48 protein-coding genes, 1 tRNA gene, 1 other RNA gene and 1 pseudogene (2 of these 51 cut by a window edge) are annotated in these 57,671 nt (G+C 50.5%); 25 read left to right on the plus strand and 26 right to left on the minus strand.

The features are described from left to right. From ACSTTO_RS10150 to ACSTTO_RS10180, 7 genes are all read right to left on the minus strand, one after another. Nucleotides 1-45: the beginning of an ABC transporter ATP-binding protein gene (locus ACSTTO_RS10150; RefSeq protein ID WP_439273076.1), read on the minus strand. The gene continues 1,599 nt to the left of window position 1, outside the view; only the first 45 of its 1,644 coding nucleotides appear in the window; it begins with the start codon at nt 43-45; the stop codon falls past the left edge of the window. Beyond that, nucleotides 42-1,178, minus strand: a complete 1,137-nt coding sequence (locus ACSTTO_RS10155) for an ABC transporter permease (RefSeq protein WP_439273077.1) — start codon at nt 1,176-1,178, stop codon at nt 42-44. Before ACSTTO_RS10155 ends, ACSTTO_RS10150 begins: the two co-directional genes overlap by 4 nt. Further along, complete coding sequence (locus ACSTTO_RS10160; RefSeq protein WP_439273078.1) at nt 1,178-2,272, minus strand: microcin C ABC transporter permease YejB; 1,095 nt, start codon at nt 2,270-2,272, stop codon at nt 1,178-1,180. The genes ACSTTO_RS10155 and ACSTTO_RS10160 overlap by 1 nt, the downstream gene beginning before the upstream one ends. Before the next feature lie 60 nt (nt 2,273-2,332). Beyond that, nucleotides 2,333-4,246: an extracellular solute-binding protein gene (locus ACSTTO_RS10165; protein ID WP_439273079.1), complete on the minus strand. Its 1,914-nt coding sequence runs from the start codon at nt 4,244-4,246 to the stop codon at nt 2,333-2,335. A 103-nt stretch (nt 4,247-4,349) separates the two neighbouring features. Further along, nucleotides 4,350-6,212 (minus strand): extracellular solute-binding protein, encoded by a 1,863-nt coding sequence (locus ACSTTO_RS10170; protein WP_439273080.1) that lies wholly within the window; start codon nt 6,210-6,212, stop codon nt 4,350-4,352. A gap of 126 nt (nt 6,213-6,338) precedes the next feature. Further along, nucleotides 6,339-6,563 (minus strand): alkylphosphonate utilization protein, encoded by a 225-nt coding sequence (locus ACSTTO_RS10175; protein WP_439273081.1) that lies wholly within the window; start codon nt 6,561-6,563, stop codon nt 6,339-6,341. Nucleotides 6,564-6,668: 105 nt separating this feature from the next. Continuing rightward, complete coding sequence (locus ACSTTO_RS10180) at nt 6,669-7,238, minus strand: c-type cytochrome (RefSeq protein ID WP_439273082.1); 570 nt, start codon at nt 7,236-7,238, stop codon at nt 6,669-6,671. 179 nt (nt 7,239-7,417) lie between these two features. On the opposite strand from ACSTTO_RS10180, the gene ACSTTO_RS10185 reads away from it, so the two are divergent. Further along, a complete protein-coding gene (locus tag ACSTTO_RS10185) occupies nt 7,418-8,182 on the plus strand; it encodes a 3-deoxy-manno-octulosonate cytidylyltransferase (protein ID WP_439273083.1) in 765 nt (254 codons plus the stop codon). 18 nt (nt 8,183-8,200) lie between these two features. Beyond that, the gene (locus ACSTTO_RS10190; protein WP_439273084.1) at nt 8,201-9,067 is read left to right on the plus strand and encodes a prephenate dehydratase; all 867 of its coding nucleotides are present in this window, start codon (nt 8,201-8,203) and stop codon (nt 9,065-9,067) included. A 102-nt stretch (nt 9,068-9,169) separates the two neighbouring features. Here ACSTTO_RS10190 and nudC read toward each other — a convergent pair. Both nudC and ACSTTO_RS10200 read right to left on the minus strand, forming a co-directional pair. After that, nucleotides 9,170-10,136, minus strand: a pseudogene (nudC, locus tag ACSTTO_RS10195) (NAD(+) diphosphatase). A 41-nt stretch (nt 10,137-10,177) separates the two neighbouring features. After that, nucleotides 10,178-10,588 carry an HIT domain-containing protein gene (locus ACSTTO_RS10200; protein WP_439273085.1) on the minus strand — a complete coding sequence of 137 codons (411 nt, stop codon included), beginning with the start codon at nt 10,586-10,588 and terminating at the stop codon, nt 10,178-10,180. 135 nt (nt 10,589-10,723) lie between these two features. Between ACSTTO_RS10200 and ffs the strand changes: the two genes are divergently transcribed. From ffs to ACSTTO_RS10225, 5 genes are all read left to right on the plus strand, one after another. Further along, nucleotides 10,724-10,820: signal recognition particle sRNA small type (gene ffs / locus ACSTTO_RS10205), an RNA gene on the plus strand. Between the two features lie 206 nt (nt 10,821-11,026). Then, on the plus strand, nt 11,027-12,832 hold the full coding sequence (locus ACSTTO_RS10210; RefSeq protein WP_439273086.1) for a DNA polymerase III subunit gamma/tau: 1,806 nt from the start codon (nt 11,027-11,029) through the stop codon (nt 12,830-12,832). A gap of 83 nt (nt 12,833-12,915) precedes the next feature. After that, entirely contained in the window at nt 12,916-13,239 is a 324-nt protein-coding gene (locus tag ACSTTO_RS10215; RefSeq protein ID WP_439273087.1) for a YbaB/EbfC family nucleoid-associated protein, read from the plus strand. 168 nt (nt 13,240-13,407) lie between these two features. Continuing rightward, on the plus strand, nt 13,408-14,013 hold the full coding sequence (gene recR / locus ACSTTO_RS10220) for a recombination mediator RecR (RefSeq protein WP_439273088.1): 606 nt from the start codon (nt 13,408-13,410) through the stop codon (nt 14,011-14,013). Nucleotides 14,014-14,067: 54 nt separating this feature from the next. Further along, on the plus strand, nt 14,068-15,342 hold the full coding sequence (locus ACSTTO_RS10225) for a lytic murein transglycosylase (RefSeq protein WP_439273089.1): 1,275 nt from the start codon (nt 14,068-14,070) through the stop codon (nt 15,340-15,342). A gap of 3 nt (nt 15,343-15,345) precedes the next feature. On the opposite strand, the gene ACSTTO_RS10230 is transcribed toward ACSTTO_RS10225, so the two are convergent. Continuing rightward, entirely contained in the window at nt 15,346-16,236 is an 891-nt protein-coding gene (locus tag ACSTTO_RS10230) for a LysR family transcriptional regulator (protein ID WP_439273271.1), read from the minus strand. Nucleotides 16,237-16,341: 105 nt separating this feature from the next. On the opposite strand from ACSTTO_RS10230, the gene ACSTTO_RS10235 reads away from it, so the two are divergent. Further along, nucleotides 16,342-17,358, plus strand: a complete 1,017-nt coding sequence (locus tag ACSTTO_RS10235; protein ID WP_439273272.1) for a YeiH family protein — start codon at nt 16,342-16,344, stop codon at nt 17,356-17,358. A 132-nt stretch (nt 17,359-17,490) separates the two neighbouring features. On the opposite strand, the gene rpsA is transcribed toward ACSTTO_RS10235, so the two are convergent. From rpsA to aroA, 3 genes are all read right to left on the minus strand, one after another. Then, nucleotides 17,491-19,191, minus strand: a complete 1,701-nt coding sequence (gene rpsA / locus ACSTTO_RS10240) for a 30S ribosomal protein S1 (protein ID WP_439273090.1) — start codon at nt 19,189-19,191, stop codon at nt 17,491-17,493. Nucleotides 19,192-19,361: 170 nt separating this feature from the next. After that, complete coding sequence (cmk, locus tag ACSTTO_RS10245) at nt 19,362-20,003, minus strand: (d)CMP kinase (RefSeq protein WP_439273091.1); 642 nt, start codon at nt 20,001-20,003, stop codon at nt 19,362-19,364. A 5-nt stretch (nt 20,004-20,008) separates the two neighbouring features. Continuing rightward, nucleotides 20,009-21,370, minus strand: a complete 1,362-nt coding sequence (gene aroA / locus ACSTTO_RS10250) for a 3-phosphoshikimate 1-carboxyvinyltransferase (protein WP_439273092.1) — start codon at nt 21,368-21,370, stop codon at nt 20,009-20,011. Between the two features lie 308 nt (nt 21,371-21,678). On the opposite strand from aroA, the gene ACSTTO_RS10255 reads away from it, so the two are divergent. Beyond that, nucleotides 21,679-22,065, plus strand: a complete 387-nt coding sequence (locus ACSTTO_RS10255) for a TIGR02300 family protein (protein ID WP_439273273.1) — start codon at nt 21,679-21,681, stop codon at nt 22,063-22,065. A gap of 256 nt (nt 22,066-22,321) precedes the next feature. Then, nucleotides 22,322-22,397, plus strand: a tRNA-Ala gene (locus tag ACSTTO_RS10260). Nucleotides 22,398-22,728: 331 nt separating this feature from the next. Here ACSTTO_RS10260 and ACSTTO_RS10265 read toward each other — a convergent pair. Next, a complete protein-coding gene (locus ACSTTO_RS10265) occupies nt 22,729-23,880 on the minus strand; it encodes a COG3904 family protein (protein WP_439273093.1) in 1,152 nt (383 codons plus the stop codon). A 210-nt stretch (nt 23,881-24,090) separates the two neighbouring features. Here ACSTTO_RS10265 and ACSTTO_RS10270 point away from each other — a divergent pair, with 210 nt between their 5' ends. Beyond that, nucleotides 24,091-24,237 carry a hypothetical protein gene (locus ACSTTO_RS10270; RefSeq protein ID WP_439273094.1) on the plus strand — a complete coding sequence of 49 codons (147 nt, stop codon included), beginning with the start codon at nt 24,091-24,093 and terminating at the stop codon, nt 24,235-24,237. Between the two features lie 64 nt (nt 24,238-24,301). On the opposite strand, the gene arsC is transcribed toward ACSTTO_RS10270, so the two are convergent. From arsC to ACSTTO_RS10290, 4 genes are all read right to left on the minus strand, one after another. Beyond that, complete coding sequence (gene arsC, locus ACSTTO_RS10275) at nt 24,302-24,715, minus strand: arsenate reductase (glutaredoxin) (protein ID WP_439273095.1); 414 nt, start codon at nt 24,713-24,715, stop codon at nt 24,302-24,304. Continuing rightward, complete coding sequence (gene arsB, locus ACSTTO_RS10280; protein WP_439273096.1) at nt 24,715-25,782, minus strand: ACR3 family arsenite efflux transporter; 1,068 nt, start codon at nt 25,780-25,782, stop codon at nt 24,715-24,717. The genes arsC and arsB overlap by 1 nt, the downstream gene beginning before the upstream one ends. Nucleotides 25,783-25,841: 59 nt before the next feature. Then, complete coding sequence (locus ACSTTO_RS10285) at nt 25,842-26,219, minus strand: ArsR/SmtB family transcription factor (RefSeq protein WP_439273097.1); 378 nt, start codon at nt 26,217-26,219, stop codon at nt 25,842-25,844. A 117-nt stretch (nt 26,220-26,336) separates the two neighbouring features. Continuing rightward, on the minus strand, nt 26,337-27,986 hold the full coding sequence (locus ACSTTO_RS10290; RefSeq protein ID WP_439273098.1) for an FMN-binding glutamate synthase family protein: 1,650 nt from the start codon (nt 27,984-27,986) through the stop codon (nt 26,337-26,339). 1,409 nt (nt 27,987-29,395) lie between these two features. Between ACSTTO_RS10290 and ACSTTO_RS10295 the strand changes: the two genes are divergently transcribed. The 11 genes from ACSTTO_RS10295 to ACSTTO_RS10345 all read left to right on the plus strand — a co-directional run bounded on the left by ACSTTO_RS10295 (nt 29,396) and on the right by ACSTTO_RS10345 (nt 46,733). Further along, on the plus strand, nt 29,396-31,921 hold the full coding sequence (locus ACSTTO_RS10295) for a DNA translocase FtsK (protein WP_439273274.1): 2,526 nt from the start codon (nt 29,396-29,398) through the stop codon (nt 31,919-31,921). A 316-nt stretch (nt 31,922-32,237) separates the two neighbouring features. After that, complete coding sequence (locus tag ACSTTO_RS10300; RefSeq protein ID WP_439273099.1) at nt 32,238-32,456, plus strand: hypothetical protein; 219 nt, start codon at nt 32,238-32,240, stop codon at nt 32,454-32,456. Between the two features lie 757 nt (nt 32,457-33,213). Next, entirely contained in the window at nt 33,214-34,158 is a 945-nt protein-coding gene (gene cyoA, locus ACSTTO_RS10305; protein WP_439273100.1) for a ubiquinol oxidase subunit II, read from the plus strand. A 174-nt stretch (nt 34,159-34,332) separates the two neighbouring features. Continuing rightward, a complete protein-coding gene (gene cyoB, locus ACSTTO_RS10310; RefSeq protein ID WP_439273101.1) occupies nt 34,333-36,318 on the plus strand; it encodes a cytochrome o ubiquinol oxidase subunit I in 1,986 nt (661 codons plus the stop codon). Further along, on the plus strand, nt 36,315-36,929 hold the full coding sequence (cyoC, locus tag ACSTTO_RS10315) for a cytochrome o ubiquinol oxidase subunit III (RefSeq protein ID WP_439273102.1): 615 nt from the start codon (nt 36,315-36,317) through the stop codon (nt 36,927-36,929). Before cyoB ends, cyoC begins: the two co-directional genes overlap by 4 nt. Beyond that, the gene (gene cyoD, locus ACSTTO_RS10320; RefSeq protein WP_439273103.1) at nt 36,926-37,279 is read left to right on the plus strand and encodes a cytochrome o ubiquinol oxidase subunit IV; all 354 of its coding nucleotides are present in this window, start codon (nt 36,926-36,928) and stop codon (nt 37,277-37,279) included. Before cyoC ends, cyoD begins: the two co-directional genes overlap by 4 nt. A gap of 223 nt (nt 37,280-37,502) precedes the next feature. Further along, nucleotides 37,503-37,979 (plus strand): SH3 domain-containing protein, encoded by a 477-nt coding sequence (locus ACSTTO_RS10325; RefSeq protein ID WP_439273104.1) that lies wholly within the window; start codon nt 37,503-37,505, stop codon nt 37,977-37,979. 252 nt (nt 37,980-38,231) lie between these two features. Beyond that, nucleotides 38,232-38,750: a DoxX family protein gene (locus ACSTTO_RS10330; protein WP_439273105.1), complete on the plus strand. Its 519-nt coding sequence runs from the start codon at nt 38,232-38,234 to the stop codon at nt 38,748-38,750. A 384-nt stretch (nt 38,751-39,134) separates the two neighbouring features. Continuing rightward, complete coding sequence (locus tag ACSTTO_RS10335) at nt 39,135-41,033, plus strand: autotransporter assembly complex protein TamA (RefSeq protein WP_439273106.1); 1,899 nt, start codon at nt 39,135-39,137, stop codon at nt 41,031-41,033. Next, the gene (locus tag ACSTTO_RS10340) at nt 41,030-45,802 is read left to right on the plus strand and encodes a translocation/assembly module TamB domain-containing protein (RefSeq protein ID WP_439273107.1); all 4,773 of its coding nucleotides are present in this window, start codon (nt 41,030-41,032) and stop codon (nt 45,800-45,802) included. The genes ACSTTO_RS10335 and ACSTTO_RS10340 overlap by 4 nt, the downstream gene beginning before the upstream one ends. A gap of 208 nt (nt 45,803-46,010) precedes the next feature. Further along, nucleotides 46,011-46,733, plus strand: a complete 723-nt coding sequence (locus tag ACSTTO_RS10345; protein WP_439273108.1) for a L,D-transpeptidase — start codon at nt 46,011-46,013, stop codon at nt 46,731-46,733. Between the two features lie 178 nt (nt 46,734-46,911). Here the strand turns inward: ACSTTO_RS10345 and ACSTTO_RS10350 are convergent, their stop codons facing one another. From ACSTTO_RS10350 to ACSTTO_RS10365, 4 genes are all read right to left on the minus strand, one after another. Next, nucleotides 46,912-47,097, minus strand: a complete 186-nt coding sequence (locus ACSTTO_RS10350; RefSeq protein ID WP_439273109.1) for a hypothetical protein — start codon at nt 47,095-47,097, stop codon at nt 46,912-46,914. A 130-nt stretch (nt 47,098-47,227) separates the two neighbouring features. Beyond that, on the minus strand, nt 47,228-47,734 hold the full coding sequence (locus ACSTTO_RS10355; protein WP_439273110.1) for a hypothetical protein: 507 nt from the start codon (nt 47,732-47,734) through the stop codon (nt 47,228-47,230). A gap of 479 nt (nt 47,735-48,213) precedes the next feature. Continuing rightward, nucleotides 48,214-49,203 carry a DUF1775 domain-containing protein gene (locus tag ACSTTO_RS10360; protein ID WP_439273111.1) on the minus strand — a complete coding sequence of 330 codons (990 nt, stop codon included), beginning with the start codon at nt 49,201-49,203 and terminating at the stop codon, nt 48,214-48,216. Between the two features lie 126 nt (nt 49,204-49,329). After that, nucleotides 49,330-49,731 (minus strand): hypothetical protein, encoded by a 402-nt coding sequence (locus ACSTTO_RS10365; protein WP_439273112.1) that lies wholly within the window; start codon nt 49,729-49,731, stop codon nt 49,330-49,332. A 368-nt stretch (nt 49,732-50,099) separates the two neighbouring features. Between ACSTTO_RS10365 and ACSTTO_RS10370 the strand changes: the two genes are divergently transcribed. Continuing rightward, nucleotides 50,100-51,221, plus strand: a complete 1,122-nt coding sequence (locus ACSTTO_RS10370) for an Mrp/NBP35 family ATP-binding protein (protein WP_439273113.1) — start codon at nt 50,100-50,102, stop codon at nt 51,219-51,221. A gap of 162 nt (nt 51,222-51,383) precedes the next feature. Here ACSTTO_RS10370 and ACSTTO_RS10375 read toward each other — a convergent pair whose 3' ends face one another. From ACSTTO_RS10375 to ACSTTO_RS10390, 4 genes are all read right to left on the minus strand, one after another. Continuing rightward, nucleotides 51,384-52,043, minus strand: a complete 660-nt coding sequence (locus ACSTTO_RS10375) for a nucleoside triphosphate hydrolase (protein ID WP_439273114.1) — start codon at nt 52,041-52,043, stop codon at nt 51,384-51,386. After that, nucleotides 52,043-52,831, minus strand: a complete 789-nt coding sequence (locus tag ACSTTO_RS10380; protein ID WP_439273115.1) for an ATP-binding cassette domain-containing protein — start codon at nt 52,829-52,831, stop codon at nt 52,043-52,045. The genes ACSTTO_RS10375 and ACSTTO_RS10380 overlap by 1 nt, the downstream gene beginning before the upstream one ends. Then, complete coding sequence (locus ACSTTO_RS10385) at nt 52,828-53,925, minus strand: ABC transporter permease (protein WP_439273116.1); 1,098 nt, start codon at nt 53,923-53,925, stop codon at nt 52,828-52,830. Before ACSTTO_RS10385 ends, ACSTTO_RS10380 begins: the two co-directional genes overlap by 4 nt. Before the next feature lie 79 nt (nt 53,926-54,004). Then, nucleotides 54,005-55,027, minus strand: a complete 1,023-nt coding sequence (locus tag ACSTTO_RS10390; protein ID WP_439273117.1) for a substrate-binding domain-containing protein — start codon at nt 55,025-55,027, stop codon at nt 54,005-54,007. Between the two features lie 300 nt (nt 55,028-55,327). On the opposite strand from ACSTTO_RS10390, the gene ACSTTO_RS10395 reads away from it, so the two are divergent. Both ACSTTO_RS10395 and ACSTTO_RS10400 read left to right on the plus strand, forming a co-directional pair. Then, the gene (locus tag ACSTTO_RS10395) at nt 55,328-56,566 is read left to right on the plus strand and encodes an ROK family transcriptional regulator (protein ID WP_439273118.1); all 1,239 of its coding nucleotides are present in this window, start codon (nt 55,328-55,330) and stop codon (nt 56,564-56,566) included. Between the two features lie 156 nt (nt 56,567-56,722). Continuing rightward, nucleotides 56,723-57,671: the 5' portion of an alpha-D-glucose phosphate-specific phosphoglucomutase gene (locus ACSTTO_RS10400; RefSeq protein ID WP_439273119.1), read on the plus strand. It continues 683 nt past the right edge of the window; 949 of the gene's 1,632 nt are visible here — the first part of the coding sequence; it begins with the start codon at nt 56,723-56,725; the stop codon falls past the right edge of the window.

Genomic DNA, 57,671 nt, shown 5'->3' on the forward strand with positions numbered 1-57,671 from the left:
ATCACGGATGCTCAGCAGCATATCGGCTTTTTGTGGCATGGTCATTTAAAAGCCTTTCGCGGGTCAAAAGCATCGCGCACAGCCTCGCCGATAAAAATCAGCAGGGAAAGCATCAGCGAAATAACAATAAAACCGGTGATGCCAAGCCATGGCGCCTGCAGATTGTTTTTGCCCTGTGCCAGCATTTCACCAAGTGATGCCGAGCCAGGCGGCAGGCCAAAACCAAGAAAATCCAGCGAAGTCAATGTGGTGATGGAGCCGTTGAGAATAAAGGGCAGAAAGGTGAGCGTTGCCACCATGGCATTGGGCAGAAGATGCCGCCACATGATCGTGCGGTTGTTGACGCCCAGAGCGCGTGCAGCATTAACATATTCAAAATTACGCGCCCGCAGAAACTCCGCCCGCACCACGCCGACAAAGGAAACCCACGAAAACAACAGCATGATAAATAATAGCACCCAAAAACCCGGCGGCAGAATAGCGGCAATAATCAGCAACAAATAAAGCACCGGTATAGAAGACCAGATTTCGATAAAACGCTGGAACAGAAGATCAACCCAGCCGCCGAAATAACCCTGCACCGCACCGGCTGTTACCCCGATAACAGCAGAAAAAGCGGTAAGGATAAGCCCAAACAGCACAGAAATACGAAAGCCGTAGAGCGCACGGGCAAAAACATCACGTGCCTGATCATCTGTGCCGAGCCAGTTTATATTGCCGAGTACACAATTTTGGTCTTTTACGCCCAGCGGATAGCGTGCACAGCGCTCCTCTCTGGACATCATCCAGAATGGCTTTGACGGCGCTGCCTGCGGAATTTCATTATTCACCGTACGGTAGGAATAGCGCACCGGCGGCCAGATTGCCCAGCCATGCTGGTTAATCTCGTCCTGAATCACCGGATCGCGGTAATCCGTGACGGCATAGAAACCGCCAAATTTCTCTTCCGGATAATCAATCAGCACCGGCATCAGAATTTCGCCCTTGTAGGAAACCAGGATTGGTTTGTCATTGGCGATAAACTCGGCAAATAACGAGGTAATAAACAGAAACAGGAAAATCCACATCGACCACCAGCCGCGCCGGTTGGCCCTGAAATTGCGCCAGCGCCGCTGATTGAGCGGCGAGAGGAACGGGCGCCTGACGCGCACAGGAGAGGCGGCAGTGATATCGCTCATCACACATCCCTCCGCTCAAAATCAATGCGTGGATCAATCCAGGTATAAGTGAGGTCGGAGAGGAGGCTGACCAGCAGTCCGAGCAGCGAGAAAATGAACAGGTTGGCAAACACGACCGGATAATCACGGTTGAGAACAGACTGGTAGCCAAGAAGACCAAGCCCATCCAGTGAGAAGATGGTCTCAATCAATAATGAGCCGGTAAAAAAGGCCGAGATGAAGGCACCGGGAAAACCGGCAATCACAATCAGCATTGCATTGCGGAACACATGGCCATAAAGCACCTGCCGTTCGGTCAGCCCTTTGGCACGTGCGGTTGTTACATATTGTTTGCGGATTTCTTCCAGAAATGAGTTTTTGGTGAGCAATGTTGTTGTGGCAAAAGCTGACAGCACCAGCGCCAGCACCGGCAATGTCATATGCCAGATATAATCGGTTATTTTGCCCCACAGGCTCAGTTGCGCAAAATCGGGCGATGTCAGCCCGCGCAACGGAAACCAGTCAAAAAAAGAACCGCCGGCAAAAAGCACAATCAGCATGATCGCAAAGAGAAAACTCGGAATTGCATAGCCGATGATGATGACAGCACTGGTCCAGACATCAAAACGCGAACCATCGCGCACGGCTTTGGCAATACCAAGCGGAATGGAAATCATATAGGAAATCAGGGTGAGCCACAGGCCAAGTGAAATGGAAACCGGCAGTTTTTCCTTGATAAGATCCAGCACGTCAATATCGCGGAAATAGGAGCGGCCAAAGTCAAAACGGGCATAATTCCACAACATCAGGCCGAAACGCTCCAGCGGCGGTTTGTCAAAACCGAACTGTTTTTCAAGACTGGCGATAAATTCAGGATCAAGCCCCTGCGCACCGCGATATTTTGAGGAGCCGCCGCTATCCATTGATATATTGCCGGCATCAGCACCCCCGCCTGAAAGCCTGTCCATGGCATCGCCGCCCTGCCCCTGCAATTGCGCAATCACCCGCTCAACCGGCCCGCCCGGTGCAAACTGGATAACCGCAAAGGAAATGGCCATGATCCCGAAAATCGTCGGGATCATCAAGGCAAGGCGTCGGAGAATATAAGCGCCCATCAGATGGATATTCCTGTGTGTTTATTATTGGTTTTTAATAATTGACAATAAAAAATTAATTTACGATTTACCAAGGCGCTCGGCTTTCTCTTTATCAAACCACCAGAGATATTCAGGATATCCGCCATAAGGGGGCATCGCATTCATGCCAAACTTGTCCCAGTAAGCTGTTGATTTTTTATCACTTCCCCAGCAATAGATCCAATCGCGCCGGTAGCGCAGCAGCCGGTCTAGCACACGCATGACGGCTGTCAGATCCGCGCGATTATCCGCCGCATCAATATCATTGAGCAGCGCATCAATCAAAGGGCTGCTGGTGCCGGTATAATTTTGCGAGCTTGGCACATTAACGCTTTCTGATCCATACATCAGTGCCAGGCCTGGCTTGTCTGGTGTGGGAGACATGCTGGAGGCATAACTGATCATATCATAATCAAAATCCATCAGCCGTTTTTGATAATTTGCAGCTTCTGCCATGCGGACAGATGCATTGATACCGATGGCTTTAAGGTTTTTGATCATCGGGTTATAAATACGGTTAAACCCTTCTGAATTATTGAGAATTTCCAGGCTGAGTATCTGCCCGTTTTTATCACTCAGCCATTGTCCCTTGCGGGTAAATCCGGCCTGTTTCAGCAAATCTGCCGCACGGCGTAATTGCTCGCGATCGCGCCCGCTGCCATCGGTAACCGGCATGATAACCGGCTCTGCCAGCAAGGCTTTGCGTGTTTCTTCATCCATGATTGCGGCATGGCGGGCAATCACAGCCTGTTCCGCAGCATCGGCTATGCCTGTTGCCTCAAAGGGGGAATTGCTGAAACTGGATTGCAGCCGCTGATAAAGATTGCTGAACAGATTGCGGTTGCTCCATTCAAAATCAAAGCAGAGCGTAATGGCTTCCCGCACACGCGGATCCTGAAAATGCCTGCGCCGCTGATTAAGCGCCCAGCCCTGCATGGACGGGAATTTCCAGTCCGGCAAGCGTTTGGCAATGACTTTTCCCGATTGCACGGCCGCAAAATTATAATCATTCGCCCAGGCCTTGGAGACATTTTCAATGCGCCAGTCCAGATCGCCTTTTTTAAAGGCTTCAAAGGCAGGCTGGTCATCGCGGAAAAACTCAATACGGACAATATCGAAATTATTGCGCCCGATATTGACGTTCAGATCTTTAGCCCAATAATTTTTAACACGGTGATATTCAATAAACTGACCGGCAGAAAGTGCGCCGACTCTATAGGCGCCGGAGCCGAGCGGGATATTAAGATTATTATCGTCAAAACTGTTTTTTGTATAATAGGCTCTGGAGAGTACAGGCAGCAAAGCCAGATTGACGATTGTGCGCCGGTTCAGCGCAGCATCATCGCTTTTCAGGGTGAGCTGTAATTTCTGGTCATCAAGCGCGGTTGCCTTTTCCAGTCGTGCCAGCAGCAACCGCAGTGCGGGGTGGCCTTTTTGCCTGAGTAATTCATAGGTGAATGCAGCATCATGGGCACTGACCGGCGTGTCATCATGAAAACGTGCCTGTGGCCGCAATGTAAAAATATAGCTCTTGCCATGATCAGCAGCCATTACAGATTCTGCCAGCAGGCCATATACAGCATCCGGTTCATCAAAGGCTCTGACCATGAGCGTATCAAAACAATATTCCATTCGTGGCGGGGCATCGCCATTGGCTGAAAATGTATTGAGCGTGTTGAAAGTATCGTGCGCCTGATTGAGTGTCCATTGATTGACGCTGAAGCGGAATGCTCCGCCCTTTGGCGCCTGCGGATTGATATAGGAAAAATGGCTGAAACCAGCTGGATATTTCAGGTCGTCAAAAACAGCCAGCCCGTGTTGCGCAGGCAGCATTGTGGGCTGAGCCGCACCGGCGCGAAACGGTAAAAGGGCTGCCGTTGCCGCCGCACTGCCAAGACAGAGCAGGTGGCGGCGATTCATAATTATCTGGCCGGTATTGATATGATCTGACATGGCTTTTCCCTCCTTTCGGGGGCATTGTGCGATAATCAAAACCTGCAATTGAAACTGTAAACTTTGTCAGGCCGGCACAAGGCCAAATCATAGCGAACTATTTTCATGGCTTTGGTTTTATCCACCATGAAAATGGATCAATGCCGGAATAATCCGGTTGCTTTTCCGGTAAATCAAACTTGTTCCAATAGGCCACATTGATTGTATCGGAATACCATTGCGGGACAGTGTAGAAATTCCACAGCAAAACGCGGTCGAGCGCACGGGTTGCGGCAACCAGTTCGCTGCGGTCCTTTGCATAGACCACACGGTCAATAAGTTTATCAATCGCCGGATTTTTAATGCCGGCATAGTTTTTACTGCCTTTCATATCAGCGGCAATGCTGCTCCACATTTCCCGCTGTTCATTGCCCGGTGATTGGCTCTGCGCCACAATTGTGGTGATTGCGTCATAATCAAAATCATTCACCCGCGCCTGATATTGGGCGCTGTCCACCACACGCAAAGTGGCATGAATGCCAACGCGGCGCAGATTATTGATATAAGGGTTGATCACGCGTTCATCATTGGGATTGCTCGTCAAAAATTCCAGCGTAAATACCTCACCTTTATCATTGGTGAGCTTGCCGTTTTTGATAACCCAGCCTGCCTGAGCGAACAGGTCTATTGCTTGACGCAGATTGTTGCGCATGGCCTGCGCACTGTCAAAAACCGGCAATTTAAAGGGTTTGGTAAAAACCTCTTCAGGGATTTCCCCGCGCACGGTTTCAAGAATTTTCAGCTCTTCGGGTGAGGGCAGGCCTGATGAGGCCAGATCAATACCGGCAAAATAGCTTTCAATCCGTTTATACTGGTTAAAGAACAGCAGGCGGTTCATGCTTTCAAAATCAAAGACCCAGTTGAGTGCTTTACGCACGCGTATATCCTGAAATTTTGCTCTGCGCGTATTCAGGAATGTGCCCTGCATCCGGCCGGCAGCATGAAACGGAAAACTGGTTTTGATGACATCACCGCGCTCAACGGCCGGGAAATTATATTGTTCGTGCCAGCGTTGGGCAATATTTTCCAGGCGAAAATCATAAACGCCGCCTTTTTTGAAAGCCTCCCATGTGGCATCATTATTCAGAAAATATTCGTATTTAACCTGATCAAAATTATTACGCCCCACATGGGTTGGCTGATCTTTGGCCCAGTAATCATCCACGCGCTGCCATGTGATGGATTTGCCCGGTATTATGGAGGCAATCTTATAGGCGCTTGAACCGAGCGGAATTTCCAGTGTCGAGCGGCTGATATCGCGTTGCTTGCCGTTTTTATCCTTGCCCTCCCACCAATGTTTGGGCAGGACAACAAGATCTCCCATAATGCTTGGCAATTCGCGGTTGCCGGCCTTGTCAAAGGTAAAAGTAACCTCATTTTCGCCGGTTTTTTCCGCCTTTACCACATCGGCATAATAACGATTATAGAGCGGGGACTGTTTTTTCAGCGTGTTAAAGGACCAGATCACATCTTCAACCGTGATCGGGGTTTTATCATGCCAATAGGCCGTGGGATTGAGGCGGAATTTTACCCAGGAAAAATCTTCCGGATATTGCATCGCCTCGGCAATCATTCCGTAGGATGTTGAGCCCTGATCAAGCGATTGCTCCATCAAGGTATCATAAAGCATGCCGCCGCCAAAGGAGGCAAGGCCGGCAGCAGCAACACCCTGAACCGTATAGGGGTTGAGTGTGTCAAATGTGCCGACGGCTACCTGATCAAGTGTGCCGCCTTTGGGTGCATCCGGATTGACATAATCATAATGTTTGAAGCCTGCGGGATATTTCGGCTCACCGGTCAGGCTGACGGCATGGTGCCATGGCAGGCCGCTATTTGCCCCGCTCTCCGGTGCCTTATCCTGTGCCTGTGCCCAATTTGCGCACAGGCCAAGACTTGCAACAAACATAATCCGCAATGCTGCCTTCATGCTCTCACCTGATAATTCTGCCTTAAGATCAAGGACATCAGTTTAATGATCCTGAACCGAATTAAAAGGGAAAGCAGGCAAAAGCAGGTTAAAATCTGGCGCAGAAGAATTAAATCTTTGTAATGATCAGGCTTTTTTGACGAATTCTGTTTTCAGAACCAGCCCTTTGACCTGTTTTGTATTACATTCAATTTCACCGTCACGGCCGTTCAGGCGTATATTTTTAACCAATGTGCCGCGTTTGATGGTTTCGGATGTTCCCTTCACTTTCAGATCCTTGATCAGGGTGACGGAATCACCGTCCTGCAACTGGGTACCGTTGCTGTCACGTACAATTGTTTCATCGGACATGTGAAAATCTCTCCTGAAAAATAAAAGCCGGGTCTGATACCCGGCTTTAGGATGTAAGGCTGACTTTTGCAACCGTTGTGATCACCGGTTACAGCCTGATGATAATTACGGTTTGGCTTCTTCTGGCGTTGGTAATGGTGCCGGATTATCAGACAGTGAACGCAGATAGGCAATCAGATCGGCGCGTTCAGCGTCTTTCTTATCACCGGCAAAGCCCATGGCCGTGCCCTTGATATAGCCTTTGGGCGAGGTCAGGAATTTATTGAGATGATCATAATTCCAGACTTCTTTGCCCCCTTGTGAGAATTCTTTCATCGCTGCGGAATAGCTGAAGCCTTCAACCGTTGCGATCGGACGGTTCACCACATCCCATAGATGCGGGCCAACCTTGTTTGCGCCGCCCTTTTCACCGGTATGGCAGGCTGTGCAGCGTTTAAACACAGTTGCGCCGCGTGCAGGATCTGCCGAGGCCAGCAATGTGGCAATCGGCACGGCTGCCGCAACTTCCTTGCCGGCGGTGGCTGGTGCAGCGCCGTCACCGGCGGCAATTTCATAGCCGCTTTTCTCAGGAGCCGGCGTCGAAAACAGAGCATCGGATGAAATCTCGATGGTCATGACGACAAAAACCGTAGCCAGAAAGGCCATAATATATTTGTTGGATTGAGACGATTCCATGTGGCTTCTAGCGCTCCTCTTCCCCAACGCTGTAATAATAGTGATTGGTTGTAACTGCGGCGAGGACAAATATCCGCCATTACCGACTTTTGCCGGAAACTAGGTCTTTTATATAGGCATGGCAACACCTATAAGAACGACAACACCCGTGACTTTTTGACACTTTGGGATAAATAACCATGTCCAGGCCGCTAAAATCACTCATTCTTATACCTGCACGAATGGCTTCCACACGCCTGCCGGGCAAACCGCTTGCAGATATTGCCGGAAAGCCGATGATTGTCCATGTGGCTGAACGTGCGGCGGCTTCGGGCCTTGGCCGTGTGGTGGTTGCTACCGATCATGCACAGATCAGCGCTGTTGTTGAGGCGCATAATATTGAGGCGGTCATGACGCGCGCAGAGCATGAATCCGGATCTGACCGGATTTATGAAGCATTACAAGTTATTGATCCTGATAAAGAATTTGATGTTGTTATCAATGTGCAGGGTGATTTGCCAACCATTGATCCGGCAATTATCAAAACTGCCCTGCAGCCATTGATTGACGGGCCTGCCGACATTGCCACCCTTGCTGTCGAGATTACGGATGCGCAGGAAAAGACCAATCCCAATGTGGTTAAAATTGTCGGTTCGCCACTTGCAGGCACCAATAGATTACGTGCGCTTTATTTCACCCGTGCCACTGCACCTTATGGCGACGGGCCGCTTTATCATCATATCGGTCTTTATGCCTATCGCCGTACGGCACTGGAAAAATTTGTATCCCTTGGCCCGTCTGTGCTGGAGCTGCGTGAAAAGCTGGAGCAATTGCGGGCTCTGGAAGCGGGTATGCGAATCGATGTTGAAGTGGTTCAATCTGTTCCGCTTGGTGTGGATACACCGCAGGATCTGGAAAAAGCGCGTCATTATCTGACCGCTGATATTGGTAAAAACGTTCAATAAATAATAAAGGCATGAAAAATGGTAGCGAGGACCAAAAAAATAGCGTTTCAGGGTGAACCGGGAGCCAATTCCGATACGGCCTGCCGCAATATGTTTCCGGCAATGGAGCCGCTGCCATGTGCAACCTTTGAGGATGCATTCAATGCTGTTGAAAATGGTGAAGCCGATCTGGCAATGATTCCCATTGAGAATACGCTGGCCGGGCGTGTTGCTGATATTCATCATCTTTTGCCGGAATCACGGCTGCATATTATTGGCGAATATTTTCTGCCGATCCATTTTCAGTTGATGGTGCTGCCCGGCACAAGAATGGAAGATATCAAAACTGTGCACAGCCATATTCATGCGCTTGGCCAATGCCGCAAGGTGATCCGCAGCAATGGCTGGAAGCCGGTTATTGCAGGAGATACGGCCGGTGCGGCCCGTCAGGTGGCTGAACTTGGCGATAAAAGCAAGGCGGCTTTGGCGCCGATGCTGGCTGCGGAGCTTTACGGGCTGGAGATTCTGCAGAGCAATGTCGAGGATGCGGAAAATAATATTACGCGCTTTGTTGTGCTGTGTAAGCAGGAGCAATGGGCACCGCGTAAATCACCGGATGAGCTGATGGTGACAACTTTTGTTTTCCGCGTGCGCAACGTTCCGGCGGCTCTTTATAAAGCGATGGGCGGTTTTGCCACCAATGGCGTCAATATGACCAAGCTGGAGAGCTATCAGATTGGCGGCACTTTCATGGCCACACAATTTTATGCGGATATTGAGGGGCATCCGGATGATCGTCATGTACAGCTGGCTTTGGAGGAACTGGCCTTTTTCAGCAAGGAAGTGCGCATTGTCGGCGTTTATCCCGGCAGTGAGAACCGCAAGCAGTTGCTTGCAGCTGAGTAAACTTCAAGCAACGGCTTGCAGCTGAGTAGATTTCAAGCAACGGCTTACCACGAAATGAAAACTGGAGGGCTGATCAAAGAGGCGCCGGTTTATCCGGCGTTTTTAAGTGCTTTCCACCCAATAGCGGATTAATGCGCTGGCAATAGCGCCTTGCGGCGGGGTGCGCAGCCCCTGGGGATGGGTGTTTTCCAGCATGGTTCTGGCCTCTTCACGGCCAAACCAGCGCCCGTCCTCCAATTTCGTCAGGGTCAAGCCTCAGATCATCCGACAGGCTTTGCGCAAAACAGCCAAGCATCAGCGAATAGGGAAATGGCCATGGCTGGCTGGCATGATAAATGACACGGCCAACAGTCAGGCTTGCTTCTTCCCGCACTTCACGGCGCACGGCATTTTCAACTGTTTCTCCCGGTTCCACAAAACCGGCAAGGCAGGAATAGGTGTGCGGTGCAAAATGTGCACCGCGTGCCAGAAGACATTGCTCCCCCAATGCCGTATTGCGGATAACCAGCATGATCACCACCGGATCGGTACGTGGAAAATGCTCGGCATGACAGGCAGTGCAAAGCCGTTTGAAGCCGCCGATTCGCATTTCCGTTTTATGGCCGCACCGCCCGCAAAACCGGTGTGTCCGGTGCCATGCAAGAAGAGCCGCAGCCTGTGCAACCATGCCTGCAAGTGCGGGCTCAAGCAGATTATGCGTATAAAGTGCACGATATTCTGCCGCCTGTATATTTGCGGGCAGGGTCTGTATGTCATTTTCCGCTTCCAGTGCCAGATAGGCTGTGCCGTCAGCCTCGCCGAGCAGAACCAGGCTGTCCTGTGTGTTGATGTCGCTCACAGGGCAGAGTTTTTTGATCTCCGCAAGGCTTAATAAGGCCGTGTGCGTGTCATTTTCATCCTGCCGCAAAATAATTCTGTTGTGTGTAAAGAGCAGAAATTTTGCCGCCGGATGATGAAGGGCAGCCGGCAAAGTTGTTTCATCACGTTTTTCGGCATGCGGATCAAGGGTTTTACCGGTAAAGCCGATAGTGAGGTCGGTGAGGGAGGCAGTATCAGAAGACCGGAACATAGGGACACAACATCAAAATCTGCAAGCGGGATCAGGGGGAATCAGGCGGCAAGGCGGGCGCGTAAAATCCGGATGAGTTTATCTGCTTCATCCTTTTCATAGGGTTCACGCGTGCCGTGCCCCCAGACAGGCCCCGGCCAGCCTGCATCGCCGCAGTTGCGGGCAATGATATGAATATGCAACTGGCGCACAATATTTCCCAAAGCGCCACTATTGATTTTCTCGCAGCCGGTGGCGCTTTTCATGGCTTTGGCCACCATAGCGGTTTCAAAGCTGAGCATGGCCTGATCCAGCGGTGCCAGATCATGAATTTCTGAGATATCTGCCCGCTGCGGCACGAGAATCAGCCATGGCCAGCGTTTGTCATTCATCAACAGAAGCTGGCATAATCCGAGCGGGCCTACAGAAAAACTGTCATCTTGCAGGCGTTGATCAAGGGTAAAATCCGGCATATGCGGCCTCTTTATAAAGAGTGGTTTATTACATTGGATATATTCAAGCATAAAATACATAAAAATAATCTGTATTTTTTATTGTTTAGGCTTTTGGTCTTGCATTTTGTGCGCAAATTTCCGATATGAAACACGGGAGGTTGGTGGTGGACGGACCACTCGCCAACCGGGTCAGGTCCGGAAGGAAGCAGCCCTAACGAGCTCGGCACGGGTCATCGTGCCAGCCTCCCACTTTTTCCCCTTCATCATGCAGATATTTTTGTTCGCAAACCGCTGCGGTCTTGCGTAAAGGCTGTTTGTGTTTTCAAAACCAGCCTAATCTGTGTTACAGGGAGAATACAGGCCATACCGGTTGTGATATCCGGTGCGGGGCACAGATTGCCTGAATGGAGCTTGAATTGTGCCTGCATGGCGGATGTGAAGGAGCAAGCAGAACTCATGGATCATAAACCGGCAGACGGCGCTTATCGCGTTCTCGCCCGTAAATACCGCCCGCAAAATTTTGATGATCTTTATGGTCAGGAGCCGATGGTGCGCACCCTGACCAATGCTTTTTCAGCCGGCCGCATTGCACAGGCCTGGATGCTGACCGGTGTGCGCGGGGTGGGCAAGACCACCACGGCGCGCATTCTGGCGCGTGCCCTTAATTATAAAACCGCAACCATTGATCAGCCGAGTGTGCATCTTACCGAAATGGGGGAGCATTGTCAGGCAATTATGGAAGGCCGCCATGTTGATGTGATCGAGATGGATGCCGCCTCCCATACGGGGATTGATGATATTCGCGAAATTATTGAACAGGTGCGTTATCGTCCGGTTTCCGCCCGTTATAAAGTCTATATTATTGACGAGGTGCATATGCTCTCCAATCAGGCTTTCAACGGCCTGTTGAAGACTCTGGAAGAGCCGCCGCCACATGTAAAATTTATTTTTGCGACAACAGAAATTCGTAAAGTGCCGGTTACGGTATTGTCACGCTGCCAGCGTTTTGACCTGCGCCGCATTGAATCGGGCACGCTGACGGGCCTGCTGCGCAAGATTACCGGGCTTGAAAATGTGCAGGCTGATGAGGCGGCGCTGGCAATGATTGCCCGCGCCGGTGAGGGTTCTGCACGCGACAGCCTCTCCATACTTGATCAGGCGATTGCCCATGGTAATGGCAAGGTGGATAGCCAGACCGTGCGGGAAATGCTTGGTCTGGCCGACCGTGCGCGCATTATCGACCTGTTTGAAATGCTGATGCGCGGTGATGTGGCCGCGGCGCTCAATGAGTTTCGTGCACAATATGATGTGGGGGCAGATCCTTCTGTTGTTTTGAGTGATCTGGCAGATTTTAATCATCTGGTCACCCGTATGCGGTTTACGCCTGATGTGGCGCAGGATATGTCGCTCTCGGAAGATGAGCGTGTGCGCGGGGCAGAAATTGCCAAAACACTTTCTGTGCGGGCATTGTCGCGCTGCTGGCAAATGCTGCTCAAGGGTATTCACGAGGTGGAAACATCATCGCGTCCGGTGCAGGCGGCAGAAATGCTGCTGATTCGTCTGGCGCATTCTGCCGATCTGCCAACGCTGGATGAGGCGTTGAAAGCCATTGCCAGCGGCCATAATGGCCGCGGCAGCCCTGCGCCATCGGTACGGCAGGGCGGTCATGGTTCTGGCGGCACAACGCATCATACCTCAGCCGGCGCTGTTGCCGGTCAGATGATACCGCGCCAGAATAATGGCGGTGCGGTTCTTCGTCTGGCGGAACCGGCTGCACAGGCAGAGAGGCAGGCGCAGCCCGCAAATGACCACAGGGCGGAAGCTGCCTCTCAGACATCATCTGTGCGTATTCGTGATCTTAATGACATTGTTAATCTTGCCGGTGACAAGCGTGATCTGCAGTTCAAGATTCTGGTCAAGAATTACGTGCGCTTGGTTTCCATCGGGCAAAATCGCATGGAAATTGCACTCACTGAACATGCGCCGAAAACACTGGCCACTGATATGGCTCAGCGCCTGCTTGACTGGACGGGCGAGCGATGGATGATTTCTGTTGCGCGTGAAGGTGGCGGCCAGACCGTAAAGGAAGCGGAAACCGCAAGGCGTGCGGAACTGGTAACAGATGCCCGCGCCGATCCGGATGTGGCGGCGATTCTGAACCGGTTTCCCGGGGCAAAAATCATTGATGTGCGGATTACCGCTGCAGATATGGACGATGGGGCCGCAGATATGGATGGCGGTGTTTTTGAGGATGAAGAATAAGCCGCAACATATATAACCGTAGTTGAAACGGCCGTTAGCGTAAACCATTTATAATATAAAAATAATCTGAGGAGTTCTGCCACATGCGTGACATGATGGGGATGCTGAGCAAAGCAAAGGAAATGCAGGCTAAAATGAAGGCCATGCAGGAAGAGATTGCACAGATGGAGGTGAGCGCTGCTTCCGGTGGCGGTCTTGTGAGCCTGACATTGCTTGGCAAGGGCACATTGAGCAGTCTCAAGATTGATCCCTCCCTGCTGAAGGAGGGTGAGGGCGAGATTCTGGAAGATCTGATTATTGCGGCACATAATGATGCCAAGGCAAAGCTGGAAGCAATGGTGGCAGAAAAGACGCAGGCTCTGACCGCCGGACTTCCTATTCCTCCGGGCATGAAACTGCCATTCTGACAGCCGCTCTGGCTTATGTGATTATTCTGCCTGTATTGTCCGGATTTGAGGCATATTCCGCAATTTAACGGGCAGTTTTTAAAATAAATATATGCTCATGCAAAAGATCAGGATGATGATCTGACAGGATCAGGTCATCATCGCTTTTCTGTGTTCTAAGTCTTTATTATGTCAAAACGAATCGCCGGACCTGAGATTGAACGCCTGATTCAGCTGCTTGCCCGCGTGCCGGGGCTGGGGCCGCGTTCTGCACGCCGCGCCGCGCTGCATCTGATCAAGAAAAAAGATGCATTGCTGGTGCCGCTGGGGCAAGCCATGCAGGAGGCTGCGCAGAAGGTGCGTATCTGCTCTTGTTGCGGTAATGTGGATACCAGTGACCCCTGCACGGTTTGCGAGGATCCGCGCCGTGATCCGTCGGTGCTGATTGTGGTTGAGGATGTGTCTGATCTCTGGGCGCTGGAGCGGGCCGGCACCATGAATGTGCGCTATCATGTGCTGGGCGGGCGCTTGTCACCGCTTGATGGTGTGGGGCCGGATGATCTTAATATTAAAGGCTTGATTGAGCGTGTGGCCGGTGGCGAGATTAAAGAGATTATTCTTGCCGTGAATGCAACGGTCGAAGGGCAGACCACGGCGCATTATATTACTGATCAGCTGGACGGGATGGATGTGAAAATCACCCGTCTTGCCCATGGCGTACCGGTTGGCGGTGAGCTTGATTATCTGGATGAGGGGACATTGGCAGCGGCGCTGCGTGCCAGAACCATATTATAAAACCGGCGGCCGGTTTATTCCGGTGCCTGTAATTCTTATATAACGGGAGCAGCCATGCAGAAGAGTTTTTTCCGGCAGGTTCTGGTGGCGCTCAGCCTGTGCGTGGCGGTTCCCTCTGCTATATTGACAGCTCAGGCTCAGCCCTATTCTGCCGCAGTCAAATCCCGCGCAAATGCTGATTTTCAGCAATGGCTGGAGCAGGATTTATGGCCGCAGGCACGGGAGCGCGGCATCAGCCGCAGTATTTTTGATCAGTCTTTGTCGAATGTGCAGCTCAACTGGAAATTACCCGATCTTGTGCCCCCCGGTACCAAACCACAGGTGCCAAAACAGCAAACACAATCGGAATTTGGTGTGCCGGCCAATTACTTCCGCGCTTCAGCGGTTGATCCTGTTGTCAGCTCTGGCAGGGCGAAACTGAATACCCATAAAAAGCTGCTTACAAAGATTGAGCGGGATTTTGGTGTGCCTAACGGTATTGTTATTGCCATATGGGGGCGTGAATCTGCTTTTGGTGCGGTGAAAATTCCCTATAACGGATTTGAAGTGCTGGCGACCAAGGCCTTTATGGCAACGCGCAAAAACATGTTTCGTGCGGAATTGCTGGCCGCGCTTGAAATCGTGCAAAAAGGCTATATGGACAGTGCGCATCTCAAAAGCTCATGGGCGGGTGCCCTTGGCCAGCCGCAATTCATGCCAAGCTCTTATTTGGAACATGCCGTTGACTATGACGGGGACGGGCGGCGCGATATCTGGAATTCCGTACCGGATACGCTGGCTTCGATCGCGGCTTATTTGCAGCATTTTGGCTGGCAGAAGGGGCGTGACTGGGGTTTTGAGGTTATTGTGCCGCAAAATGTTTCCTGTGCGCTGGAAGGGCCGGATCAGGGCAGGACATTCAAAGATTGGGCAAGCTTGGGGATTGCCCGGGTCAATGGCAGGGCATTTCCCGCGCAGGAAATGGATCAGCAAGGCTTTTTGCTGATGCCTGCCGGCCGCCATGGCCCTGCATTTATTGTCAGCCAGAATTTCTATGTGCTGAAAAATTATAATATGAGTGATCTCTATGCGCTGTTTATCGGCCATGTTTCCGACCGGATGAGCGATGGTAGCGGTGGTTTTTCACAAAGTTGGGGCACTGTCGGCGGCCTTTACCGTTCCGATGTGGCGGCCATGCAGAGACGCTTGCAAAGACAAGGCTATGATGTGGGCAAGCCTGATGGCCTGGCCGGATTTAAAACCCGCCGTTCCATCGGCATCTGGCAGGAGAAAAACGGCCGGCCTGCCACTTGTTTTCCTGATAAAAGGCTGATCAGCGCAATTCGCTGAAGATTATTGCGCTTTGGCCTTACTGATTATTTCATGCAGGGCTTTCACGGCATGGCTGCAATAGCGTTCGCGATGGGTGAGCAGCCAGAAACGGCGCGGCGGCAGGGTGAATGGCGCCTGTTTCAATGTGCCGGCTGCAAGATGGGGGCGCGCAGCAAGTGCGGAAAGCATGGTGGCGTAATCGCCTGCAGTTAAGGCTGAACAAATAGCCTCATTGGAAGGGAGCTCCAGCGCCAGCGGCAGCATGGCCGGATCATAGCCATGATCCCGCAGATGATTTTCAAAAACCGCGCGGGTGCCTGAGCCTTGTTCACGTAGAATCCAGAAGCTCTCCGGCAATGTTTCAATGTCAAGCATGTCCAGATCTGCCCAAGGGTGCTGCGGGCGCACAACGGTAATCAACTGATCCGTTGCCACCGCCTCTTTGTGCAGGAGCGAATCTGTTGTTTCACTCTCGATAAAACCCGCATCCGCATATCCTTCCCGCAAGCCCTCAACAACCTGTTCGCTATTACCGATGGAGAGCCTGATAGCAATTTGCGGATAAGTGGTATGGAATTGCGCCAAAAGCGGCGGCAGCCAGTAACTGGCAACGGTCTGGCTGGCATAAATATGCAGGCTGCCGCGTTGCAGGCCGGTTATTTCCGTTAATGTTTGTTCCGCAGCACGTGCGCGTGCAAGCACGGCTTCTGCCTCATGCAGAAAAATGCGCCCTGTCTCATTCAGCTCAATCCGCCTGCCGATCCGGTTGAACAGGAGCGTATCATAATGATCTTCAAGGTTTTTGATGGCGGCACTGACCGCAGAGGGCGTCAGATGCAGGTTTTCGGCCGCTCGTGTGAGGTGCTGTTGCTTGGCGACAGCCGCAAAAATACGCAATTGCTCAAGGGTCATCATGGCAGATCATTCGTTTTAATTGAATAAAACATACCATATTTTCAAATGGAATGAATAATTAAAATAGACGATAGGATTAGAAAAATTATCGGAATTGCAATGATGCAGCATAGTAATATTTCTAATCTTACCCGTATTCTGCCAGGTTTTATGCTCTGCCTATTGGTTAGCGCCGCAGCTCTGGGGCTGGAGCTTGCCGAGGCGCGGATTTTGGGCCGGGCATGGCTGGAGGCGATTGTGCTGGCCATTTTGCTTGGCGCGGCGGTGCGTTCTCTGATTAAACTGCCTGCGCTCTATCATGCCGGCATTCAGTTTTCTGCCAAAATAGTGCTGGAGATTGCCATTGTGCTTTTGGGGGCTTCTATCAGTGCTGAAGCTGTGATGCAGGCAGGCCCTGCATTGATTGCCGGCATCGCCGCTGTTGTTCTGGTGTCGATTGGTTTGAGCTATATGATTGGCCGGATGATGCGCTTGCCGCACCGCATGGCGGTTTTGGTTGCTTGTGGCAATTCAATTTGCGGAAATTCCGCCATTGCCGCCACCGCGCCGGTGATTGGCGCCGATAGTGATGATGTGGCTTCTTCCATTGCTTTTACGGCGGTATTGGGTGTTGTCGTGGTGTTGTGCCTGCCCTTGCTGGTGCCGCTGCTGGATTTATCTGCAGCACAATATGGTATTCTGGCAGGACTTACCGTTTATGCAGTACCGCAGGTTCTGGCGGCCACAGCGCCGGTTGCAGCATTGAGTGTGCAGATCGGCACGCTGGTTAAGCTGGTGCGTGTGTTGATGCTGGGGCCTGTTATTGTGACAATTGGTATTATCGGGGCGCAGTCTGGCGGCCATCGTCCCAAATTATCGCAAATGGTGCCCTGGTTTATTATCGGCTTTCTGGCCATGATGGCGTTGCGCAGTCTGTCTCTCATTCCGCAGGCGGTGCTTGATCCCTTGCATGATACCAGCACTGTTTTGACAGTGATTGCCATGGCAGGGCTCGGGCTTGGTGTGGATGTGCGCTCGGTTCTCAAGGCCGGTGGACGTGTAACCCTGACGGCTGTTTTTTCGCTGCTGGCGCTGGGGGCAATCAGCCTGTCATTGATCGCTGTTCTGGGTGTTGCCTGAGTGAGGCCTTTAAAAAAAACCGGATTGACCTGATGATCTTATAAAAAATCCCCCGCCGGATTGTTCCGGCGGGGGATTTTTTATAACAGAATAAACAGGGCTCAATCACATGGATAAAGCCCTGTTCATAAATTAGTTATTTTCAGACTTCTTCATTGCAGCAGCAAGAATGTCACCGAGCGATGCGCCGCTATCTGCAGAGCCATACTGGGCAACAGCTTCTTTTTCTTCAGCAATTTCGAGTGCCTTGATGGAAACCTGCAATTTGCGGGTTTTCTTGTCAAAGGAGACAACGCGTGCGTCAACTTTCTGGCCAACGGAGAAACGCTCTGGGCGCTGTTCGTCACGGTCACGCGACAGATCGGAGCGCTTGATGAAGCTTTCAATGTCGTGATCAACAAGTTTAACTTCCACGCCGCCATCGGTGATGCCGGTTACTTCACAGGAAACAACTGCGTTTTTGCGCAATTCACCGGAAGAGGCTGCTTCACCAACGCTGTCGCCGGTCAGCTGCTTGATGCCAAGCGAGATGCGTTCTTTTTCGATGTCCACATCGAGAACCACTGCCTTGACAACATCGCCCTTATTATACTCTTCGATAACCTGTTCGCCCGGACGGTTCCAGTCGAGATCGGAGAGGTGAACCATGCCATCTACATCGCCGTCAAGACCAATGAACAGGCCGAATTCGGTCTTGTTTTTGACCTCACCTTCAACAACGCTATTGGCCGGATATTTCTGGGCGAAGGTTGTCCAAGGGTTGTCGAGAGTCTGCTTGAGGCCGAGCGAAATACGACGCTTGACCGGATCCACTTCGAGGACGACCACTTCAACTTCCTGAGAGGTTGAAAGAATCTTGCCCGGATGGACGTTCTTCTTTGTCCAGGACATTTCAGAAACGTGGATCAGACCTTCAATGCCCGGTTCGATTTCAACAAATGCACCATAATCGGTGATGTTGGTCACATTACCGGAGATCTTCTTGCCGATCGGATATTTTGCGCCGATGCCATCCCAAGGGTCATTTTCCAGCTGCTTCATGCCCAGAGAAATACGATGTGTATCCTGGTTGATGCGGATGATCTGAACCTTGACCTGCTGACCGATGGTCAGGATTTCAGACGGATGGTTCACACGGCGCCATGCCATATCGGTCACGTGCAGCAGACCGTCAATGCCGCCGAGGTCAACAAACGCACCATAATCGGTAATGTTTTTGACAACGCCGTCAACAACCTGGCCTTCTTCAAGGTTCTGAACGATTTCAGAACGCTGTTCTGCACGGGATTCTTCCAGAACAGTACGACGGGACACAACGATGTTACCGCGACGCTTGTCCATTTTCAGGATTTCAAACGGCTGCGGATTGTGCATCAGCGGGGTCACGTCGCGGATTGGGCGAATGTCAACCTGAGAGCGTGGCAGGAACGCAACGGCACCGTCAAGATCAACGGTGAAACCACCCTTAACCTGATTAAAGATAACGCCGTCAACGCGCTCACCCTTGCCGAATTTCTCTTCAAGGCGAACCCAGCTTTCTTCGCGGCGTGCTTTTTCGCGCGACAGAACAGCCTCGCCAAGCGCGTTTTCAATACGCTCAACGTAAACTTCTACCTCGTCGCCCGGCTTCATCGAGCCGTCTTTGCCCTTGGCGCCGAATTCCTTCAGCGGCACGCGGCCTTCAACTTTGAGACCTGCATCAATGATTGCCATATCTTTTTCAATGGCAACAATACGGCCCTTAACAACATAACCTTCAGCAAGGTCATTATTGGCGAAGGACTCGGCCAGCAGGGCTTCAAAATCTTCGCGTGTCGGGTTTAAATCTGACATGTAGACTCCTGATGTATCCGTGATATTCACGCGATACGGCGCCGGGGGTTAGTGTTTCGGTTATGTCTGAAAACAAGCCGTTCTTTAATTCAAGAACAATCCGGCGCATGGCCTGAACGCAGACAATTTAATATATAACGCAATCCGTATTTCTGAAATTCAGAGGATAGTCAGTTGCGCAATGCTGCATCTATCAGCTTTTTAGCTTCAAGAAATGCCGCTTCTATATCCATTTTACTGGTATCGATCAAGTGCGCATCATGTGCGGGCTTCAACGGAGAGGCAGAGCGTTTCATATCGCGCTCATCGCGGCGCCTGAGATCATCCAGAACCGCATTATAATCCGCATTGACATTATTTGCACGCATTTCATTAAAACGGCGCTCCGCACGCACTTCCGCCGAAGCCGTAATATAGAGCTTGACCGGTGCATCAGGGCAGACAACGGTGCCGATATCACGCCCGTCCAAGACAGTGCCTGGCAGGTTTTGGGCAAATTTGCGCTGGGCTTCAACCAAAGCGTGGCGCACTTGCGGCATTACAGCCACTTTGGAAGCAGCCTCGCCAATATTATGGGCAGAAAGCAGAGTGCGATCCAGCCCTTTTAAGTCGAGCTCCTGTGCAATGCCTGCTGCGATTGCCTCATCATCAAGCGGTAACCCTTTGTCAATCAGGGCTTTGGCAACAGCACGATAGGTGAGGCCGGTATCCAGATGGTTAAAACCATAATGTCTGGCGAGATTGCGGGCAAGTGTTCCTTTGCCGGAGGCGGCAGGCCCGTCAATGGCAATTATGAAGGCTTGATTTTGCATTGCGATTATTGGGCTCCGGTCAATGTGATATCCGCGCCAAGACCCTGCATCATATCCATAAATTCCGGAAATGAGGTTGCAATCATTGTGGCATCATCAATTGTTACCGGTTTTTCCGTGGCCAGACCCAGCACAAGAAAACTCATGGCAATGCGGTGATCAAGATGGGTGGCAACCATGCCGCCGCCAAAGCCTTTGCCGGATGGATTGCCGCGCACGGTTAATATGTTTTCACCCTCTGTGCAGGCAATGCCGTTGGCCTCGAGGCCGCGGGCAACAGCTGCAAGGCGGTCTGATTCCTTAACCCGCAGCTCATCAACTCCGTCCATAACGGTTTCACCCTCAGCAAAGCTTGCGGCAATGGCCAGAACCGGATATTCATCAATCATGGCAGGGGCGCGTTCAACCGGCACAGTAATGCCGGTGAGTTTTGATGAACGCACATGCAGGTCTGCCACATCTTCACCGCCGGCAAGGCGCGCATTGAGCACCTCAATGTCAGCCCCCATTTCCTGCAAGGTGGTGATAAGGCCTGTGCGGGTTGGGTTCATCAACACATTGCGGATGATAATGTCGGAGCCTTCGGTAATCAGTGCCGCCACCAGCGGGAAGGCGGTGGAAGACGGATCCCCCGGCACATCTATGATCTGGCCGGTCAGCTTGCCCTGACCGGTAATGTGAATATGGCGCACACCATCCTTGTCCGTCTCAACACTCAGATCCGCGCCAAAGCCCTGCAGCATTTTTTCCGTATGATCGCGGGTCATGACCGGCTCAATCACTGTGGTTACGCCCGGCGTATTGAGGCCGGCAAGCAGCACGGCTGATTTCACTTGCGCAGAAGCCATCGGCACACGGTAGCGGATCGGGTTGGCTGTGCGCGGCCCGCGCAATGTCAGCGGCAGGCGGTCGCCTTCAGCGGCTTCAACCTGTACCCCCATTTCACGTAACGGATTAAGCACACGGGCCATTGGCCGCGATGTCAGTGATGCATCGCCGAGAAACGCGGTTTTCATATCATAAGTGCCAACCAGCCCCATGGTCAGGCGCACGCCTGTGCCGGCATTGCCAAAATCCAGCGGCATTTCCGGTTCCAGCAGGCAGCCATTGCCGGTGCCGTTGATAATCCAGATATCACCGTCCTTGCGGATTTGCGCACCCATGGCCTGCATGGCTTTGCCGGTGGCCAGAATATCTTCTCCCTCCAGCAGGCCGGTAATGCGGGTTTCACCTGAGGCAAGGCCGCCGAACATGAAAGAACGGTGAGAAATCGACTTGTCTCCCGGAATGCGAATATCGCCTTTCAGATCGCGCGAGCGGCGGGAGATTGCAGGCTTTGCAGCCGGAGAAATATGTGAATGAGACATAATATTAATATTACAGTCAGTTTGTGCTGCCGTTTTTATGCTTATAGCGCGTTTCAGGACAGCGCGGTCAATCGTGGTGATCAAGGTCTAGCATAGGTTTTTGTGCAGGTCATCCTGCAATATGCGTGTAATTTTATGCTGCAGGGGCTGGCAATCGGCGATGTTTTGGTAAAACATGCGTCTTTAGCTTTGACAAAGACATCGAAATCCGTTTATGCACCCAAAAATACCGAAAAGGCGTTCCGGTTATATCTCTTGTTTCAGGAGATGGGCGGATGCCGCAGCCGGCACAACTCATGAGGCTTGACGTGGCAAAACCTGAACTTGGCACAAAACGTATCGATCCGGAAACGGGCAAAAAATTCTATGACCTGAATAAGGATCCCATTGTTTCCCCCTATACAGGTAAATCTTATCCGCTGTCTTATTTCGAATCCACCCTTGATGCTCGCGCTGAAGAGGAAGAGGTCGAAACCGAAGAACTGGATGTGGCGCTGGATTCACCTGAATTCGTATCTCTGGAAGATGCGGATGATGAGGCAAAGGGTGATGATATTCCTGATCTGGGTGATGATGATGTGGATCTGGGTGATGATGATGATCCGTTTCTCACGGCAGATGATGAAGATGAGGACGATGATATGTCCGGTCTTCTTGGCGGCAGCGGCGCCGTCGGCGATGATGATGAAAATTAATCGCTGATTTTTCCACAGAATCAAAAACACCCTGTATCAGCAATGATGCAGGGTGTTCTTGTTTATTTTGCAGGGCGTGCGGGGCAGTTTTCCCGCAATTTTGAAAATAATCTGTATATCTTTAAAAGAGTTTGATTTTTCCTCTTGATCTTGTCTGAAAGGCCATTTATGTAGCCGTCACGAACAGACAGCAATCTGCTTCGCATCACCGGAACCGACGCTCAGGTCGGCATGTTCTCAAAACATGATCGGGAATGGGGCCATAGCTCAGCTGGGAGAGCGCTTGCATGGCATGCAAGAGGTCAGCGGTTCGATCCCGCTTGGCTCCACCATTCACTATGTGAAGTTATTTATCTTTAAAAATCAACAGGTTAATAATTTTGAAGTTTCGCTGCGCACTGCGCTACCTACCCCATATACCTGCTCCGCTTTTAGTCGTGCTTGTTTAAGTCTTCTTTGATTCGCTGGTTTCAGATATAATTGTGCAATCTTCGAAAAGATCATCTTTGATTATCAGTAGCGTTTTATTGTTTTTATAATTAAAATGGCATGATTTCTGTGGTTGTATATTGTATTGAAAAAAATGACGGATATTTAGTGATTTTTTGTATTTTACTTAGTATAATGCACATTCTTATTTATATATTATAAGAAAATAAATAATTAAAGTTTTCTCACATATGTGTTACCGTAGCTGAACCGTGAGTCTTGAGGTATTATTCTTCTGCTTTTTAAATTATTTAATACCTTGATTGCATCAGAGTGGCTAAAAGTTTCACTTAAGGTTACAGCTAGCCAGCCATTTGTTGAAAGATAGATGTCTAGATTGAGGTTTGACTTGTTTATATATTCCAAGGCGTCAGCATAATTATCAAAACTGCTGATCTGTATGTATCGCTTTTCTGATTTCGGTAACTCGTATTGATCAACATGTACCCATGAGTGATGCATATAGCCCATGTAGTCACCATACACTACCTTGTACCATTGTTTGTCGTACGGCTGTAAATATACCGTAGCGCCGTTTCTCAATTCTATTAAGGTGCGTGATTTATTATCAGGATCGAATTTGATTGCGGCCTTTTTCTTGGGGTGGTGGATGATACCAGAGCGAGCAGCGGGAATACTCAAATTTGGACTATAAGCTGGTTTGTGGTTAGTTTGCGGTGGGGTTGAGTACATTGATGAGGTGTTAGCGGTGGTAGATGGCGTAGCTGCAATTTGTGGTAGAGATGAAGGTCGTTCTGTTTGTTGTGTGGTTATAACGTTAAAGCTCTCCATCTCTCGTAAAGATAAGTAGCGCATATCATTGCTATCATATTGCAGGGCAAGCTGAAGCAGGTTGGCATCTACCCCCATTTCAGTCATGTAGCCCATTATATCTGCAGTTATCTTCTGGATGTTTGAAATTGCAGTATTTGCATCCATGCCGCTGGCATTAATGAATGAAGATTTATGAACTCCGATTGATCCTGCCTCTGCAAACCGGATAACGCCCCCCAAAAATGCAAGTGAACAAGCGGAGGAGCACTCCATTCCGCGAAGCTGTATTGTATGTAGTTTTAATGTTCGGATAATTTTCCCGAGCTCAATAGCCTTATATACATTCCCGCCGCTGGAGTTGAATATGATGATCTCGGTATTTTGCTTTTGAACTGCCTTAAGAAAGAAAGATAAATCATCATTATGCTCAAAAGTTCCCTTTATCAAGAGAACGGTAGGAAGTCCATTTTCAGAAAGCGATTCATATTGCAGGTTGGCCTGAGCAGAAGATGAAGTAATTATAAATGATATAATTAAAAGGAAAATACGCAAGACCATTCCTCGATGAATTATAATAACAAATATTAATCGGTATTAAAAATTTTGTCGAGTCGTGAAAATATAATTACTTATATTTTTTATCATTAAACGATCATATTTTGATGGACGGATCAGTATTGTTAATGGTCATTCTTGTGCCTATCCTTTAGTATATTGAAAATGCGGTAGAATGGATAATTTCAGTTTTCTGCTTCAGGTTAAATGAGTGACCTTCTTAAGGTTTGTAACGAGAAGACTTGGTTTTCTTGGAATTATGAAAATGTTCAGAAGTCTTTGATTTTATTTGCGCAGGATTGGCTTGCTGCAAGCGCGGGGTTTTCTGAAAATGGCTGGAAATGCAGCCGCTAAATTGCCCTGTGGGCCATATCTTATGAAATACAGCCAACAGGTGTAAAAATGCAGTCTGCGGAAATCAGGATGGCTTTCCTTTATAATTCACCTGTTCGCCGTCTTCCTTGGTGAAGGCAGAGACAGGATGATTGAGAAGATCAAGCACCTTTTCTGAAGGGCGGCACAGCGCGGTGCCGCGCGGTGTTTCCACAATAGGGCGGTTTATCAGCACAGGATGTTGCTGCATAAAATCCAGCAATTCGTCATCTGTCCATTTCGGATTGGCCAGATCCAGTTCTGCAAAAGGCGTGCCCTTTTCACGCAATAATGCGCGCGGGGTGATATTCATCGCTGAGAGCAGTTGTTTCAGCCGTTCTTTTGTCGGTGGATTCTGTATATAGTCGATAATCACCGGTTCTTCACCGCTGGCGCGGATCATGGCAAGAGTGTTGCGTGATGTGCCGCATCGCGGATTATGATAAATGGTAACAGACATTACATTTCACCTGTTGTTATCTGGTCAGCCGTCTTTATCGGGGCGCTGCCTTGCTCATACCAGTTTTTTGAGCGGTTCACGAGCCGGACAACAGAAAGCATAACCGGAACCTCAACCAGCACGCCGACAACCGTTGCCAAGGCCGCACCGGAACTGAAACCGAACAGGCTGATTGCGGCTGCAACGGCCAGTTCGAAGAAGTTGGAAGCCCCGATCATTGCCGAAGGCCCTGCAATACAGTGTTTTTCACCGGAAATCCGGTTGAGATAATAGGCAAGGCCGGAATTAAAATAAACCTGTATCAGGATTGGCACAGCCAGCATGGCGATGATCAGCGGCTTGGCAATAATCTGCTCCCCCTGAAAACCAAACAACAAAACAAGCGTGGCAAACAGTGCGGCCAGTGATAATGGCTGCAGGGTAATTATCAGTTTTTGCAGGCGTTGATCATGATTGCCGGATAGCAGGCTGCGGCGGATGATTTGTGCAATAAGCACCGGAAAGATGATGTATAAAACAACGGAAAAAAGCAGCGTATTCCACGGTACGGTAATGGCCGAGAGCCCCAGCAGCAAGCCGACAATCGGCGCAAAGGCGATAATCATAATGGCATCATTGATTGCCACTTGTGTGAGCGTGAAATGCGGCTCGCCCTTGATCAGGCTCGACCAGACAAAAACCATGGCAGTACACGGAGCGGCAGCAAGAATGATCAGGCCAGCAATATAAGAATCAATCTGATCCTGCGGAAGATAGGGGCGAAACAGCCAGCCGATAAACAGCCAGCCCAATAAAGCCATGGAGAAAGGTTTGACAGCCCAGTTAACAAACAGGGTGATACTGATGCCGCGCCAATGCTGACCGACATGACGCATGGCTGAAAAATCAATTTTCAACAGCATCGGAATAATCATCAGCCAGATCAGCACGGCAACCGGAATATTAACCTTGGCAATCTCTGCAGACCCGATGATTTGAAAAAACTGCGGAAACATATGCCCGAAAGCAATGCCGGCGATGATACAGAGGGTAACCCAAAGGGATAAATATTTTTCAAAAACGGACATGATATTTCTCGCGGCCAGTTTGATAAATCTGCAATGGAACAGGTTTATATCAGGGGGTATCAGCTCAATGTGCCGGAAGTGCCGGGGGGGTGATGCGGAGTTTGTGTGCAGCAGGATGAAAGTTTTTTGATGAGCGGTTGGCACAGTTGCGCACTGCCGCCACAGCAATCTTGAATCATGAACAGGGTAAGTGACTGAAATTTCTCAAGATTCGCACGATAAATGACCAGGCGGCTTTGGCGCTCGCCTTTGATGAGGCCTGCACGTGACAATGTGGCAAGATGTGCTGACATTGTGTTTTGCGGCACATCGAGCAGACGTGCCAGTTCGCCTGCCGGCACACCCTCAGGCTCATATTTTACCAGCAACCGGAAGGCTTCGAGCCTTGTTGGCTGTGCCAATGCGGCAAGTGCGGTGATTGCAGTTTTATTTTCCATATATCCGGAATAATGGATATATGGAAAATGTCAAACAGGTTTTATAAAAGCCCGGAAAACATAAGCAGAAATGAAAAGAGCGGTTTCTTTAAAATAAGAAACCGCTCCGATCAAAAATCAGGCTGCAATTTTGCGGCGCGTGAAGGGGCCGTGCGGAATTTCCGGCGGGGCGAAAGTTTCAGCCGAAGCGCGATCCCAGCGGCTGTACCAATCGGAGAGCTCTTCAATTTCAGGGCCGGAAACCAGAAAACCATTTGGCAGATAAGGATAGACCTCATTACCATCAAGAAATTCATTGTCCTTTTGCCGGAACATGAAATGGTAGGGCATAAAATCACGCGGATCGTTGAGGCCGGCCGCACCGGCCAGTTCGCCCAGTGCATGCATTGTATTGCGGTGAAAGCGTGCAACACGGTCACTTTTATCGCCCACATCAATGGCACGCTGGCGCAGCGAATCCTGCGTGGCAATACCCACAGGGCAGGTATTGGTGTGGCAGGATTGCGCCTGAATGCAGCCCACCGCAAACATAAAGCCGCGTGCGGAATTGCACCAGTCAGCTCCAAGAGCAAAGGTGCGGGCAATATCAAAGGCAGAGACGATTTTACCCGCAGCGCCAATTTTTATTTCATCGCGGATACCGGCGCCGCGTAAGGTATTATGCACAAAGGTCAGGCCTTCCAGCATGGGCATGCCAACGCGATTGGCAAATTCCAGCGGCGCGGCGCCGGTGCCGCCTTCCTTGCCGTCAACAACGATAAAATCCGGATAAATGCCGGTTTTCAGCATGGCCTTGACCATGGACATGAATTCACGGCGATGACCGATACATAATTTGAAGCCAACAGGTTTGCCGCCGGAAAGTTCACGCAGCCGGCCGATAAATTCCATCATACCGATTGGTGTGGAAAATGTGCTGTGCGCCGGCGGTGAGATGCAGTCCTTACCCATAGGAATGCCGCGTGCTTCGGCAATTTCCGGAGAGATTTTGGAGGCGGGCAGCATACCGCCATGGCCGGGTTTTGCGCCCTGACTGAGCTTGACCTCAATCATCTTGACTTGCGGATCAGCCGCCTGAATCGCAAATTTTTCCGGAGAGAAACTGCCATCATCATTGCGGCAGCCGAAATAACCGGAAGCAATCTGATAAATCAGGTCGCCGCCGCCCTCCCGGTGGTAGCGGCTGATGCTGCCTTCGCCCGTATCATGAGCGAAACCGCCTTTTTTGGCACCCTTGTTCAGTGCCAGAATGGCATTGGCCGATAAGGCGCCAAAGCTCATGGCAGAAATATTATACAGGCTTGCATCATAAGGCTGTTTGCAGGACGAGCCGCCGATACGCACACGAAAATCGGTGTTCTTGATCACGGTCGGCTGGGCAGAATGGGTGAGCCAGGCATAACCGGAGCGGTACACATTCTCGATCGTGCCGAACGGGCGCTTGTCTTCCACGCCTTTGGCGCGCTGATAGACGAGGCCGCGGATTTCACGGCTGAACGGTTCCTCATCGCGGTCGCCTTCAATAATATATTGGCGCAGTTCCGGACGGATGCTCTCCAGCAGAAAACGCATATGACCAATGATGGGATAATTGCGAAGAATCGCATGTTTACGCTGCCACATGTCATGAATACCCAAGCCAAGCAATGCGCCTGAAATTGCGGTAATAAGGAGAAGCCAGTGACTATAGAAGACAGCGCCGATAAGTGAGACAATTGTCAAAAGCGCAACACAAGTTAAAACTGCATAACGCTGATAAGAAAACATAATTATCACCATCTCTGTGTGGAGTAAGCGGTTCACGTCTTTTTCGGGCAGTCGTTGGGCAACATGCCGTTTTGCGCCTCCTTACTCCACAAGCCGCATGATTGCGAGCATATTATTGGCGCAAATAGGCGCAGACGCGGTTAAATTATGCAAATATCTGTTACCGGTGCTCTTGTTTTACCAGCGACAGCTATTTTTCAGGGCATTACCGGACCAAAAGCCTGCAACAACTTTTTGTGCGGAGAATGCGATAAAATATCTATCAAGAGCGGTTGCGGTGATTCAGATTAAACCGGCGCCGCTCCTGATTGAAACTGTTCCCTTATAAAGCTGTTGAGGCTGAATAAAGGCGGCAAAGCCTCAAAGGCAAGGCCGCATGGCTATAAGCCCCGCAAAGGGGAGCCTTGCTGCCATATTAAATATTCTTCCTCATGTCTTCCCATGTTTTTACATGAATAAATATATGAAAAATATAAATTATTTTTGAATATATGTTGCTGGTCAAAGGCAATGTGCCGCCGCTGGAATGCATGCATAACCGGTTTTGGAAGGAACTTATTAACCTTCATTTTTTATTACTTTGTGGACAGAACTCAGTAGCGTATTTTTGGTTTTTCAGGTCCATGCGTATTCCCCGATCCAACTTCTCCATTGCAATGTCTGGCCGTTCCGCGGCTTCTGCCGGCATGCGTGAACCGGTATCTCCGCAGCAGGAAATGCAGAGACCGGAAGCAATGCCGTCCAATAGCTATTCATCTTTATCAGCACAGCAGAATGTTTCTGCAGCGGCGGAGCCGGCCGCTTCCGCTTCGCCGCTTAGTTATGCTCCCGCAGTTGTGCGTGAGGTTGCTGCGCCGGCAGTGGCTTCTTCATCTTCGCCGGCTATCCCGTCATCCCCGCTCAGGAGTAAGCAAATGAACAGCAATTTTGCGGTTAAACACTGGATGGATCAGGATCGGGAAGACAAGGCGGCACAGGCTGCGGCGGCAAGGCAGAGTGCAGAGGCGGATACTATTGTGCCGGATGTGCCTTCTGTGCCGGTTCATCCGAAACCTGCCGGTCTGGCAATGCCAAAGCCTGCCAATCCTTCCATGATTGTGCCAAGCCCGCATGTTGCCTATCAGGGGCCGTTATTGCATGAGCAGTTCGGCTCTGGCGAGCAGGTCTGGAAAAACGCTTTTGCGCTGGCTGAAAATGTTCGTTTTACCCGCACGCCTGAAAGCGAATTGATGCGTTTGCGCGCCAAGCTGATCGAAGAATTCGGCGCGGAAGAAGCGGAACAGCCACAGGCAGAAAAGCCGGAGGAACCTTCCGCACCGGCATCCATGCCGGCTGCTCAGGCTCAGCCTGTGCGTCAGACACCGGTTTTACGCGGCCCCTCCAGTGTGATTGTTGCGGCACGTCTGCGTTTGCCTTCAGTGCCGGTTGCCCCGCATGTGGAGGCGGCGCAAGTGCTGACGGGGCACCCTGTTGCGCCTGTGGTTTCCGTCGTGCCGGAAGCCGAGGTTGTCAATGCTGTTGTTTCACATCTGCCTGAATTGAAAATTGAGGATCATGCAGAAATTGCAGCGACACCAATCGTTGCCAGATCACAGGAAAGCGACCCCGTGTCCGGCCAGCAATTGACACTCAGCCAGCTGTCGGATTTTGCTTTCTGGGAATTTGCCGGCATTCCGGATGTGGTGCCCGCAGCCATTGAGGCTGCAACAGTGCCCGCAATTGCCCCTGTTGCTGCCATTGCTCCGGCTTTTGACGCACCGGCAGATAAGCCAAAAACTGCGGAAACGGCTGAAGACACATCTGCAATTTTGAACATGTTCCGCACCGTTGAGTGGCATCCGGCGGATGAGACGGCACCCCTGCAGGCTGAATTGCAGGAATCTGCCTCCACTCTTGCTGAAGCAACCGGTGAAGAAATTGCCGCTGAAACTTCCGCCCCTGCGGCAGAAGCGGAGCCGGAAAAGAATGAAACAGAAGCGCCGCAGCCATCGGCTGATCATGCAGAACCGCAGATTGCAGCACAAACACCGGCGGGTGCTGTTGCATCCAATCCGTTCCTGCCATCTTTCAGCTTTGGCCTGAGCGGTTATCAGTTGCCGGCCTATTCTCTCGGCATTTCAGGCCTGACCATGTTGACCGCACCGGCAGAGGCGGCAACTGTTGTGCAGAATGAAGCGGTTGCGGCAGAAACAAATACAGAAACCGACGCAGAACAAGTTACAGATGCAGCCGGACAGCAGCCGGAAACCGCTATTGCCGAAGAAGCGGAAACGGCTGTAGCAGCAGAACCTGTGGCCGGGCAGGCAAATACGCAACATTTGCAGGCCAATGCATCGCGCAATTCTTCGGCTGCAATTAACTTGTCGATTTTTTCGCCCACAGCGATTGAAGCCGGCACTGTGATGTCATCTGAAGCTTATGAATATCCGCCGCGTGATTTGCTGCAGCAGCCTGTTTATAAGGACGGTGCGATTATTTCTCAGGAAATGCTGGAGCGCAGCGCCGGTCTTCTGGAAAGTATTCTTGAGGATTTTGGTGTGCGCGGTGAGATTATCCATGTGCGCCCGGGGCCTGTGGTTACACTTTATGAGTTTGAGCCGGCGCCCGGGGTCAAATCATCCCGTGTGATCGGATTGGCAGATGACATTGCCCGCTCCATGTCTGCGCTGTCTGCCCGTGTTGCGGTGGTGCCGGGGCGCAATGTGATTGGTATTGAATTGCCAAATGCAATCCGTGAGACGGTTTATTTCCGTGAACTGATTGAATCGCCGGCTTTTGAGAAGACAAATTGTCGTCTGGCCTTGTGTCTTGGCAAGACAATCGGCGGTGAGCCGGTGATTGCCGAACTGGCAAAGATGCCGCATCTTCTGGTTGCGGGTACAACCGGTTCGGGTAAATCGGTGGCGATCAATACCATGATTCTCTCGCTGCTTTATCGCATGAAGCCGGAAGAATGCCGCCTGATCATGATTGATCCGAAAATGCTGGAGCTGTCAATTTATGATGGTATTCCGCATTTGCTCACCCCGGTTGTGACCGATCCGAAAAAGGCCGTTGTGGCACTGAAATGGACGGTACGCGAAATGGAGGAGCGTTATCGCAAGATGTCGCGTCTTGGGGTGCGCAATATTGATGGCTATAATGCCCGTGCGGCGGCCGCGCGTGAAAAAGGTGAAACTGTTACCTGCACGGTGCAGGCAGGTTTTGACAAGGCAACCGGTGAAATCCTGTATGAAGAACAGGAAATGGATTTGACGCCGATGCCATATATTGTCGTCATTGTTGACGAAATGGCCGATCTGATGATGGTGGCCGGCAAGGAAATTGAAGGTGCGATCCAGCGTCTGGCTCAGATGGCGCGTGCGGCGGGTATTCATCTGATTATGGCAACACAGCGCCCGTCAGTGGATGTGATTACCGGCACGATCAAGGCCAATTTCCCGACCCGTATCTCCTTTCAGGTCACTTCAAAGATCGATAGCCGCACCATTCTTGGTGAGCAGGGTGCAGAGCAGCTTCTCGGGCAGGGAGATATGCTGCATATGGCCGGCGGCGGTCGTATTGTACGTGTGCACGGGCCGTTTGTATCGGATGAGGAAGTTGAAAAGGTCGTCAATCATCTGAAGGAACAGGGACGTCCGGATTATCTGGCTACTGTAACTGCGGATGAGGAGGATATGGACACTCCGGAAGAAGACAGTGCAGTCTTTGACAAGGGCGATATGGCTAATGATGAAGGCGATGACCTTTATGAAAAGGCTGTTAAGGTGGTGATGCGTGATAAAAAATGCTCCACATCCTATATTCAGCGGCGCTTGTCGATTGGTTATAACCGGGCGGCCTCTCTGGTGGAGCGGATGGAGCAGGAAGGGCTGGTCGGGCCTGCCAATCATGTGGGCAAGCGCGAGATCATCGGCCATAGCGATGCCAGATAATGAGGTGCGCTACAGTATTTGCAAGCCAAAAGGGTTTGACGGTTTTGCACAGCCTTAATACATAAACCAAAAAAATGTGAGCATTTCCCCGCAGAAGTCATTTTTGCGGGGAAACTTTATTAAGATATAAAATATATATTAAATGATAACTTAATAATATAATTATATATTTTATCATTGCCGCAATATACTTGTCTCATCCCGCCTTTTTGAAAATATACAGTATATTGGCATTGCCAAATCATCTTTGTTCATATCATGTTAACCATATTGAGATAGGAATAGTATCTATATTCTGGGATGTGTGAGGTGGGCAATGCAGCGTTACAGATTTGATCAGAAGACGATTGTGGTGCAGGCGGTTGTTGAGATGATTAAACGCGGCGTGCCGGCATCTGAGATGGATATTTATTTAAGCCGTATGGGGCCGGTGGATCTGGATCTGTTACAGCAATGTATGGATGAGGTTTATGATTATATCGCCCGTCAGGATGCGGATTATAATTATGGGCGGCAAGTGCGCGCGGTTGCCTGATATGTGTCATAGTCTTGAAACAATCAGGGGCTATACCTATATCGGATTATAAGAATTCGCTTCTCCTTTGACCACGGATGTACTGGCACTGGTTGCAAGCGTTTGACGGAAGGTCGGGAAATCCCGGCCTTTTTCGTTTTTAAACTTTGCCTTTTTTAAATATTGCTCCGGATTATCCGTTTAAAAAAATCGAGGTTGCGACAATTCTGCAAAAAACCGCTGTCATGCCGGTGGCAAGCCCTGATGATTTATCTCCTGAGGGTATTATTGTGTTATTTTACCGATATTTGCGCAGGCTTACTAAAAAAGAGGCAGGCTTTTTTATATAAGAGAATCGTCAATTATTGCGCTGGTGACGCAAAAAAGTGAATAAGATTCACCTTGCTGTTTGGATATTTTCCTGTTTATAGAAACTGAAAAAAATCTGTGAGCGCGAAATGAATCGGCTGGGCAGTCATGGTTTTGCACAGCAATTGCGCCTGACAGAATAATAAGAAGATGCGGTAGGATGCGGATTGCATCATCTTCTGAAGTGCCGTGAACAGGCCGGCAATATTAAATTGCAGGCTTTGTTTGTCTGCAAGTTTCAGAATTTACCGAAACGACTGTATATACACTCCTGCCTGAAAATGGCAGGCAGCATAACAGGATGTTTCCGGTAGGCTCATATATTTCCGGAGTCTGGGTGAGGCCGGAAATATTCAGGTGAATGTTGATATGCGACCTGTCCCGGGTGCATTCAAGACGGAAAAATTAAATGAAACATGGATTATTCCGGCCGATCAGTATTGGTGCAGTGCTGATGCTCACGGCAATTCTGGCAGGTTGCCAGCAGGTCGTTCTGTTTCCTAAAGGCGCTGTCGGCGTTCAGGAGCGCGATCTGATTATTTTCTCGACAGTGATTATGTTGCTGATCGTGGTTCCGGTGATTATTGCAACCTTGTATTTTGCCAATAAATACCGTTCAACCAATAATAATGAATATGAGCCGGACTGGCACCATTCCAATAAGATTGAAGCCTTTGTCTGGACTATTCCTTGTATTGTTGTTGCCATTCTGGCTTATGTAACCTGGATCAAGACCCATGAGCTTGATCCCTATCGCCCGCTTGATGTGGCCGGCAAACCGGTTGAAGTGCAAGTGGTGGCGATGAACTGGAAGTGGCTGTTCATTTATCCGGAGCAGGGCATTGCCTCGGTGAATGAGCTGGTTATGCCGGTTGATCGTCCGGTCAATTTTCGCATCACTTCCGGCCATATGATGAATTCTTTCTTTATTCCTGCGTTGGGCGGTCAGGTCTATGCCATGCCTGGCATGCAGACCAAGCTGCATCTGATTGGCAATGCGACCGGTGATTATGACGGTATGTCTGCGAATTACAGCGGCGCAGGTTTTGCGCAAATGCGTTTCATTACCCGTGTCAAAACCGAAGACGACTTTGAAAAATGGGTCGCGCAAGTGCGGACATCGGATAAGATTCTCAATCGTGCGGGCTATCTGGAGCTGGACAAGCCTTCAGAACGCAATCCGGTTACGCATTATGCATCCACCGAGCAGGGCTTGTTCAGTGCCATTATCGGGCGCTGTGTTGACGGCAAAACCCCTTGTGTCAGCCATGGTGGCGGCAGCGTGCAGAAACTTTCGCCATTCATTACATCTTCTGTAAACAAAACATCGCCTGCGGAGCCACAGTCCAACTGACAGGCTGCCGTGATCAGAGCATTTCCAGCAAAAGTGCGAAGTGGTTTTGCATCCGGATAATGCGTAAAAATTAGAGCATTTCATCGCTTCTGTGAAAAACTGAAATGCTCTGGCCAGGCAAATTCACTGATTGCGTGTTGCGTATGATGTTTTGCCATTAAAAGTGTAAGAAAAATGTTCGGAAAACTTACCCTAGCGGATATTCCATTCCACGAACCGATTGTGATGGTCACTCTGGCCGCAATTGGTCTCGGCGGTCTGTCTCTGCTTGCAGCGATCACCTATTTTCGTAAATGGGGTGTGCTGTGGCGTGACTGGCTGACAACTGTTGACCACAAGCGCGTTGGTATCATGTATATTGTGCTGGCGCTTGTCATGTTGTTTCGCGGCTTCTCCGATGCCGTGATGATGCGTGCGCAGCAGGCTATTGCTTCGGGCGCTAATGAAGGCTTTTTGCCGCCCCATCATTATGATCAGATTTTTACCGCCCATGGCGTGATCATGATCTTTTTCGTGGCAATGCCCTTTATTGTCGGTTTGATGAACTTTGCTGTGCCTTTGCAAATCGGCGCACGCGATGTGGCCTTCCCCTATCTCAACTCACTCAGCTTCTGGCTTACCGTTGCCGGTGCGTTGCTGGTGAATATTTCTCTCGGGATCGGTGAATTTGCCAAAACCGGCTGGCTGGCCTATCCGCCGCTTTCAGGCATTGAATACAGCCCTGATGTCGGTGTGGATTATTATCTGTGGGCCTTGCAGATCTCAGGGATGGGCACATTGCTCTCAGGTGTAAACCTGATCGCAACCATCATTAAAATGCGCGCCCCCGGCATGACAATGATGAAAGTTCCGGTCTTCACCTGGACGGCGCTTTGCTCCAATATTCTGATCGTTGCCGCTTTTCCGGTTCTTACCGTAACCCTGGCGCTCCTGATGCTCGACCGTTATCTTGGCATGCATTTCTTTACCAATGATTTTGGCGGCAATCCGATGATGTATATCAACCTCATCTGGATCTGGGGGCACCCTGAAGTTTATATTCTGGTTCTGCCATGTTTTGGTGTGTTCTCTGAAGTGATTGCAACTTTCTCCGGTAAACGCCTGTTTGGTTATACATCTATGGTTTATGCAACCGTTTGTATTACCGTGCTGTCGTTTCTGGTCTGGGCGCACCATTTCTTCACCATGGGCGGCGGTGCCAGTGTCAACGCCTTCTTCGGTGTTGCCACAATGATCATCTCGATCCCTACCGGTGCGAAGGTCTTTAACTGGCTGTTCACAATGTATAAGGGGCGTGTTCGTATGGAAACGCCGGTTTTGTGGACCGTCGGCTTTATGTGTACCTTTGTTGTCGGCGGCATGACCGGTGTTATGCTGGCTATTCCGCCTGCGGATTTTGTACTGCATAATTCTGTATTCCTGATTGCGCATTTCCATAATGTGATTATCTCCGGTGTGCTGTTTGGCTGTTTTGCGGGCTTCATCTACTGGTTCCCGAAAGCATTTGGCTTCCGTCTTGATGAACGCTGGGGGAAACGTGCTTTCTGGTGCTGGCTGACAGGATTTATCCTTGCTTTCATGCCGCTCTATATTCTCGGCTTCATGGGCATGACACGCCGTCTCAATCACACGGAAAATCCTGCATGGCAGATTTATCTGATCGTGGCTGCAATTGGTGTGGCAATCATTCTTCTCGGTATTATCTGTCAGGTTCTTATGGTTATGGTCTCAATCTATAACCGCGACAAGCTGCGCGATAATAATGGTGATACATGGGAAAACGGCCGTACACTGGAATGGTCGCTGTCTTCACCGGCTCCGTTCTATAATTTTGCCCAAACGCCTGTTGTTCACGATGTGGATGCTTACTGGGATATGAAAAAGCGCGGCGTGAAGCGTAAAACCGATAATTTCAAGCCGATTCACATGCCGCGCAATACCGGCACCGGCTTTATCATCGGTATGCTTTGTGTGGTGATGGGATTTGCCGGCGTCTGGCATATCTGGTGGCTTACAATCGCTTCTGCCCTGTCGATTATCGCCATCAGCATCATTCATTCTTTCAATAATAATCGTGACTATTATGTCACCGCTGAAGAAGTGAAGCGCATCGAAGATGCCCGCACATTCCAGTTGCAGTCTTCAGGAGTTAAGTCATGAGTGCTGCTGTAACGCATATTGCTGATCACGAGGATGATCACGAACATCACGATTCCCGCGGCACGACACTGATCGGCTTCTGGATTTATCTGATGAGCGACTGCATCATTTTTGCAGGTCTGTTTGCCACCTTTGCTGTTCTCTCGCGTGCCTATGCGGGAGGGCCAACAGGCTGGGAGCTGTTTGACCTGCAATTTGTTGCTGTTGAAACTGCTCTTCTGCTGGTTTCCAGCCTGACCTATGGTCTGGCCATGATCGCTATGGCGCACAAAAAACAATCCGCTATGCTTGGCTGGATTTTTGTGACCTTCCTGCTTGGTGCAGCCTTCCTTGGGATGGAGCTTTATGAGTTTCATCACATGATTGAAGAGGGGGCAGGGCCCGGCCGTTCGGCATTCCTGTCGGCTTTCTTTGTTCTTGTTGGCACCCATGGCCTGCATATTCTCACCGGTCTGATCTGGATTCTGGTACTGGTGGCACAGGTTCTGCGCTCCGGCCTTACAGAAAAAAATGAGACACGCCTGATGTGCCTCAGCCTGTTCTGGCACTTCCTTGACGTTGTCTGGATTGGTGTCTTCTCGGTTGTCTATCTGATGGGAGTTCTGGCATGAGTTCCGCACATAAAACCGCAGCTTCCGCCAGTGAAACCAAAAATTATGTGATTGGTTTCATCCTTGCTGTCATTCTCACCGCCATTCCTTTCGGTGTGGTAATGGGGCAATATTTTGATACAACCGTAACCGTTGCCATTATCATGGCTTTTGGTGCGGTGCAGATGATTGTGCATCTGGTTTATTTTCTGCATATGGATTCCAAATCAGAAGGCGGCTGGACACTGCTGGCACTGCTCTTTACCGTGCTTATTCTGGCGATCGTGCTGATTGGCTCGCTCTGGATCATGCACCATCTGACCATCAATATGCTGGAAGTGAGCCCTGAGGCCGCGCGTGCATTGCCATAAAGGGTAAAATGTGACCGGTTCCGATAAAACCGGCTTGCTATGAGAGTTAAAAACGGCGCTGTCAGACAGCGCCGTTTTTGCATTTTTAAGTACCGATAAAAATCCTGTATAAATATGAGGGGTTTAAAGCTATTATCCATCTATTGTTTTTTAAGTTTATCTGTTTGAAACTAAAGGTGTTTTTATGTCATTTTTAAATTATATACCAAAGAGCTCAGCAAATTTGAAATCTACGATAAAAGCGGCGTTTTTTACCGCAGCTCTTTTTGTTGCGGCAGTGTCAGGCGCAGAGGCACAAACGCTTTCAGTGACACAGCCTGTCAATTTGCGGCAGGGGCCTGGTGTCAAATATGCGCGGATTGCAGCCTTGCCGCGCGGCGCGATGGTACATGTGGATTATTGCCGTAATGGCTGGTGCAGGTTGCGAAGCAGCTGGGGTATCGGCTGGGCGAGCAGGCGTTATCTTGGCAGTGCCAGAGTTCCTTATGCGCCACGATATGCTGCGCCACGCTCACAAATTTATCTGGGGCTGAATATAGGGCCTGGTTTTGCTTATGATGATCCGTTTTATGACCCTTATTATCGCCCCTATTATAGGCCTTATTACTGGCCTTATCACAGACCTTATTACCGCCCGTATTGGAACCCGCGTTGGGGTATAGGGCCGGTACGCCCGCCATTCTGGGGCTGGCGTCGCTAATAGCTTTGGCGGTTTTTTCCGGTTTGCTGGAAAATTTGTTGCAATACCGGAATTGCTTTTCAGCTCCTGCGCGTAAGATAATATTATGGCACAAGGTAGAGCATTTCAGGTTTAAAAAATGATTGAGATGCTTTGCCTCTTTGTCTTGCCCATGACTGACATACAAAAGCACGCCGTGTTTTGACCTGAAATGTTTTAAAGAAATTCTTTTGATTTTTATTGCGGATAAATTTGTTGTGTAAGGAGAAAATTATGTTGCGACAGGCTAACAGCAATAATGCTGCTCATATAAAACAAGAAAAATACACGGATTCACCGGTGCAGGCGCATGACTGGAAGATGATACAGCTCACACTTATGCGTGTTTATATTGGTTTGGATTTTATACATCATTTTTCCGAAAAATTCGGATTATTAGGCGATCAGGCCTATCAAAATGTTTTGCACTATTTTTCTACTGTGACTGCGCATCCGGTGCAAATGGTGCTTTTGGCAGGGCTTTGTGAATTTGGCGCTTTTGTTGGTTTCACATTTGGTTTGTTCACTCGTGTTGCTGCGGTTGGTACGGCACTTTATTTGCTGATAGCGCTGTTTATGGGCGGGCATCAGACTATGGGCTTCACATGGGCGAATCCCGGTGGTGGCTGGGAGTTTCCGGCACTTTGGTCCTTTATCTGTCTGACTTATATCTTAACCGGTGGCGGGCGCTATTCTCTGGATCATTATTTACGGCCATATATGCCCGAGGCACTTCGGTTTTTGTGCCGCTAAAGCCTGTATATAAACTCAGTTCTAAAATTTATTTTTAAAATCAATGATTTAAAAATATTTTTTGCACTGAAAAAAGCAGGCAAATTTCTCGGTTTTATTTTGATTATAAAGCCAAAATTAAGTAATGATTTACGTAAATAAAAGTAAAAATTAATGTTTTGTTAGGCATAAATTTTAAAAAAACGGTGTAAGCTTTAGGGTAATATTGCTCCATGAATCGCGTATAGAACACGGCCTTACGGGTGGAGAGGCCGTGTTTGGCTACAGTTGTGTATTGACCGGTCATATCGGGATGATATGCAGTATATTAGCATTTAGTGTTTAAGGAGAGCTCCAATCCGTAAAGCCAGCACCTTCCTGCTGTTCACTGCATTGCTGCCGGTTATGGCGGCTGCGCCGGCGCATGCTTTTGAGCTCTTTGGTATCAAATTATGGGGCAAGGATAAGGCTGAAACAGCTGCCGATGTCATTGCTGAGCCAAAATATTATAAAGTTGAGATTACATCACAAGCAAGCCGCTCCAATAAGGATGGCAGTGTTGCTGATGTTGAGGCTCTGGTAAAGGGTGCCTCGCGTCTTGTTGCTGATGAGGAAAAGGCAGTGTCCGGTTCCGGTGGCCTGCTTGCCAAGGCAAGGGGTGATTACCGGCGCATTTTGATGGCGCTTTATGGTGAAGGGCGCTATGGCGGCACGATCAGCATCAAGGTTAATGGCCGTGAGGCTGCCGATCTGCCGCCCGATGCGCAGTTGCCTGATCACTCTGATATTGTGATCAATGTTGATCCGGGGCCGCAATTTCTTTTTTCGCGCACCAGCATCAATGAAATGGCGCCGCCGCCTGCAAGTTTCCGTCGTGATCAGGTGCAGTCCCCTGAAAAAGCCGGCTTTAAAGACGGGGAAATTGCCCGTTCCGGCACAATTTTGAAGGCTGAGCGTCTGGCAGTGGAAGCATGGCGCCAGCAGGGCTATGCCAAGGCCAGGGTTACGAATGAAGAAATTGTGGCAGATCATGCCAATAATACGGTTCAGGCCGATATTCGTGTGGAACCGGGGCGGCTTGCCCATTACGGGCAGTTGCGTGTGCAGGGTACAGCCCGTATGGATCCTGAATTTGTGGCCTATATGGCGGATCTGAAACCGGGCAAGCAATATGATCCGGCAGATCTGGAGCGGGCGCGCCGCCGTTTGGCGCGGCTTGATGTGTTTCGCTCCACCTCTATTCAGGAAGCGCAGGAAATTGATCGCAGCGGTGTGTTGCCGATGGAACTGGTTGTGCAGGAGCGCAAGCCGCGCCGCTTTGGTCTTGGTGCTAATTATTCCACGCTGGACGGTGCCGGTGTGGAGGCTTTCTGGCTGCATCGCAACCTGTTTGGCAAGGCAGAGCGTTTGCGCTTTGATGCAAAAGTCAGCGGTATTGGCGGCTCGCAGGATAATTCTTATAATCCGAAAAATTTCAGCTATCTGCTGGGTACAAGTTTCAGTAAACCCGGTGTGTACACGCCGGATACGGATTTTGTGGCTTCGTTGAATGCCAAACGTGAAGTGCTGGATAATTATACGGAAACATCGCTGAATGGTCAGGCTGGTTTTACTCATATTTTCAATGAGGATCTGAGCGGGCGTTTGTTTGCCAATGTATCACGCGCACAGTTTGAGGATGATTATTACGGCAAGCGCCAGTTCTTTACTGTGGGGATGCTTGGCGGTATTTTGCTGGATAAGCGCAATAATAAGACCAATGCTACCAGCGGTTATTATGCCGAGGGTGTGATTGAGCCGTTTTATGAAATCAAGAACGGCAGTTTTTCAACCAAATTTACCGCTGAAGGCCGTGGTTATTATGGTTTTGGCGAGGATGATCGTGTTGTGCTGGCCGGCCGTGTCAAGCTTGGCTCCATTGTTGGCGGCAGCATTCATGATATTCCGCCGGACAAGGTGTTTTTTGCCGGTGGCGGCGGATCGGTACGCGGCTATGGCTATCGCAGTATCGGTGTGAACAAGCCCGGCGATATGGTGATTGGCGGCCGCTCTTTGGTGGAGGCTTCGGGTGAGGTGCGCACCAAGGTAACAGACAATATCGGTGTTGTTGGTTTTGTCGACGGAGGATATGTCGGGGAGGAAACCTATCCGGATTTTGCTGAGAATATGCGTTTGGGAGCAGGGGCGGGGTTGCGTTATGATACCAGTCTTGGTCCGCTTCGGTTTGATGTTGCCGTACCGCTTAACCGCAGGTCCGGTGACTCACGATTTGCATTTTATGTCGGTATAGGACAGGCGTTTTGAATCGTTTTCTAAGCTTTGTAGCTACATTCTTCATTATTTTGCCGCTCGGTATTTATATCGGCGCCTCGCTGCTGCCCAATGGGGCGGATGGTGTGACCACGCCTGCAACAAGCCAGAGCAATCCTGCCGGGCAAAATGGCGCACAGCCGGAAAATGCTCAGGAAAAGGTCTCGGCGCAGGATGCAGAGGAAGAAAAATCCTATTTCCTGTCTTTTGTAGAACAGGAATTATCGGGCCCAAACCGTAAAATCACCATTTCCGGCATTGAGGGCGTTTTGTCCTCAGAGGCAAAGGTTGGTTTGATTACCGTTGCTGACCGTGAGGGGGTGTGGCTGCGTATTCAGGATGCACAGCTTGTCTGGAGCCGGCTGGCACTGCTGCGCGGGCGTTTGAGTGTTGATAATCTGTCGGCAAAACAGGTGGAGTTAATCCGCACGCCTTTGCCGGATGAAAGCCTGCCTTCGCCGGAGGCGGGTGGTTTTTCGCTGCCGGAATTGCCGCTGGCAATTCTTCTTGGCGAATTGAATATTGAACGGCTCAAATTTGGCAAGCAAGTGTTTGGTCTTGCTTCCGAAGTGGCACTGAAAGGCAGCCTGACGCTGCAGGATGGTTCGCTGCAGTCATTGTTTGATATGACCCGTCTGGATGGTCCTGGCGGCGCGATGAAGCTGAAAGCCAACTATGCCAATGCCGATCAGAAACTTGATCTGGATATGCGCCTGTCTGAGCCGGCCAATGGTATTGCTGCCAATCTTCTTAATATTGATGGCAAACCACCGGTTGAACTGGTGCTTAATGGTGCCGGCAAGCTGGATGATCTGAAAATTGATCTCGAGCTTGATGCCGATAAAAAGCGTATTCTCACCGGTCTTTTGACCCTGAATCGCAATAATGACGGCACAATGGCCGGACGTTTTTTCAAAGCCGATGTGAGCGGGCCCATAGCGGCGTTGGTGCCGCAAAAATTCCGCAGTTTTTTTGGTGCAAATTCCGGCCTTGCTGCCAATGGCCTGATCAAGGATAGCGGTGGTTTCCGGCTTGATAGTTTCACGCTTTCCAATGCCGCGTTGAAAGTAAAGGCCAGTGCAGAAACGGCTACAGATGGTTTTTTAACGCGCCTTAATGTGGATGCTTTGATCGGCGCACAGGAAAACGGCCGCGTATTGCTGCCGGTCAGCGGCGGGCAGACATCGCTCAGCACAGCGCATTTGACGCTTGATTACGGCAATCATTCATCAGGCGACTGGACAGGGCAATTACTGATAAAAGATCTGCAGGCCGGAGATTTCTCGGTGCAGCAGACCGTGCTGAATATGGGGGGGATTGCGGAAAATCTGCAGAATGTGCAAAACCGCCATATCAGTTTCAATATTAACGGCGATATGACAGGTATCGGAGCGCGCCAGCCGGATATGGCCGCAGCCCTTGGTGAGCGCATTGAGCTTGCAGTTCTTGGGGATTGGCATACAGGCATGCCGGTGCAGCTTGAAAAATTGCAGATCGCCGGCAATGGTCTGAGCGCTGCATTAAAAGGAACAATCGACCAGTTTATCTATAATGGTGATATTCAGCTTAAGGCAGATAGTCTGGTGCCGTTTTCGGCGCTTGCTGATCGCTCCCTGGCCGGCAGCATTGATTTGCAGGCCAAGGGTACATTGGCCTTGATGAGCGGCGCTTTTGATCTGGCACTGGATGGTACTGCGGAAAATATCAAAACCGGCGCGGCTATTGCCGACCGGATTATCACTGGCCGCTCCGCCTTGAGTGGTGGTGTGGCACGTGATCAGTCCGGTTTTACGGCGCGGCAGTTCCGGATTGGCAATGAGGCCAATTCCATCACCGCCAATGGTACATTTTCCAGCAAGGATGCTGATTTTGATTTTGGTATTGATCTGGCTGATATTGCTGCTCTGTCAGAAAAAGCTTCCGGGGCCTTGTCGGTCAGGGGCAGTGCGCGCGGCAGTGACAGCCGCATTGCGCTGGCAACACGTATTGCCTTGCCGTCCGGCTCGCTTGAGGGGCGCAAGCTCAAGAATGGCCTTGTGGATTTCAATGCCATTCTTGATAGTTCTGACCCCCAAAATGCAGCTTCACTGAATGGTCGTTTCAGCGGTAGTGGTTTGCTGGGCGGAGAGAGAGTTGACCTCTCCGGTATTGTTGCGCTGGATGAGCAGGGCAAACGCCTGAATGCGCTTGATTTTTCAGCAGGCGGCACAAAGCTGAGCGGTGATCTGGATATTGCGGAGAATAATCTGCTTAACGGCCATCTCAGGCTGGATGCGCCGGATGTTTCCACAGCCGCAGCATTATTTTTTGCCAAAGCAACAGGTGCTGTTCATGCCGATATTGCTCTGAGCCATGAAAATGATCGCCAGAATGCCGTGGTCAAGGCCGATATTCGTAATCTGGCGCTTGATGGCCATCAGGTCGGGCAGGCAGAAATTGACGCAAAACTGGCGGATTTGTTTCGCGTGCCTGTGGTTGACGGCGTTGTAAAAGCGCAGGCAATCCGTGCCGGCGCGCTGGAAATCAACAGTTTTGCAGCCAATGCGCAGGCCAATGGCAGCAAAACGGTGTTTCAGGCTGCAAGTGATCTTAAAATCGGCACAAACATTAATATTGACGGCGCTCTGGAGCCGCAGGACGGCGGCATGTTGTTGTCGCTCGAAAAGGCGCAGCTGCATCAGGGCGCGATGGTGACAAGGCTTGCTCAGCCGGCATCATTGGCGCTGAAAGGCAGCGACATCACCTTCAACAATATTATTATGCAGGTGGGTAATGGTCATTTGAGCCTTAACGGCGCTTTGGCGGATCACTTCAACCTAGATATGCAGTTGAATAATCTGCCGCTGAATGTGGCAAACAGCATCCAGCCGGAGCTGGGGCTTGGCGGTGTGCTTAATGGCCAGGCAAAAGTGACCGGCACACGGGCGCAACCCAATATCAGTTTTGATATTGCGGCAAGGGATGTGATTGCCCGCAAGACCCGTGAAATGGGGATTGGCGCACTCAATGCCACAGCCAAGGGCATATCCAGCCAGAACCGTTTGAAGGTGGACAGCCGGATTACAGGCGCTAACGGCCTTGATACACGGATGAGCGGTTTTGTGCCGATTGGCTCGGATAAGGCTGCCGGCGCACTGGATGTGAATGTGGAACTGGCCAATTTGCCGCTGGCGCTGCTCAATGGCGTGGTAAAGGATCAGAAACTGGCCGGAAATGTAACCGGCACCGCAAAAATCACCGGCGAGCTCTCCAGTCCTGCGGCTGCATTCAACCTTAATGGCCGCAGCCTGAGTGCAAAACCGCTGGCAGAAAACGGCCTTGCACCATTGAATCTTAAGGCGGCCGGTCATTTCAGCGGCAAGGTGGTCAATATCAGCTCTCTGGCTGTGGAAGGCCCTAAAAATCTGAATATAACAGCGCACGGCCGTGTGCCGCTGGCCGGTAACGGGCTGGGTATAGATGTAACCGGTCAGATACCGCTGGCGCTTGCCAATCGTTTTCTGGCAGATCGCGGGGCGCAGGCAAGCGGCACATTGGCGCTGACCGCCAATGTCAGCGGCGGTTTTGACAAGCCGCAAATTCGCGGCATGTTCTCAACAAGCGGTGCGCAGATTGTTGATCCGGAAACCAATATCCGCCTCAATAATATTATTATTAACGGCAGCATGGACGGGCAGACTATTCGCCTGCGCAATGCCAATGCGGCATTATCTTCTGGTGGTTCGATCAGTGCGGATGGCACGATTTCCATTAATGCGGCGCAAAATTTTCCGGCAGATCTGCGCATCAATTTCAACAAGGCGCGTTATGCAGACGGCTCTATGGTTGTGGCAACCATTAATGGCGGGCTCACCATCAATGGTGCGTTGATGCGGGATCCGCTGATTGCCGGCAGGATTAAAATTGAACGGGCGGAAATTACCGTGCCGGAAAGCCTTGGCGGGGGCGGCGCGAATATTGAGGTGCGCCATGTGCATACGCCGGCTTCTGTACTGATGACCCTGCAGCGCGCCAAAGCGGAAAACCGGGCTAAAGGTGCGGCGCCGGTTCCGGCATCACGGCCAACCGTGCCGCAGCTTGATATCCGTGTGGTTGCTCCGAACCAGATTTTTGTCCGCGGCCGCGGGCTGGATACGGAACTGGGCGGCGCGGTGCGCCTGACAGGGCCTGTTACCAATGTGAAACCTGTCGGCGCTTTTGAATTGCTGCGCGGTCGTCTGGATATTCTAACCCAGCGCGTGACCTTTGATGAAGGCCGTGTCACGCTGATCGGCGATATGAATCCGCAATTATATTTCCTGGCGCGCACAGATGGCGGGGATATTACTGTGCTGGTGACAGTACAGGGCACTGTGGATAATCCGGATATTAAATTCTCATCAGAACCGCCGCTGCCTCAGGATGAGGTGCTGGCACGGTTGATTTTCAAACGTTCGATTTCTGAATTGTCAGCCTTTCAGATTGCCCAGCTTGCGGCGGCTGCGGCTGAACTTGCCGGCGGTAAAAATGCCAATCTGCTTGGCGCATTGCGTCAGGGAGTCGGGCTTGATGATCTTGATGTGGTGACCGACAGCAAGGGCAATGCTGCCGTGCGTGCGGGCAGTTATATTCGCGATAATATCTATCTTGGCGTGGAGGCCAGCGGTGTTGATGGCACCAAGGGCACTATCAATCTCGATATTACCCGCAATCTCAAGGCTAAAGGCTCGGTGGGCAGCAATGGTGATTCCGGCCTCGGCGTGTTCTATGAAAAGGATTATTGATTGCCGCTGTAAGGGTTGTTTTGCCGTTTTATAGCGGCTTGTGAAAAAGCAAAATCTTCATAAAACCGGCGTCGTTTGGCGCCGGTTTTATGATTGATTGCTGCTCCGGCAGCTTATGGTAAATGAAGAAATATCCGGTTTAATTATTTTTCAACCATGCTGGCGCACAATCCGTCACCTGAACAGGTTATGAAAATACGGATTAATCATGACAAAGCAGGACGTTAAACTGAACCGTCGCCGCTTTTTAACCGGCGCAGGTGTTTTGGGTCTGGCTGGTGTGAGCGGTTGTACGCAATCTCTGGATATGTCGGCCTTCCAGCCCAATATTGATATGACCACAACGGGCAGCGTTATGCGTCCGCAGATCAGTGTTGATAAGGGTGTGACCAGCAATGAGGTTATGTATGCCGCCATTCATGAGAATGGCTATACATTGCCGGCTATTCCTTATGATAAAGTGCCCAAACAATATCGGCGGCAAATTGTGCCGGATCCGACCGGTGAGGCGCCGGGCACAATTGTTGTGCGTCTGAATGAGCGTTTTCTTTATCTTGTATTGCCGGGCGGAGAAGCCATGCGTTATGGCATCGGCGTGGGGCGCGCGGGCTTTGAATGGTCGGGGCGTGCCAATGTGCAGTATAAAAAGAAATGGCCGCGCTGGACCCCGCCGCCGGAAATGATCAAACGTCAGCCGGAACTGGAAAAATACCGCAATGGCCAGGAGCCGGGGCCTACAAACCCTCTTGGCGCACGCGCTTTGTATATTTATCGCGATGGTGTGGATACCGGTTACCGAATTCATGGCAATCCGGAATGGTGGTCTATCGGTCAGGCAATGTCATCTGGCTGTGTGCGTCTGATGAATCAGGATATTATTGATCTTTATGACAGGGTGCAGGGCAAAGCGCCGATCATTGTGCAGGCCTGATGCACTTGATCTGTAATGTGAAAAAGCCACGTTAAAGCAGATGCTTTAACGTGGCTTTTTTACAGTCGGGGAGGACGTGTTTAAATTGTAATGATGAGTTCTTTAAATAATTAGCATGAGTGAAAAATAATTATTTGTTGCAGTTTTTGTGGCATCTGTGCGGCTTTGCAATTTTTGTTCAGCGCACAACCTTGCCGCTGACAATATTCTGCGCAATGACAAGCGGAAGAGGCACAGCCTGTTCAGCCGCACTGAGAAAATGGAGCTTTTGCTGCTGCTGGATTGGATTGGGCGCGATGAACACAGCCGCAGTCAGCAGAAAAGCTGCCATAAGGCTCAAGCGTTTTTCAGTTTTTGCATTCATTGGTAAAATGTCCTTTTTGTCTCGGATCAGGAGCATTGTGCCCGCATATCTGAGATGAAATTTTGTTAAAGTTATGAAAGCCTTGCGCTTTCACTTCGAAACAGTTTCAGCGGTTTTTGTTTAAAAGGTTCTAGTGAAATATTTTGTGCCCCGCAGGAGAGAGAGCACAAGCAATGGCATAATGCGGAATAGGCAATAAAACCTGATCCAGTTCAGCCATGATTTGTGCATAATCCTGCGCAGCCTGCCTGATCTGCCCGACACGGCTGCCTGTCGCCAGTAGATCCAGACAGGCATCGCGGGTTGTGTCATCACCATTCTGCAAGGCTGAAACCAGCCCCATCAGCAGGCATTCCTCGCGGCAGATATGTATGGAACCATAGGGAAATGCCTTGAGCCTGCAAGCTGCGCAAAAATGCAGGGTGCGGATAAAATGCGATAATTCCGTTACCGCCCGCTTGGCTTTGGCAAGCCCGAGTTCCTGCGTGTATATTGTCCAGGCCATCTCCCACGGTATGACCGATCCGGTTTCAAAGCCGGCTGTCCAATGGCGGTAACCCTCCAGCACCAGCTTTTCAGCCTGACGTTCAAAATAATGGGTAGAGGTGTCAAAAATGTTGCGAACCTGCATATTCATGGCCGCACCCCCGCAGATACCGGACGCATGGGAGAAATAAAAATGCGGCATGGGTGCATATGCAACAAAAACTCCGCTCTCGGGCGGGGCAATAGCTGACCAGACATAGGTCCTCCAATCGAAAGGGTTCAAGGCCCAGACATCAAAGGTTGGGTTTTTGAAAAAGTGCCAAAAATTTTAAAATCCCCGGCGCTCTGACAGCAGAAATATGCAGGTGAAAGGGGAGCATTGTCAAACATAAATTTTAAGGAAAATGAAAAAATCATTCTTATATCAATAGGTTAGAATTATTCTAGAGTGTTATAGTCATAATTTATTGCCGGCAAATTATGACTATCTTTATGAAACTGCATGGATTTTTTCACCAGCCTTCATGGCGAAATTGCATAGGCATGAGGCCTGAGCAATAATCCTGTGCGACCTCACGCCTCATATGAGATGTTGAGCCAAAACCGCTTTGCGGTTTCGGCTCGCAATATTTAGTGGTGGCTGTGGCCCTTATCGCCGGCCGGATTGGCCGGATTCACGTGAAACGGTAAATTAACCTTGCCGGCTTTTTCAAACTCCAGCTCAACATTCACGGTTTCACCTTCCTTGAAAGGTTTTTTCAGATCCATGAACATGATGTGAAAGCCCGTTGGCGCAAGTGTCACGGTCTGTCCGGCAGGAATATTCAGTGGCTCACTTAATTTACGCATTTTCATGATATTGTCCTTCATCGACATTTCATGAATTTCCACCTTACCGGCAACATCCGTATGCCCGCCGATCAGACGGTCATCTTCTTTGCCCTTGTTGGTGATCACCACATAGCCGCCAGCCACGCGGGCATTGGGAACAGTGGCAACACTATAGGCTTTGGAGAGTTCCAGATTGCCGATTGTTACTGTATCTGCAGCATGATGATGGGCTGCATGGTCATCATGACTATTGTGAGCGGAATGATCAGTCGCAGCTGTTACCAGAAGCTGCGGTGCAGGGCTTTTCAGATCATGCGGGTTCTGGCCTTCTGCAGCAATATCTGTCCAGCTTTCGGTTTTTCCGTTCTCACAGGTCTGGATTGTGGGGAAAGACAGGGTTGTATCCTTGTCAAAATTGGCAAGCCTGCCGACAATTGCAAATTCGTCATAAAATTCATCAGGCAGTTTGCCGCCTTTCCAGATAATTTCAGTGACGCCGCTTTTTACATCCCTGCCATGAATTTTATAGCTGTGGTGGTAGTCGGATTTGATGGTTTCAATTTCCCACCCGGCTTTCATCTGCGGCTGTGCGGCCACAAATCCTTCCGGTAATTTTACATTCACCTGTGTGGTGGCAGCGCCTTCGCAGCCATGCGGAATTTTAAGAACAGCCTTATAGGCGCTGCCAGCAGGTGCCTGCGGCGCGGCGAGTGAAACATGCGCCTGTGCCAATCCGGCACCGGAGATGAGAAGAGTGGTCGCGCAAAGCGCGGTAAAGATCGTTTTCATGGAAACATCCTTGCCTGTAAAAGGCTTAATCAGATTTGATATCACACTTTGGGCGGCATTATCTCAAAGCCGTTTGTGCCAAAGCATGGCTGATCTTTCCTGCATGATTGTGCTCAATGCAGGTTTTCAGGCAAGGACGGGCGGTGCTTGGGGCGGAGCGGAAGGCGGATAAAGATTGGAACGCGGTAAAGCCAGAACAATCTGCCTGCCGGCATTATTATGATCTCTGGCCACAATTGGCCCGCCAACCGCAGGCGGTGTGACAAGCATAAAACTGGCTGATATCCGGCAGGCTTCACAATCTGCCATAAAATGATGCTGATTGTGCTGATTATCACCATCCGCACGGTTTCCTGAAATGCAGATGGAAATAATATTGCCGTCAGGCAGGGTTTTATAACGGATAAAAACCGGTTCTGCCGTGGTGCTGTCTGCTGCGCTTATTTGTAAAAGCGGTGTGCTGACATCAACAGGCCTGTGGGCAAAAGATAATAAAACAAGCGCCAATACGCAGAGAAAGCGTATCACAATATGCCTGTTTTTGTGTGCTGTGCCCATTATCCCCAACTGTTGTTTTGGCAAGTCAGGCTTTTCTAGCGCGGCTTTGCATAGAAGAAAAGAGGCAGAGGGGGAGAATTGCTGCGCAGGCTTGCATCAGTCTCTGTTTCATGATGTCACAGAGGTTTGCACAACAGGGGATGGAAGATAACTTTCTCTTTCCTGAAAAATCATTTAGACCTTGAACTATGCCTTTACCAAACCGGTTGCAGGGCAGATATGTAAAAAGGAATAAAAACACAGCGCATTCAATTACTTTGATAAGGATGAATGTGTCTGCAATGAAGAAAATATGCAGCTTTTTTGCATATGACAGCAGGGATTTGACGGGGTTTGACATGTCGCAGATCACAAAAGAAGCGGTTCTGGCTCAACTGAAACAGGTTACAGGGCCGGATTTTGAAGGCGATATTGTCAGTCTGGGTCTGGTTTCTGATATTTTTATTGCTGACAATAAAGTGTTTTTTTCCATTACTGTTCCCGCCGATCGTGCACAGGCGATGGAGCCTTTGCGGCTGCGGGCGGAAAAACTGGTAAAAAATATTCCGGGCGTTGCCGGTGCGCTGGTCACCCTGACCGCCGAGCGCAAAGGCGGGCGTACCAGTGATGATGCCCCGCCAAGCCGGCCTGAAACCGTAGCACAGCCGCAGCAGGCAAAGCCCGGCATTCCCGGCATTGATAAGATTATTGCTGTTGCCTCCGGCAAGGGCGGAGTGGGAAAATCAACCACATCGGTTAATATTGCGCTTGGCCTTCAGGCGCTGGGGCTGAAGGTTGGTATTCTTGATGCGGATATTTACGGCCCGTCCATGCCGCGCTTGCTTGGCATTTCCGGCAGGCCGGAGACTGTAAATGGCCGGATTATGCGGCCAATGAGCAATTACGGCATCAAGGTGATGTCGATGGGGTTTCTGGTGGAAGAGGAAACGCCGATGATCTGGCGCGGGCCGATGGTTATGTCGGCGCTCAACCAGATGATGCGGGAAGTGGAGTGGGGCAATCTGGATGTGCTCGTGGTGGATATGCCGCCGGGCACAGGTGATGCACAGCTGACCATGGCACAACAGGTGCCGCTTGCTGGCGCGGTGATTGTTTCCACCCCGCAGGATCTGGCGCTGATTGATGCCCGCAAGGGGTTAAATATGTTTGCCAGAGTGAATGTGCCGCTGCTCGGCATTGTGGAAAATATGAGCTATTTCATCGCTCCGGATACGGGGAAGCGATATGATATTTTCGGCCATGGCGGAGCAAAAGCTGAGGCTGAACGGCTGAATGTGCCTTTCCTCGGCGCAGTGCCGCTGCATATGCAAATCCGCGAATTATCGGATGCGGGAATGCCGGTTACCGTTAAGGAGCCGGAGGGTGAGCATGCGCAAATCTATCGTGATATTGCACAAAAGGTTTGGTCTCAGGTGAGCGGCCACTCAGTGCGCTCTGCACCAAAGATTGTGTTTGAATAACAGATTGTGCAATTGAAAAGGCCTGCATTGCAGGCCTAATCTGTATAATATCTAACAATGTACAACAAAGAATGGGCGCTTTTCTTTGGTGAGAAGACTGTAAATTCTCAGGATCAATGCGCTTATGAATATAATGATTTGAGTTTATATCCCTGTAAAGTTTCAACCTTGCAAAACAAAGTCGGTCTGCAAGGTAAACTCGGCCGGAAATGATTGTTCCACCACAGTTTGCGCGTTGGGAATATCATTGGCAAGCGCGCGGGCACGGGCGGCCTCATAATTTGCCCCGTGATCCAGCCAACGCTGAATAAGCCTTTGCTCCAGAATAGGAAAAGGTACCTGCAAGGTAATGCTGATATCAAAATAACAATGCAGATCACGCCATACCGGTTGATTAAGCAGCAGATAATTTCCCTCAACCAGCACAATCCTGTGCTGCTCTGTAACCAGTGCAGCGCCGGCTCGCGCCAGATCCATCACGCGGTCAAAAAGCGGAACAGCAACCTCACCATCGCCGGTTTTCAAGCGTGAGAGCATGGTTTTGAAACCGGCGGCATCAAAACTGTGCGGGGCACCTTTGCGCGCCCTGTGACCGCGCGCATCAAGAACAGCATTATCATAATGAAACCCGTCCATCGGCACCACAATGGCCGGATGATCAGCGGAAGATGCATTGATCTCATCACAAAGTGCAGCTGCAAGGGTTGATTTTCCTGCCGCGGGTGCGCCTGTAATGGCCACCATCAGGCGGCTGCGGCCTGCAGCCCGCGCTATAATCTCTGCCACCAGCGCTTTATATTCAATCTGCTGCGGTTTTGTCATCATGCTGCCAGCATATCATCGGTTGGTGTGAGCGCACCGGTCATCAGCGCCACTGCATCAGACATCGAACATTGGCGCGGATCAATCACCGCCAGCCTTTTGCCAAGACGATGCACATGCACACGATCTGCTACCTCAAACACATGCGGCATATTATGCGAAATCAGCACAATCGGCAGGCCGCGTGCTTTCACTTCCCGGATAAGATCCAGCACGCGGCGCGATTCTTTCACCCCAAGTGCTGCTGTAGGCTCATCCATAATCACCACCTTGGAGCCAAAAGCCGCTGCACGTGCCACTGCCACGCCCTGACGCTGCCCGCCGGAAAGGGTTTCCACCGCCTGTGAAATATTCTGGATGGTCATCAGCCCGAGTTCCGAGAGCTTGTCACGGGCAATTTGCTCCATTTTCTTATGGTCAAGTTGCCGGAACAGCCTGCCCATAAGGCCGGGTTTGCGCAATTCACGCCCCAAAAACATATTATTGGCAATCGACAGAGCCGGCGACAGCGCCAAATTTTGGTAGACTGTTTCAATTCCGGCTTCACGTGCGGCAATCGGCGAGCGGAAACTTACCGGCTTGCCATCGAGAAATATTTGCCCCTCATCTGGCTGCACCGCGCCGGACAGCGCCTTGATCAGGGATGATTTTCCGGCACCATTATCACCGATGACCGCCAGCACCTCTCCCGGATAGAGATCAAAATCTGCATGATCGAGCGCCGTAACGCGGCCATAGCGTTTGACAAGAGCTTTTGCCGACAGCACCGGTTGAACGGATTGTTTCATGCCGCAGCCTTTCTGATCCACTGGTCAATTGCGACCGCAACAATAATCAGGACACCGATGAGGAGATAAGTCCATTGCGGATCAGTTCCCCACAGGCGCAATCCCAGCGAAAATACGCCCACAATCAATGCGCCAAACATGGTGCCGAGAATGGAGCCGCGCCCGCCAAACAATGAAATTCCGCCAATAACCACAGCGGTGATAGATTCAATATTGGCAAATTGTCCCGCAGTCGGTGAAACCGAGCCAAGGCGGCCGATCATTGCCCAGCCTCCCAATGCGCAGATAAGACCGGCAATAATATAGACTGACATCAGCACCGGCTTGACGCGCACACCGGAGAGCTGAGCCGCATCGGGATCATCGCCAATGGCATAAACATGCCGCCCCCAAGCCGTATGATTGAGCACATACCACAGCAGCAGCACCAGCAATACCATTGCAATTACGCCATAAGTAAAGACCGCACCGCCCAACCGGATATTATTGCCGAAAAACTGCAGGATCGGCGCTTTTTCAGTAATTTCCTGTGCACGGATGGTTTCATTGGCGGAATAGAGGAAATTGGTTGCCAGAACGATCTGCCACATGCCGAGCGTGACAATAAAGGGCGGCAATTTCCAATAAGCCACAAACCAGCCATTGAAAAAACCGCATAAGGCGCCAACGGCAAAACCACACAGCACAGAGAGCTCTGCGGGCAAGCCGTAACGAAAGGTAAACTGCCCCATAATCACCGAGGACAGAACCATGATTGCGCCAACGGAGAGATCAATTCCTGCGGTTAGAATAACCAGTGTCTGCGCACAGGCAATAATACCGGTAATGGCCACTTGTTGCAAAATCAGGGTCAGCGCAAAAGCCGAGAAAAATTTTGTGCCAACCAACAGGGCAAAAACTGCAACCGACAAAACCAGCACGATCAATGGCACAGCCGCCGGATTATGATGCAGGATCGTGCGCAATCTGTATATCAGGCCACGATCTTCCGTTTCAAAACTGGCAACACCGGCAGCACTGTTTACCAGAACCTTTTCAAAGTCCTGCACCATGCGGCCTGTTTGCGTGGGAGAATTGTGCGGTGTTTCAGTCATCGTATTTCCGGTTGCGGCGGTCAGGAAAGGTTACCGGCATAAATTTATGCCGGTATTGTTCTTGCATTTCAAAGCATAATCAGCCCCAGCACTTGGCCAGGCCTTCCTTGGTGCTGATAGAAGGCACGCCCTCAACCGGCTGATCTGTCACCAGCATCACGCCGGTATCAACAAAGGTCTTGCCATCGGTCGGCTTTGGCTTTTCGCCGGTATCGGCAAATTTCTTGATCGCTTCAATACCCAATATTGCCATCTGCATCGGATATTGCTGTGCCGTTGCACCAATCACGCCATCTGCCACATTTTTCACGCCCGGGCAGCCGCCATCAATTGATACAATCATCACATCCTTTTCACGTCCCACGGCTTTCAGCGCCTCATAGGCACCGGCGGCAGCTGGCTCGTTAATCGTATGCACGACATTGATATTCGGCTCTTTTTGCAACAGATTTTCCATCGCGCGGCGGCCGCCTTCTTCATTGCCATCGGTCAGGTCGCGGCCGGCAATGCGCGGATCATCCTCATCACCCAGCACATTCTTGTTTTTGGGATCAATGCCAAAGCCGGTGGCAAAACCCTGATCGCGCAGCACATCAACACTCGGCTGCATGGCCGTGAGGTTCAAAAAAGCAACCTTGGCATCTTTTGCCTTATCACCAAGCCGGCCTGCCGCCCATTTGCCGACCAGTTCACCGGCAAGAAAATTATCTGTCGCAAAAGTTGCATCAGCCGCATCGGCAGGTTCAAGAGGTGTATCCAGTGCAATCACCAGCATGCCGGCATCACGCGCCTGTTTAAGCACCGGCACAATGCCTTTGGTGTCGGAAGCGGTGATCAAAATTCCCTTTGCCCCATCGGCAATACAGGTTTCCACCGCTGCAATCTGGCTTTCCGTATCCCCGTCAATCTTACCCGCATAGGATTTAAGACTGATGCCGAGCTCCTTGGATTTGGCAACCGCCCCTTCCTTGATTTTCACAAAAAAAGGATTGGTATCGGTTTTGGTAATTACGCAGGCCGTTACATCGGCAGCCTGTGCACTGATACCCGCTGCGCCCAGCGCCAGCGCGGCAAATGCAGAAGTAAGAAGTGTCTTTTTCATGAACTCCTCCCAGAGTCATATAAGCGGTAAAATCCGTTCCACATCCGGCACAGCGCCGGAAAACACATGCAGTTTTCAACCCCAACAGGCGCCAGCTCCTCCCTGCGGCACCTCTGTGAAGACAAAAATTATTGTTTTTCATTAAAAACAGCTATGCGCATGGAAACACGTGAATACAAACCTGTCAATTAATAAATCCACTTGATTTATTAATCTGCTATGTCAGTCTTAAGGCTTGTCAGCTTGCTCTTTCATAACTCTCGCCTGCACCAGCACATTTTATACGCGTAAGGATGTTTCATGCACTATCCGCAGGGTGCCCCTTATGACACTGAAACCACCAGTCGCGGTTCCGACCAGACAGGGGTGCGCGCTTATAATGAGAGGCTTATCCTCTCAGTGGTGCGTCGTCATGGCGCCATGCCGCGTGCGGATATTGCCAGAATCACCGGCCTGTCGGCACAAACGGTTTCAGTGATCATCCGCAATCTTGAACAGGACGGATTATTGCTGGGAGGGGAGAAACAGCGCGGCCGTGTTGGCCAGCCCAGCCAGCCGATGATGCTCAATCCCGACGGCGTGTTTTCCTTTGGGCTGAAAATCGGCCGCCGCAGTGCTGAACTGATCCTGATTGATTTTACCGGCACTATCCGCGCCAGCCTGCACCAGACCTATCGCTGGCCGGTACCGGCGGATATTCTGAACTTTACCCGCAGCGGCATCAGGCAATTTACCGCCGGGCTTTCGCCTGCACAGCAAAGCCGCATTGCGGGTCTGGGCATTGCCATGCCATTTGAGCTTTGGAACTGGGTGGAGGAAGTCGGCGCTCCGCCTGCTGATCTGCAGGCATGGAAAAACACCGATATTTGTGAAGAGCTAAGCCGTGATCTGCCTTTTTCTGTTCTCATCCAGAATGATGCCACTGCGGCCTGCGGCGCGGAACTCACTTTCGGATCCGGTCCGGATTATGCCGATTATGTTTATTTTTTTATTGGCTCTTTTATCGGCGGCGGTGTTGTGCTCAACAACACGCTTTATGCAGGGCGCAGCGGCAATGCCGGTGCGCTTGGCTCTATGCCCATGGGTAATGGCCTTGTTACCACAGCCGGACATATCAGCCGCCCGGCACAGTTAATTGATACCGCCTCCCTGTTTATTCTGGAGCGCAGCCTTAACCAGCAGCAAATAGACACCACAGCCTTATGGGCAGCGCCAGAGGGCTGGGATATTTTCAGCCCCGTGATTGATGATTGGATCAGGCTGACCGCGCGCAGCCTTGCCCATGCCATTTTATCTGCTGCCTGCGTGATTGATTTTCCTGCTGCTATTATTGATGGCTGGATGCCGGAAACTTTGCGTGCCGGAATTGTTGCCGCAACACGCCGTGAGATGGCGCAGCTTAATCTGCAGGGCATTGTTCCGCCAATGATTGAAGAGGGTACGATTGGCGTTCACGCCAAGGCGCTTGGTGCAGCAAGATTGCCGATTTTCAGCCGCTATCTATTTGATCAGAATGTGCTTTTTAAACACATACAATAAAGCCTGCTTAATAAAATTGAACAGCAATCAGCCCTTATACACGGCTTTCGGCTATCGCTTCATAAGGTTGCCTTTAATATATACGTAATAATAGCCTGTTTATCATTCCGGTATTATCCCTTGCGTCAGCCTTCAGCGTCAGGACACAGCCAGATTATGACTTTTATAACTGTTAGCACCACGCCTTTTAATGACCAGAAGCCCGGTACATCGGGTTTGCGTAAAAAGGTGGCCGTATTTGCCCGGGAGCATTATGCGGAAAATTTTATCCAGTCGGTTTTTGACAGTCTGGAGGGGTTTCAGGGCAAAACGCTGGTGCTTGGCGGTGATGGCCGCTATCTCAATCGCAAAGTTATCCAGAGTGTGATCAAAATCGCCGCTGCCAATGGTTTTGGCCGCATTCTGGTGGGGCAGGGTGGCATTACCTCAACACCTGCGGCTTCTAACCTTATTCGTCAACACAAAGCCTTTGGCGGCATTATTCTCTCTGCCAGCCACAATGCAGGCGGGCCGCAGGGCGATTTCGGCATCAAGTTTAATATCAGCAATGGCGGCCCTGCACCGGAAAAATTGACGGAAGCGATTTTTGAACATTCAAAAACCATTACCCGCTATAAAATTGCCGATTGCGCTGACATTGATATTGATACACTTGGCACGCACCGCATCGGCGATACGGTGGTGGAAATTATTGATCCGGTTAAAGATTATGCCGCATTGATGGAAAACCTGTTTGATTTTTCCGCTATTCGCAACCTGCTGCAATCAGGCTTTACCATGCGTTTTGATGCCATGCATGCAGTGACCGGCCCTTACGCAAAAGAGATTTTTGAAAAACGCCTTGGCGCAAAAACAGGCAGTGTTATCAATGCCGTGCCGCTGGAGGATTTTGGCGGCCGGCATCCTGATCCGAATATTGTTTATGCCGATAAACTTTATGAGGAAATGATGTCGGACAAGGCGCCGGATTTTGGTGCTGCCTCCGATGGAGACGGCGACCGCAATCTTATTCTTGGCAAGGGTATTTATATTGCGCCCTCCGATTCTCTGGCGGTTCTTGCCGCCAATGCGCATCTGGCACCGGCTTATCATAAAGGCATTGCCG

The sequence above is a fragment of the Pseudochrobactrum albidum genome (genome assembly GCF_051851455.1).
Taxonomy (GTDB): Bacteria; Pseudomonadota; Alphaproteobacteria; order Rhizobiales; family Rhizobiaceae; genus Pseudochrobactrum.

What these genes read in the sequence shown, in the direction of transcription:
- ACSTTO_RS10290 (WP_439273098.1), bottom strand. Translation starts at nt 27,986, where the DNA reads ATGTTTTCTTATCAGCGTTATGCAGTTTTAACTTGTGTTGCGCTTTTG.
- ACSTTO_RS10160 (WP_439273078.1), bottom strand. Translation starts at nt 2,272, where the DNA reads ATGGGCGCTTATATTCTCCGACGCCTTGCCTTGATGATCCCGACGATT.
- ACSTTO_RS10350 (WP_439273109.1), bottom strand. Translation starts at nt 47,097, where the DNA reads ATGAATGCAAAAACTGAAAAACGCTTGAGCCTTATGGCAGCTTTTCTG.
- cyoD (WP_439273103.1), top strand. Translation starts at nt 36,926, where the DNA reads ATGAGTTCCGCACATAAAACCGCAGCTTCCGCCAGTGAAACCAAAAAT.
- ACSTTO_RS10155 (WP_439273077.1), bottom strand. Translation starts at nt 1,178, where the DNA reads ATGAGCGATATCACTGCCGCCTCTCCTGTGCGCGTCAGGCGCCCGTTC.
- ACSTTO_RS10285 (WP_439273097.1), bottom strand. Translation starts at nt 26,219, where the DNA reads ATGGAAAATAAAACTGCAATCACCGCACTTGCCGCATTGGCACAGCCA.
- ACSTTO_RS10355 (WP_439273110.1), bottom strand. Translation starts at nt 47,734, where the DNA reads ATGAATATGCAGGTTCGCAACATTTTTGACACCTCTACCCATTATTTT.
- ACSTTO_RS10385 (WP_439273116.1), bottom strand. Translation starts at nt 53,925, where the DNA reads ATGACTGAAACACCGCACAATTCTCCCACGCAAACAGGCCGCATGGTG.
- ACSTTO_RS10395 (WP_439273118.1), top strand. Translation starts at nt 55,328, where the DNA reads ATGCACTATCCGCAGGGTGCCCCTTATGACACTGAAACCACCAGTCGC.
- ACSTTO_RS10170 (WP_439273080.1), bottom strand. Translation starts at nt 6,212, where the DNA reads ATGAAGGCAGCATTGCGGATTATGTTTGTTGCAAGTCTTGGCCTGTGC.
- ACSTTO_RS10390 (WP_439273117.1), bottom strand. Translation starts at nt 55,027, where the DNA reads ATGAAAAAGACACTTCTTACTTCTGCATTTGCCGCGCTGGCGCTGGGC.
- arsB (WP_439273096.1), bottom strand. Translation starts at nt 25,782, where the DNA reads ATGTCCGTTTTTGAAAAATATTTATCCCTTTGGGTTACCCTCTGTATC.
- ACSTTO_RS10370 (WP_439273113.1), top strand. Translation starts at nt 50,100, where the DNA reads ATGTCGCAGATCACAAAAGAAGCGGTTCTGGCTCAACTGAAACAGGTT.
- aroA (WP_439273092.1), bottom strand. Translation starts at nt 21,370, where the DNA reads ATGTCTCATTCACATATTTCTCCGGCTGCAAAGCCTGCAATCTCCCGC.
- ACSTTO_RS10210 (WP_439273086.1), top strand. Translation starts at nt 11,027, where the DNA reads ATGGATCATAAACCGGCAGACGGCGCTTATCGCGTTCTCGCCCGTAAA.
- ACSTTO_RS10375 (WP_439273114.1), bottom strand. Translation starts at nt 52,043, where the DNA reads ATGACAAAACCGCAGCAGATTGAATATAAAGCGCTGGTGGCAGAGATT.
- ACSTTO_RS10360 (WP_439273111.1), bottom strand. Translation starts at nt 49,203, where the DNA reads ATGAAAACGATCTTTACCGCGCTTTGCGCGACCACTCTTCTCATCTCC.
- ACSTTO_RS10335 (WP_439273106.1), top strand. Translation starts at nt 39,135, where the DNA reads ATGGCGGCTGCGCCGGCGCATGCTTTTGAGCTCTTTGGTATCAAATTA.
- ACSTTO_RS10190 (WP_439273084.1), top strand. Translation starts at nt 8,201, where the DNA reads ATGGTAGCGAGGACCAAAAAAATAGCGTTTCAGGGTGAACCGGGAGCC.
- ACSTTO_RS10235 (WP_439273272.1), top strand. Translation starts at nt 16,342, where the DNA reads ATGCAGCATAGTAATATTTCTAATCTTACCCGTATTCTGCCAGGTTTT.
- ACSTTO_RS10230 (WP_439273271.1), bottom strand. Translation starts at nt 16,236, where the DNA reads ATGACCCTTGAGCAATTGCGTATTTTTGCGGCTGTCGCCAAGCAACAG.
- recR (WP_439273088.1), top strand. Translation starts at nt 13,408, where the DNA reads ATGTCAAAACGAATCGCCGGACCTGAGATTGAACGCCTGATTCAGCTG.
- ACSTTO_RS10330 (WP_439273105.1), top strand. Translation starts at nt 38,232, where the DNA reads ATGTTGCGACAGGCTAACAGCAATAATGCTGCTCATATAAAACAAGAA.
- ACSTTO_RS10175 (WP_439273081.1), bottom strand. Translation starts at nt 6,563, where the DNA reads ATGTCCGATGAAACAATTGTACGTGACAGCAACGGTACCCAGTTGCAG.
- ACSTTO_RS10380 (WP_439273115.1), bottom strand. Translation starts at nt 52,831, where the DNA reads ATGAAACAATCCGTTCAACCGGTGCTGTCGGCAAAAGCTCTTGTCAAA.
- ACSTTO_RS10215 (WP_439273087.1), top strand. Translation starts at nt 12,916, where the DNA reads ATGCGTGACATGATGGGGATGCTGAGCAAAGCAAAGGAAATGCAGGCT.
- cyoC (WP_439273102.1), top strand. Translation starts at nt 36,315, where the DNA reads ATGAGTGCTGCTGTAACGCATATTGCTGATCACGAGGATGATCACGAA.
- ACSTTO_RS10270 (WP_439273094.1), top strand. Translation starts at nt 24,091, where the DNA reads ATGAGTGACCTTCTTAAGGTTTGTAACGAGAAGACTTGGTTTTCTTGG.
- cyoA (WP_439273100.1), top strand. Translation starts at nt 33,214, where the DNA reads ATGAAACATGGATTATTCCGGCCGATCAGTATTGGTGCAGTGCTGATG.
- ACSTTO_RS10185 (WP_439273083.1), top strand. Translation starts at nt 7,418, where the DNA reads ATGTCCAGGCCGCTAAAATCACTCATTCTTATACCTGCACGAATGGCT.
- ACSTTO_RS10300 (WP_439273099.1), top strand. Translation starts at nt 32,238, where the DNA reads ATGCAGCGTTACAGATTTGATCAGAAGACGATTGTGGTGCAGGCGGTT.
- ACSTTO_RS10225 (WP_439273089.1), top strand. Translation starts at nt 14,068, where the DNA reads ATGCAGAAGAGTTTTTTCCGGCAGGTTCTGGTGGCGCTCAGCCTGTGC.
- ACSTTO_RS10200 (WP_439273085.1), bottom strand. Translation starts at nt 10,588, where the DNA reads ATGCCGGATTTTACCCTTGATCAACGCCTGCAAGATGACAGTTTTTCT.
- ACSTTO_RS10165 (WP_439273079.1), bottom strand. Translation starts at nt 4,246, where the DNA reads ATGTCAGATCATATCAATACCGGCCAGATAATTATGAATCGCCGCCAC.
- rpsA (WP_439273090.1), bottom strand. Translation starts at nt 19,191, where the DNA reads ATGTCAGATTTAAACCCGACACGCGAAGATTTTGAAGCCCTGCTGGCC.
- cyoB (WP_439273101.1), top strand. Translation starts at nt 34,333, where the DNA reads ATGTTCGGAAAACTTACCCTAGCGGATATTCCATTCCACGAACCGATT.
- ACSTTO_RS10345 (WP_439273108.1), top strand. Translation starts at nt 46,011, where the DNA reads ATGACAAAGCAGGACGTTAAACTGAACCGTCGCCGCTTTTTAACCGGC.
- ACSTTO_RS10180 (WP_439273082.1), bottom strand. Translation starts at nt 7,238, where the DNA reads ATGGAATCGTCTCAATCCAACAAATATATTATGGCCTTTCTGGCTACG.
- cmk (WP_439273091.1), bottom strand. Translation starts at nt 20,003, where the DNA reads ATGCAAAATCAAGCCTTCATAATTGCCATTGACGGGCCTGCCGCCTCC.
- arsC (WP_439273095.1), bottom strand. Translation starts at nt 24,715, where the DNA reads ATGTCTGTTACCATTTATCATAATCCGCGATGCGGCACATCACGCAAC.